Here is a 54,545-nt window from a genome sequence, read left to right on the forward strand (position 1 = left end):
TGTCGCCGTGATCGCGGCATCGTTCGCTGCTTCGCGGACGCGGGTAATCTGGGCGCGGATATCAGCCATCATCATTCTCCGAAAGGTCGGTGTCCTTGTTCCTGAAGCGAACGTACAGCCGGCCGAAAAGTGCCGCCAGCGGGCGACGCGCGAGGAAAAGGCCGAAGGCGGCGGCCGCTGCGCCGATTGCGACGGGGCGTTGCTGCACCTTCGCGGCGGCATAGGCGGCGCCGTCGAGCGCGGTCGATGTCAGCTTGCTCACGGCGTCCCGTTTCAGCCGGGCAGGGGCAATCCGCGTGGCGGCGGCCTGCGCGCTTTGGGCCAGCCGGGCGCGTTGTTCTTCAGCGCGGGCACTGGCTGCCCGATAGGCTGCTTCGGGCGTCATGGCGCGATCGCTTTCTTCATGCGGGTAACGCAGCCCCTGGCCAGCAACAGCAGGATGATGGCGAGCAGCAGCCCGCCGCCGACCACCGCCGCCGTCGCGCCGAGCGGGCCGAGGCGTGCCTGGAGCGAGAGGATGATTCCGACCAGCAGGGCGACGATGCTGGCGAAGCTGAGGATGAAGGCGACGACGGCCAGGATCGCCGCGTTGCGTAATGCCGTCGCGACGATCCCGGCCCGCAGCTTCTGCCGGTCGGCTTCGGCGGCGGCATAGGCGCGCGCATCGGCATAGAAGCGCGCGAAGGCTTCGCGCACGGATTCCTCCTGCGCGGCCTCTTCGGCCACGTCGGTGTGCGGCGTGACCGCCGTTTCCGCTGACTGCTCAATCAAAACGACTCTCCGCCCGGTGTCGCGGGCCTGTGGGTGGGGCGATCAGGCGCCACATTCGGCCCGATCGCTCAGGCCCCAATGCTTCAAGCCTTGTCGTCCGACCCCTTGGCGAGGCGCATCAGCACATAGCCGACCACCGCTGCGGCGCCGATGGCGACGGCAGGACTCTTGCGCACGAAATCGCGGGCTTCGTCCATCAGCTGGTCGACATCCTTGCTTTCGAGCTTGTCGGCGGCGCCCGCCACCTGTTCGGCGGCCTGTCGCGCATAGTCGCCATATTGCGGGCCGAGCTTGGCATCGACCGTGCCGGCCGTGTCGGAAATCAGCTTGGCCAGGCTCTGCATGGCCGTGCCGGTCTTGTCCTTCGCCACGCCTGCGGCCGACTTGGCGGTCTTCCCCGCCTGCTCCTTGATCGGGTCGATATGGGCTTTCCAATCGACCGCGTTGATCTTGTCGGCGGCGGAACGGGCGGCCTTTTCAGCCTGTTCCTTGAGCGGCGCGATCTGCGCGCTCCAGCCATGGGCGGCCGCGCCATTACCTGGCGCCTTGGCTGCCGGCGCCTTGCGGGTCGCAGCCGTCTTGACCGGCGCGGCCTTCACCGGCGTCGCGGCGGTCGTCGTCGCCTTGACCGGTTTCGCCTTGACGGGCTTGGCCGCCGGCGTTTTCTTCGCGCGCTTGACGGGCGGTGTTTCCGGTGTGTCGGCCATCGTCCTCAGTCTCCCTTTCATGTCCAGCATGGCGGCCGCGCGAACGCGGCGGGGTCATGCTCCTAATGCTTTGCGGCGGCCTACAGTTCCGTTGCCGTTACATTTTGAGCATCGGCATTTTTTCGCGTCGTGCAAGCCCCCGCATTGCCAAGGCGGGAGGCGCTGGCTAAGCGGGGCGCGAAATAGCCGCCCGGCCGCCATGGGGCCATTTATCAGGGAGCGATCATGACCGCTATTCTCGACATCCACGCCCGCCAGATCCTCGACAGTCGGGGCAATCCCACCGTCGAAGTCGACGTCATGCTGGAAGATGGCAGCTTCGGCCGTGCCGCAGTGCCATCGGGCGCATCGACCGGCGCCTATGAGGCGGTCGAGAAGCGCGACGGCGACAAGAGCAAATATCTGGGCAAGGGCGTGCTGGCCGCGGTCGCGGCGGTCAATGACGAGATTGCCGAGCAGATCATCGGCCTCGACGCCGAGGACCAGGCCGAGGTCGACGCCGCGATGATCGCGCTGGACGGCACCGAGAACAAGTCGCGACTGGGTGCCAACGCGATCCTGGGCGTGTCGCTCGCCACGGCCAAGGCGGCCGCCGACGCGCGCGGCCTGCCGCTCTATCGCTATGTCGGCGGCGTGTCGGCCCATGTCCTGCCGGTGCCGATGATGAACATCATCAACGGCGGCGAACATGCCGACAATCCGATCGACTTCCAGGAATTCATGATCATGCCCGTCGGTGCGGAAAGCATTGCCGACGCCGTGCGGATCGGGTCGGAAATCTTCCACACGCTCAAGAAGGGCCTGCACGACAAGGGTCTGGCCACCTCGGTCGGCGACGAGGGCGGCTTTGCCCCCAACATCGCCTCGACCCGCGACGCGCTCGACTTCATCATGCTGTCGGTCGAGAAGGCCGGATACAAGCCGGGCGACGATGTCGTGCTGGCGCTGGACTGCGCCGCGACCGAATTCTTCAAGAACGGCAAATATGAGATTTCGGGCGAAGGCCTGTCCTTGTCGCCGGTCGAGATGGCCGACTATCTCGCCGCGCTGTGCGCCGACTATCCGATCAAGTCGATCGAGGACGGCATGAGCGAGGATGATTTCGAGGGCTGGAAGGCGCTGACCGACAAGATCGGGGGCAAGGTCCAACTGGTCGGCGACGACCTGTTCGTCACCAACCCGGCGCGCCTGGCGATGGGTATCGGCAAGGGGCTGGCCAACTCGCTGCTGGTCAAGGTTAACCAGATCGGTACGCTGACGGAGACGCTGGCGGCCGTCGATCTGGCGCACCGGTCGCGCTATACCGCCGTCATGTCGCACCGGTCGGGCGAAACCGAGGACGCGACCATCGCCGACCTCGCCGTCGCGACCAACTGCGGCCAGATCAAGACCGGCTCGCTCGCCCGTTCGGACCGGCTTGCCAAATATAACCAGCTGATCCGCATTGAGGAAGAACTGGGCGACATCGCCGTCTATGCGGGGCGTTCCATCTTCCGCTAAATCCCGGCCCCGAAGGGCGAAATTGATCGGCCGGTCGCAAGTTGGTGATTTTTCACTTGCGGCCGGCCTTTTGCTGTGATTCCACTAGCCCATGGCGCATATCGCGAAACTTCGACTGCTGCTGGCATCCGCCTTTGGTCCCGCGATCGCGCTGCTCTTGCTGCTGTCCTTCGCGGGCTATGTCGTGCTGGGGTCGAACGGCGTCCTGGCGTGGGGCGATTACACCCGCCAGCTGCGCGCCGCGCAGGCGGAGCTGAAAAAGACCCAGGCGGCCCGCGCCGAACTGCGCAACCGGGTCGACCTGCTCGATCCGCGCCGGGTGGACCCCGATCTTTCGGACGAACTGATCCGCCGCCAGCTGGGCGTGATTCACCATGACGAGGTGATCGTCCCGCTCAACTGACCCTTCGCGGGCAGGGGTGGCGCAAGGATTTTGCGCCGGAAATGCCGTCCTGGTAATTTTGCTGCGAGCTGATCCGGGCGGCATTTGCGCAGGCCATTCAGACTCATCAGTTTTCGGTGGCAGCTATTGGTTTTGCCCGGATTCCGTGGGGTCCGCCGTTGCAATTTATGCAACTCTGCCGCTATATCGGGCTTCCTTCCATCCTACCCACGCAAAAGGATAAGAGCCTTGGCGAAACCAACGACGCCGCGTGCTTCTAGTGCAAAGGCAAAGGCCGCAGCGCCCGCCGGAGCGGACCATAATCGGCCGCGCCCCGAAACTCCCACCGACTACAAGGCCAGCAAGGAAGAGCTGCTGGAATTTTACCGGCAGATGGTTCTGATCCGCCGTTTCGAGGAAAAGGCAGGCCAGTTGTACGGCCTGGGCCTGATCGGTGGCTTCTGCCACCTCTATATCGGCCAGGAAGCGGTCGCGGTCGGCATCCAGTCGGCGCTCAAGCCCGGCAAGGACAGCGTTATCACCGGCTATCGCGACCATGGCCACATGCTGGCCTATGGCATCGATCCCAATGTCATCATGGCCGAACTGACCGGCCGTGAAGCCGGCATCTCGCGTGGCAAGGGCGGTTCGATGCACATGTTCAGCGTCGAGCATAAATTCTACGGCGGCCACGGCATCGTCGGCGCGCAGGTGTCGCTGGGCGCGGGGCTGGGCTTCGCGCACAAATATAATGGCGACGGCGGCGTCTGCGTCGCCTATTTCGGCGACGGCGCGGCCAACCAAGGCCAGGTCTATGAATCGTTCAACATGGCCGAGCTGTGGAAGCTGCCGATCATCTTCGTGATCGAGAACAACCAGTACGCCATGGGCACCAGCGTCAACCGCGCCTCGTCGGAGGACCAGCTCTATCGTCGCGGCGAAAGCTTCCGTATCCCCGGCCTCCAGGTCGACGGCATGGACGTGCTGGCGGTGCGCGGCGCGACCGAGGAAGCGCTGAAGTGGGTGCAGGGCGGCAATGGCCCGATCCTGCTGGAAATGAAGACCTATCGCTATCGCGGCCATTCCATGTCCGACCCGGCCAAGTACCGGTCGCGCGAGGAAGTGCAGTCGATGCGCGAAAAGTCCGACCCGATCGAGGGCGTGAAGAAATATCTGCTCGAAGCTGGCGTATCGGAGGACGAGATCAAGGTCATCGACCAGGATATTCGCAAGATCGTCGCGGAAGCGGCCGATTTCGCGGAAACATCGCCTGAACCGGAAATGTCCGAACTCTATACCGACGTGCTGGTGGAGCAATATTGATGGGTATCGCAATCAAGATGCCGGCGCTCTCGCCGACGATGGAAGAGGGCACGCTGGCCAAGTGGCTGGTCAAGGAAGGCGATGACGTGAAGTCGGGTGACATCCTGGCCGAGATCGAGACCGACAAGGCGACGATGGAATTCGAGGCCGTGGACGAGGGAAAGATCGGCAAGATCGTCATCGCCGAGGGCACCGAGGGCGTGAAGGTCGGCACCGTGATCGCCGAGATGGCGGGCGAGGGCGGGGAAGCCGCCGCCGCGCCGGCGCCCAAGGCCGAAGCCGCGCCCGAAGCGCCGAAGAAGGCCGAGAGCGGCACGGCCAAGCCGGCGGTCGAGGCCAAGGCGACCGTGCAGGATCCCGCGATCCCGGAAGGCACCGAATTCGTCAAGACGACCGTTCGTGAAGCGCTGCGCGACGCGATGGCGGAAGAAATGCGCAAGGACGAGCGCGTTTTCGTCATGGGTGAGGAAGTCGCCGAATATCAGGGTGCCTACAAGGTCACGCAGGGCCTGCTGGACGAGTTCGGCGCCAAGCGCGTGATCGACACGCCGATCACCGAATATGGCTTTGCCGGCATCGGCGCGGGCGCGGCGATGGGCGGCCTGCGTCCGGTCATCGAGTTCATGACGTTCAACTTCGCCATGCAGGCGATCGACCACATCATCAACTCGGCGGCCAAGACCAACTACATGTCCGGTGGCCAGATGCGCTGCCCCATCGTGTTCCGCGGTCCCAACGGCGCGGCCAGCCGCGTCGGCGCGCAGCACAGCCAGAATTACGGCCCCTGGTATGCCGCCGTCCCCGGCCTGATCGTCATCGCGCCCTACGACGCGGCCGACGCCAAGGGGCTGCTCAAGGCCGCGATCCGCTCCAACGACCCGGTCGTGTTCCTGGAAAACGAACTTGTCTATGGCCGCAGCTTCGACGTGCCCAAGCTGGATGACTATGTCCTGCCGATCGGCAAGGCGCGGATCATGAAGCCGGGCAAGGACGTGACCCTCGTCAGCTACTCGATCGGCGTGGGCATCGCCCTGGAAGCGGCCGAGACGCTGGCGGCCGAGGGCATCGACGCCGAAGTGATCGACCTGCGCACGCTGCGCCCGCTCGACACCGCGACCGTGTTGGAAAGCCTGAAGAAGACCAACCGCCTGGTTGTGGTGGAAGAAGGCTGGCCGGTCTGCTCGATCGCGTCGGAAATCGCCGCGGTCGTCATGGAGCAGGGCTTCGACGATCTCGACGCGCCGGTGCTGCGCGTGACCAACGAGGATGTGCCGCTGCCCTATGCCGCCAACCTCGAAAAGGCGGCGCTGATCGATGCGGCCCGCGTGGTCGCGGCAGCGAAAAAGGTCTGCTACAAATAAGACGCGAAAGGGCGGTTCCGGCGGAGCCGCCCTTTTTCGATCAGGGCATCATGCGCGAAAGCGGGAGCCGGCTGTGCGCGGGCAGGATGCGGGGACCGGGAATCAGGTGCAGAGCGCCGTGGCCGATGCCGCCAGATTGCCGGCATTCTTGATCGCCTGGTCGGTCCGTTCGCGCACGTTGAAGGCGCTCGAATAGCGAATCGTTTTGGCCCCGAACAAGCTGTTCGAGATGAGCGGCTGATATTGATAGGCCACCTCCACGAACATCACGGCCGTCCCCGCCATCGAGGCGATCTGATTGCCGGTCGGCCCCATCGCCTGAAGACTGGCGTTGGTCTTGCCGTCATTGGTGACACCGTAGCTGGATGTGAAGCTGCCTGTGCCATAGCAACGCTGCCAGCGTATATATTGCCCGCTATTCGGGGCTTCCAGGCCATTGGGTTCGAGGTCGGACAGGATGATCTTGCCGTTGGCCTTGAAGTTCAGGCCGCTGGTCGAAAGATTCGCGCCCGTGAATATCTCGTTGATGTCCGCTTCGTCGATCGACGCGCGAACGCGCGATGCGTTGTCGGCCACCAGCATCGCTAACTGGCTCAGCTTCATGTGGGCTATGGCAAGATGCGCGACCTCAAGTCCGGCCAGCGCGAGTATCAGCAGGACGGGCAACGAGTAGGCGAACTCGATGAGCGCCAGTCCGGATTGATCCTTGCGGAGGCGACGCAACGCGCGGAAGAAGGCGGCGGACATTCAGCTGCACACCTTCGCGGGCGCTGCCTGATTGGCCCAGGGCTGGTTGCGCAGGATGACGGACGAAGTGGCCGTCTGCGTTGCAGGCCAGCCCAGCAGCTTCGCCATGGGGAACAGGCGCGGCATGGAGACATTCACCTGATAGTAGACGATGTCGTCGGCGCCACCCAGACCGGCGGAGCCAGAACTGGTGTCATATGTGCCATTGCCGTTGGCGTCCTCGAAGCAATCGCCCGAATTGTAGCTGCCCAGCGGCGCCGTATCGGTCAAGATCTTCTCGGGCTTTCCGATGCGGGAAAAGTTGTAGTAGCTGGTCTTGACGACCGACACCGTGGCCTGTTTCGACATGACGGTGGACATCTGGTTCGAGATGAAGCTGTCGATCTGCGTCGCGTTCAGCGTGCCGACCGAGGCGGCCCGAGCGGCGCGATCGAGTACGCCCTTGGTGACGGCGTTGAGGTAGCTTTGGTAGGCCAGGTCTCCGATCCCCATGATGACAAGGCACAGGGGGAAGGCAACGAAGCCGAATTCGACCAGCGTGGCGCCGCGCTGATTGCGGACCAATGCTGATGTGCGTGGCCGCCGTCTCATTGCGAAAGCCTCAGGCCGCCGATGTTCTGGGCGATCGTCTTGAACTGCGTGCTGAGCGCCGCGGCATTGGTGGACACCGCGACATGGTCGCTGCTTGATGCGCAGGCATTGAGCGCGCTGTTCGACGAACTGGCGAACACGATGACCCAAATTGTGAACCCCTTGCGTTTCGCAGCCTCGCACGCAATGTTGAAGCGCTTGTTCTGGATCGTCACGAGATCGGTCGTACTCGTGCCGGTGGCTGCGATGCGGCCGTCGAGCCGGTTGATGCCCCAGCCGTCATAATTGCCGTCCGATGCGGTCATGGCGCCGTCCGTCATGAAGATGATGTGGCGCGAGATCGAAAATCCGTTCGGCGCGGCGCCGTTGTTCGCCGCGAAGATGCCGTCGGGCGACATCATGCGCGCGCCCCAGATCATGCCCGTCGTGTGATTGGTGAAGCCCCATGGCGTCAGCGAATCGACATAGGCGTTGAAGGATGTGGCGCTGGGGTCGTTGCTGGGTGCCGAGTCGCGGGACGCATATTCGGCGAGCGGGCGGGCCTGGGTTGGGCAGGCGGCCTGATCGCCCGTCCAGCTGCTCCAATAGGGCGATGATGCCGGCGTGGACGTTCGATACCAGGACACGTCCGGCCAGAAGGGCCGCCACCGCGTGGCGGCGGAACTGGGGATGAGGTCGATGTTGAGGTCGTTCGCGCCGGACGGCACGCTGCTCGTTGACGTACTGGAATTGATCGTGTTGACCGTGTCGGGTTCCTCGATGCAGCCCGACCAGCGCGTGGTAGTGCCGGCATCATAGGCCGGGTTGGCGACGGTCGCACCGGTAATATAGTCCGACACCACGTGGTTCACGACCTGATATTGCCAGCCATAGCGGGTCCATCCCGCACCGCCGGTGGTGGACGTTTCGTAGGTTTTCGTGACCGTCACCGCCTTGCGCACGCATTTCTTGTCGCCGCTGCCCGACGGGTTTGTGGAGGTATCCCCGTTCCAGCTGTCGTAGCTGTACGTGGTGACGCTCGTGTTGCTGGGCGCGGTGCCGGATGTCGTCTGCGACGCATTGCCCCAGTTTATGCAACTGTTTTTGCTATAGGTGCTGCCGCTCGATGAGCTATTGGCCGCCGCCGAGGTCGCATGGCAGGTGTTGTCGCCGCGCCGCATGTAGCAGGTGGCCGTGCTCGATCCATTTTCCCGATAGAATGTACCGATACGCGAATTATAGGCCCATGTATCTCCGGTGGCGCCGCCGACCAGCGCCGTCGTCGGCAGCAGATAGCCGACATTGACGTTGCTGGCATAGGGGGTGAAGCCGTAGCGGACCCGGCCGGTATTGGTGTCGCCCGGTCCCAGCGTGTCGTAGAAATCGCGCACGGCCTGGCGCAGCGCGGCGATGCGAGTGGTCGTGCCACCCGAGCCGTTGCTGATACTGCTGTCCATGGAGCCCGTCGTGTCCAGCACCAGCATCACATCGGTATTGCCGATGTCGAACTTGGAACTGCACGACACATCCAGGTTGATATACTGGAAACCCAATATACGCATGATCGTGGTGGGGATGCGGGTCGTGGCCGACACCAGCACGGTCGTGGTCTGGCTGGGATCACTGCGGATGTTGGGCGTGAAACTGTCGGTCTGAAACGTGTTCTGCGGGAAGTTGAAATTGAAGAATTTCGTCGCCTCGGCAATATCGGTGCTGGTCATCGACGATGTCGTCATCGATCGGCGACCGGCCAAGGCACCGGCGTCGCAGGCCTGTTGCAGTCGGGCCTTGGCCATGTAGGCCCGGCTCATGTCGACGCCGCCACCGATCAATGCCGCAAGCGGGATCAACGACGCCGCGACAATCGCCATAGTGTTGCCCGCCTGGTTCTTCACCAGCCGTGCCAAGAAATCGATGACTTGCCTGTTCCGCTTGCCCATTTGTCCGCAATCACCCATGTCGCGCCCGACACCCCCCACGTCCGGGCTGGGCAGCATTTCCGCCTATGCAGGCGCACTCGTTAGAATGTGTATGAGGAAGATGGTTAAAGGACTGATAACCGGCAGGACGCGCAGCGCGTGGGGAGTCTCGCGATGAGCGAAGCGGACGAAGGGCTCCCTCCGCTCGCGCTGCTGCTGGCCGCTCATGCCGGCGCGCGGGCGCAGCGGCATCGGGCGATCTGGGCGTTTGACGGGCGGCTGGCGAAGGTCGCGCGCACGACGAGCGATCGCGCCATCGGCCAGATGCGGCTGGCCTGGTGGAATGACGTGATCGAGGACGTGGACGCGCGCAAGGGGCGTGGCGAGCCGGTCGTGGACGCGATGCGCGCCTCCGGCGCTATGGCCGCGCCGGGGCTGGTGGCGATGATCGACGGCTGGGAAGTGCTGGTGGTCGAGCCGGAGATCGACGCCGATGGCCTGCGCGACTATGCGGTCGGGCGCGGCGGGGGGCTGTTCCGGGCGTTGGCGGAGATGGGGGCCGATGCGGCTGATGCGCCGGAATGGCTGGTCGCGGCGGGGCAGGTCTGGGCGCTCTGGGATCTGGCCGGGCATGTCGATGATCCGGCGCTGGCCGACGCGGCGCTGGCGATGGCGCGCGATCTGCTGCCGCAGGTTGACGGCGGGCGCTGGCCGCGCGGGTGGAAGCCGCTGCGGATCGCCTTCACCCTGGCGCGGCAGGACGTGCTGGCGGGGCGGGGCGCGCCGGCGGGGATGCCGCGCGCGCTGGCGTGGCGGCTGCTGCGGATCGCGCTTGTCGGGCGCTAGGCGAAAAGGATAGGCTGTCTGCTGCGAAGCTGAAGGGGGCAGGCATGGGGCGAATGCTGGCGGGGGGCATGGCGGCGCTGCTGCTGGTGGCGGGCGGGCTGTTCTGGTGGCAGGGACGCGCGGACACGGCGCCGACGCCGCAACTGGCGGTGGCCCCACCGCCGCCGCCTGCGGTCGAGAGTCTGCCCGAGGGCGATCCCGATGCGGTCGGCGACGCACCGCCCATGCCCGGCGAGGCCAGCCCGCAGAACCGCGAACAGAAGCGCTTTGCCCGTTACGATCGCAATCGCGACGGCGTCATCACCCGCGTCGAGATGCTGGGCAGCCGCACCAGGGCGTTCAAGGCGCTGGACAGGGATGGCGACAACCTGTTGTCCTTCGAGGAATGGGCGGTGGCGACGGCGGACCGCTTCGGCGCGGCGGATGGCGACCAGGACGGCAGGCTGACCCCGGCGGAGTTCGCGACGACGGCGCCGAAACGTGCGGCGAAGCAGAGGTGCAGATGCTAACGGGGTGGGAAGGTCAGACCAGCGCCATCTCGCCCATCCAAGCGCCAAAGGAAGCGCGGGCGCGCGCGGTATAGGCTTCCTTGCGCTGCTTCTTCTTTACGTCGTCCAGCGTCGGGAACAGGCCGAAATTGACGTTCATCGGCTGATAGTCCGCCGTCGCCACATTGCCCGTCACATGGCCGAGCAGCGCGCCCAGGGCGGTGTCGGCAGGTGGCGGAGTCAGCGCTCGGCCCAGCAGTTCGGCCGCCGCGAAGCGCCCCGCGATCAGGCCGATGGCAGCGCTCTCGACATAGCCCTCGCAGCCCGTCATCTGCCCGGCGAAGCGGATATGGGGCGCGCTCTTCAGACGCAGCGTGGGATCGAGCAGCTTGGGCGACTGGATGAAGGTATTGCGGTGCAGCCCGCCCAGCCGCGCGAACTCGGCCTTTTCCAGGCCGGGGATGGTGCGGAACAGTTCGACCTGCGCGCCATATTTCAGCTTGGTCTGGAAACCAACCATGTTCCACAGCGTGCCGCTGGCATTGTCCTGCCGCAACTGGACCACGGCATAGGGCCAGCGGCCGGTTTTCGGATTGTCGAGGCCCATGGGCTTCATCGGCCCGTGGCGCAATGTTTCCGGCCCGCGCGATGCCATCACCTCGATCGGCATACAGCCCTCGAAATAGGGAGTGCTGGCCTCCCATTCCTTGAACTCGGTCTTTTCGCCGTCGATCAGCCCCTGGACGAAGGCCTGATACTGGTCCTTGTCCATCGGGCAGTTGATATAATCCTTCCCCTCGCCGCCGCCGGGGCCGATCTTGTCCCAGCGATTGGCCATCCAGCACTGGTCCATGTCGATGCTGTCATAATGGACGACCGGGGCGATCGCGTCGAAGAAGGCGAGATGCTCCATCCCCGCCGCCTGGCCGATGCTCTGGGCGAGCGCGGCGGCGGTCAGCGGGCCGGTCGCGACAATCGTCATGCCTTCGCCGGGCAGCGCGTCGATCCGCTCGCGCACGATCTCGACATTGGGATGGTCGGCCAGCGCGCGCGTGACGCCGCCGGAAAAGACGTGGCGATCGACCGCCAGCGCCGATCCGGCGGGTACCTTGGCCGGTTCCGCCTGCGCCATGATGAGCGAGTCCAGTCGCCGCATTTCCTGGTGCAGCAGGCCCACGGCATTCTTGTCGGCATCGTCCGAGCGGAAGCTGTTGGAGCAGACCAGTTCGGCAAGGCCGTCTGTCTGGTGCGCCGGGGTCATGTCGCCCGCGCCCCGCATTTCGGAAAGGCGGACGCGGATGCCGGACTGCGCCAGTTGCCAGGCGGCTTCCGATCCGGCGAGGCCGCCGCCGATGATATGGACCTGATGCATGGACATGGTTCGCCTGACTTCGCACTGTATCGCAGATGGGGTGATGGCGCTCGCCAGTGGGCCATCTTGTCGTGAGAGGCAAGGAATATAGGGCAGGCGGGGGCGGTGGCACAGCCGTCTAGCGGCACGCGATATTGTTTGCGCGCTCCATGGTGATGAAGCTGATCGTGCGCGGGGCGAATATCGACCGTCCCGCAGGGTGGCTCGCGCCATTCATCGGAGGCAGTTTGTCCCCGGCGCCCAGTTGCAATAATGTTCCGTTGAGACGGAGACTTGAAGAGGAGTGATCGGGTTCGGACAGCGTGTAGCGCATCCCGGCGAGCGGCAGGTCCAGGATCGTCTCTTCCCGGCTACTGTTGTTGATGACCAGCAGCGCAACGGCGCCACGACCGCCGGAGGCGCAATGGGCGTAGACATGTGCGCCTTCACGCAGCGGGACGCCGGAATCCAGGACCGTCGCCCCCATCAACCGGCGCCAGAGCAGGGCTGCCCAGTAATTGGCCTTTGGGGTGAGATCCGCAGGTTCCAGTAACGCGTAATCACTGGCGGCGAGCGTGTTATGCATGGCGACCTGGACGCCCACTCTGGCCAGCCGGCCGAGTTGGTCCAGATAGCGGAAGCTGTCGACGAAGCGCCCGCTCCATGGATTGCCGCCGCAGGCCGCGTCGGCGCCCTCGGTCAGCCAGATCGGCTTGCCCGGTGCATGGACGTCGCGCAGAGCCGCATAATAGGCATGGGTCGCGCTGGTCCGCGCCAGCCATTCCTCCGACAACGCCTGATCGATGCCGGTCTGTGGCAGGCGGGCCGATGCGCAGCGCTGGGAGGCGGCACCATAATGATGATAGGAAAAGGCATCGATGCCAGGGCCGGACGCCGCCAACAATGCGTCGGTTGCGATGGAGCCTGGAATGTGGGGCGGCATACCCCAGGGCGCGGGCGTTTCCGTCGCTGAGCCGGGGCCAAGCAGGATCATGTCCGGCGCCTCGCGGTCGACCAGGCGTTTGAACAGGCGGAAATCGCGGCCATAGGCGGCGGCGTCATAGCCCTTTGGCGCGCCGCTCATGCCGGCCATGGACGGTTCGTTCATGAACTCCGCGGCGGCGATGCTGCCCCCGGCCCTGCGCGTGTAGGCCAGCCAGCGGCGCGCCTGTGCGTCGGTCCAGACGCCATCGGCATCGCGCACGCCGGCGCTGATGGCGAAGGATGTGACGATCCTTGCATCCACAGCTTGCGCGAAACGGATGACGTTGCGCCATTGGGTCGGCGTCAACACCCCTTTGAAACCGTCGGGCGTCCGCGCAAGCGGCCTGTCGTCACCAGCGAAATAAATGCTGTTCGCCCAAGTGCCGCTGACTCGCAGATAGGCCGGCCCCAGCGCTTTGGCGAGGGTGATGAGGCGCGGGCTGGAAAGGTCGATAGGGGGTCGATATTGATAGGCTGAGGGATCGATTCCGGCATGGCCGGCGTCAACCCGGCCTGTCGCGTCGACCTTGCTGCCATAAGGTTTCCAGAAAGCGCCGCCGATCACCTCCAGCATTTCGATGTTATAGGATTGAAAGCGCGGGTCGACGGACGCGATGCGCGGCATATGGGCTGGATCAAGCCTCTGCGGTCCGATTGCGAGCCCATCCGCGCCCTCTCCAGGTGGGACCATGGCAGTGGCTCCGAGCATGGCGCAGGCCGCAAGGATATATTTCATCGTCCATCTCCTAAGCGGGTCGGGACATTCAGCAGTCTGTTCAAAGCGTCAAATATTGAATTCTGGGGCATCCATAGTTTGGGACTATGCCTGACCACCGGCAACCGAAAGGGACGCCCGCGTGACAAATGGATTCGGATCGGCAACAAAAGCCTGTCTGCCGCGTTCGCGCAGAAGATTTTGCGCGCGGAGCTTTCTCGCGCCCTTTCCGGAGATTATCCATGAAGATCACGCCCATCCTGCTCGCCGTGCCGCTTGGTTTCGCCATGTCGGCTTGCGCCACCGCTTCCCCGGATGCGGCCGCGCCCGCCGCGCCCACGGCCCGCGCCAGCCTGGCGGCTGGTGACGGCAGCGCGCGGGGGCAGGCAATGGTGACCGAGGCGGCGGACGGGCTGCATGTCGTGGTCAAGGCGCAGGGCGTGACGCCGGGCATCCACGCCGTGCATATCCACACCACCGGTACCTGCACCGGGCCCGACTTCACCAGCGCGGGCGGTCACTGGAACCCGGCCGGGCGGCAGCATGGCAAGGACAATCCCGCTGGTATGCATATGGGCGACATGCCCAACATGGTCGCCGGGTCGGACGGCGCGGGCGAACTGGAATATGTGGTCGCGCATGGCAGCATCCAGGGCGGCGCGACCCCGCTGCTCGATGCCGATGGCGCGGCTGTGGTGATCCATGCCCAGGCCGATGACAACAAGACCGACCCGACCGGTAATGCCGGCGGCCGGGTCGCCTGCGGCGTGCTCAAGGCGGGCTGATCGCGCGGCCGATCAGGCGGGGGCGACCGGGCCTCCGCCTCCAAATTCGTCCTCAAATTCTCCATAGTCGGCCACGGCCTCGTATCGGGCGCCGCCATGGCCGATCCGGCTTTCGAACAGGCTAAAGCCGGTGATCGGAAAGGGCGGGCTGGCGAGAGCGGCATGGGCGGCCAGAAAGGCGTCCACCATGCCGCCCGCGCGGCCGAACCGCGCCAGGGTGATATGGGGCAGATAGGCGCGACCCTCGGGCGCAAGGCCGGCGGAGACGCAGGCCCGGTCGATCTTCCGGTGCAGTTGCGCCAGCGGATCGCGCGGCTGGACGCCGGCCCAGAGCGTGTCCACCACGCCCTTGCGGTCGAAGCTGCCGACGCCCGACAGGCTGATGTCGAAGGGCGCGAAACGGATCGCGGCCAGCGCATCGGCAATGTCGTTGGCCTGGTGCCGCTCGACCTCCCCGATGAAGCGCAGGGTCAGGTGCAACTGGTCGTCATCCTGCCAGCGCGCGCCGGGCACGCCCGCCATCAGCGACAGCAGAAGGGAACGGATCGGTGCGGGCGGGCGGATGGCCACGAACAGACGGTGCATGGCGCCAATATAGGGACAAGCCGGTGCTGTGCCACGCATTGATCGGTTTGACTTGAAGTCGGGCGTGGAAGCGCCGATAATAGGAAGGCCGGCGATGAGTGCCGGTGAAGGAGATGATTTTCATGGCCAACTGGTCCGACCCCCGTCCCGGCACAGAGGCCGGCATTCCGGGCTTTGGCGGCACCACCGCCGCGCGCGGCGAGGCGTTCGACGCCGGGCTGCGCCGCTACATGCTGTCGGTCTATAATTATATGGCGAGCGGCGTGCTGCTGACGGGCATCGTCGCGCTGCTGTTCGCGTCGAGCGGGCTTGCCTATCAGATACTCGCCGGCCCCGGCATACTGAAATATGTCATCATGTTCGCGCCGCTGGCGTTCGTGATGGTAATGAGCTTCGGCATCAACCGCCTGTCGACGGTGACGATGCAGGCGCTGTTCTGGGCTTATGCCGCGGTGATGGGTCTGTCGCTCTCGTCGATCTTCCTGGTCTATACCGGCACGTCGATCGCGCAGACCTTCTTCGCGACCGCCGCCGCCTTCGCGGGCCTCAGTCTCTGGGGCTACACCACGAAGAAGGATCTTTCGGGTTTCGGCACCTTCCTGATCATGGGCCTGGTCGGCCTTTTCATCGCGATGCTGATCAACCTGTTCCTGAAGTCGAGCGCGATGGACCTGGTCATCAGCTGCCTTGGCGTGCTGCTGTTCGCAGGCCTCACCGCCTATGACACGCAGAAGATCAAAAGCATCTACGCCCATGTCGCGGGTACGGACATGATGGGCAAGTCGGTGGTGATGGGGGCGCTGAACCTCTATCTCGACTTCATCAACATGTTCCTGTTCCTGCTGCGCTTCATGGGCGGCAACCGCGACTGATCGGCGCGGTTAGACGGATTAGGGAAGGCCCGGTGGAGCGATCCACCGGGCCTTTTTGTCATGTGCATTGCGCCGACCGCTCTCCGTTTCGAGCATAGTCGGGAAACGGCGACGCGGCGGCATCAGTCCTGCTTCTGCATCTCCGCGATCAGCGCGCCGTCAATGTCTTTCTGGCGCTGATAGGCTGGGCGGGCGCGGAGCCTTTCGGCATAGGCGGTATAGGCGGGGCGAGCAGGCATGGTGCCGAAGGCGAGGCCCCAGTCGATCTGTGACCCGACATAGACGTCGGCAGCCGTAAATTGGTCTCCGCAAATCCAGGCGTCGCCCGATACGGCTTGTTCAAGTGTGTCCAGCACCGCGTCGAGCGATCCATAGCCGGCGGCGCGCTCGCGCCCCTCGGGCAGGACGAAGCCCATCGCCCTGTTGGTGACGGCGGCCTCCACCGGGCCGGCGGCGAAGAAGAGCCAGCGGTAATAAGCGTGGCGATCGGCAGGGGGCGGGGCGAGACCGGCGCCGGGGAAGGCGTCCGCCAGATAGGCGCAGATGGCGGCGCATTCGGTCACTACGCGCCCCTGATGGACGATTGCGGGAACCTTGCCCATCGGATTGATCGTAAGATAGTTGGCGGCCTTCATCGTCGTCCCATAATCGAGGATGACGGTTTCATAGACTTCGCCGACCTCTTCCAGCATCCAGCGGGCGATCTGCCCGCGCGACATGGGATTGGTGTAGAAGACGAGATCGAGGGACATGGGCAGGCTCTCCTGAATCGAGTGGGCGAAGGGTGCCGCATGGATGCGGTCGGCGCTATCCTCTTCAGCCATGCAAGCCGTCGGTCTGGGACGAAATGGCCCGCTTACGCCATCCCTCACTGCTCGACAGGCCGGTTAGAGCATTTTCCAATCAGGTGGAATCACCTGATGACTCGGAAAATGCGGCAAACCAAAAACTTAGAGCGGTCGATCCGGTGCAGCCGGATCGGAAACCGCTCTAAAGTCTCCATGAGGCTGTGGACTGGCACGGCTCCGCGTCGGCAACCTATCTCAAAATGCCCCCCCATGCTTCGAATTCGGGCCTGCGATGCCACCCTGAAATGACGGGCGCCGGCGGGAACCGTATAAGCCGTTGTGTAATGGTGGCTTCAGCTTGTGACGGATTGGCCAGTTCCGTGCATCATGAACCGATCTTCCCGCGTGCAGACAGGTAATGCCACGGTAGCGCTGCCGTCCGATCAAGCCGACGGCAGTCGCAGCCTTACCAGCAGGCCGCCCAGATCCTCGCTTTCCTCCAGGGCGACGGTGCCGCCATAGATTTCGGCCACGTCGCGGACGATGGCGAGGCCGAGGCCGGTGCCGGGCTTGCCGGAATCGAGGCGCACGCCGCGGTCGAAGATGCGGACGCGGTCGGCCTCCGGTATGCCCATGCCGTCATCCTCGACCAGGATTTCGACCATGCCGGCCGCGCGGCCGACCGTCGCGAAGACGCTACCGCCGCCATATTTGGCCGCGTTCTCGATCAGGTTGCCGAGCATTTCGTCGAGATCCTGCCGCTCGACGCGCACGGCAGCCTCCTTGTCGCCGTCCATGTCGACGCGCGCTTCGGGATAGAGGCGCTGCACCGCGCGCTCCACGGCGGTCAGGCTGGCCCAGACTTCCGCGCGGCTGTGTGCCGCGCCGCGCCGCCCCACCGCGCGGGCGCGGGCGAGATGATGGTCGACCTGTCGCCGCATCGTCGTCGCCTCGCGGATCACCGTTTCGCCCAGGTCGGGCGAGCGGGCGGTGGCGGCGTTCATGATGACGGTGAGCGGGGTCTTGAGCGCATGGGCGAGGTTGCCCGCATGGGTGCGCGCTTCCTCCGCCTGGCGTTCATTATGGGCGAGCAGGGCGTTGAGTTCCTCGACCATGGGCAGCACTTCGGCGGGCATGGGTTCGGTCACGCGATTCTTCTCGCCCCCTCGCATCCGGATGATTTCCAGCCGTACCTTGCGCAGCGGACGCAGGCCATAGATGGTCTGGAGCGTGGCGAGCACGAACAGGCCGAGCGCGAGCAGGGTGAAGCTCTTGAAGAGGGTGGAGCGGAGCGTCCTGATCTGCCCGTCCAGCCCCTCGCGCGCCTGCGCGACCATGAACATCCAGCGCGCGTTCGAGCCGGGCAGGATGACGGTGCGTTCCATGATGCGCAGATCCTCGCCCGGAAACTGCTTGCTGTCATAGACATGGAGATGGCGGTCATGATGTTCCGGCGGCACCTTGAGCGCGCGGTCCCAGAGCGAGCGCGAGCGCCAGTCCTCATGCCCCTTGGCGCTGATCTGGTAATAGAGGCCGCTATTGGGTTCGAGAAAGCGCTGGTCGGCGAGTTCGCGGTTGAACAGCACCTCGCCGTCCGGACCGATTTCCGACGCGGCGATCATCGCGGTCAGCACATAGTTCATGCCGTCGTCGAAATTGCGGGTGATCGCATCCGCCAGCACCCGGTCCAGCGCCACGCCGCCGCCGATCAGCAGCACGCTGATCCACAGAGCCGCGATGCCGATCATCCGCCGGCTGATCGAGCCGGTGGAGCGGACGGGTGGAGGGGACTGGAGGTCGGTCATGCGGCTTTAGACATTGGCCCGAACGGCCGTTCGGCCTGAGCTTGCCGAGCCGGAGGCGGGCGAAGCCCGACGGCCTTCCTTCCGTTCGAAGAAAAGTGGAGGGCTTCGACTGGCTCAGCCCGAACGGGGGGAAAGGAACGCGTGATTACCGCCCCGGCTCGTCCAGGCTATAGCCGAGGCCGCGGATGGTGGTGATGACGTCGGCGCCCAGCTTCTTGCGGATGCGGGTGACGAACACCTCGATCGTGTTGGAATCACGGTCGAAATCCTGATCGTAGATATGCTCGATCAGCTCGGTACGGCTGACCACCTTGCCCTTGTGGTGGAGCAGGTAGGAGAGCAGCTTATATTCCTGCGCGGTGAGCTTCACCGGATCGCCCTTCAGCGTCACCTTGCCCGAGCGGGTATCGAGGCGGACGTCGCCTGCGGTCAGTTCGCTCGACGCATTGCCAGACGCGCGGCGGATGAGCGCGCGCAGGCGCGCGATCAGTTCCTCGCTCTGGAACGGCTTGGCGAGATAGTCGTCCGCACCGGCATCGAGACCGGCCACCTTGTCCGACCAGCTATCGCGCGCGGTCAGCACCAGCACGGGGAAAGCGCGGCCTTCCTTGCGCCAGCGGTCGAGCACGGTGAGGCCGTCGATGGTGGGAAGGCCCAGGTCCAGCACAACCGCGTCATAGCTTTCGGTCGCGCCCAGGAAATGGCCGTCCTCGCCATCGGTGGCGAGGTCCACGGCGTAGCCCGCGCCCTCCAGCGTGTTCCTGAGCTGCTGGCCCAGGCTCGGTTCATCCTCGACGATCAGCAGACGCATGGGGCTGTTCCGTTTCTGTTATGAATAGGGTTGAAGGGCGCGCCGGTCAGCGCGCCATGCCGATAATATCGCCCGTCCTGCCGTCCGCATCAACCCACATGACCTTGCCGTCCTTCACATATTTCAGGCGATAGCGGTTGGACGAGGGGTTGAACTCGCTGCCGACATAGGTGGCGCCGCCAACGGCGGCGTCGACGCGACGCTTGATCATCGAGAAAGGCATGACCTGGCCGTCCAGCATAGCGCGGCGGGCGGCGTCCTGTTCGTCGCGGCGATTGCCGGCGTCGGCGGCGGGGATCGCCACCGCCAAGGCAAGCGCTGCGCCAAGGGCAGCGGTCAGGCTGTTCCACTTCATCATCATGGGCATGGCATAGGCGCAGCGCATTGAACAGGTGGTGAATGGCGGTGCGGGATGCTGTTTCCGTTTTTCGTTATCCCCGCGCAGGCGCGGACCCATCGTCCGAAACATGGGCTTCCTGCCCGTTCAGGAGATGTCGAAGAGAGTCACGCGCCTCTCTTCGACCCGCCTGAGCGGGGACGACGATCATGATTTGGCGACGGCCCTATTTCTCCAGCGCATATTGCACGGTCAGCGTCACCGAGGCGCTCACCTGACCGGGTTCGACCGGGGTGACGGGCGCGGCGTCGGCCTTGAAGCGCGCGCTTTGCATCATCGGCATCGGCGGAGTGCCGCCGCTGTTGCTTTCACTGATCGACACCAGTCGCGCCGAACCAAATCCTGCGGCCTGTGCATAGAAATCGGCCTGTGTCCTGGCGCTTTTCAGCGCGGCGCCGCGCGCCTGGACGAGGAGCGGCGAGGGGTCTTCGATCGAGAAGCTGGGACCGTTGATGTTGGTCGCCCCTGCCGCGACCATCGCGTCGAGCGACGCGCCGACCCGCTTGATGTCGCGCAGCTTCACCGTCAGCTGGTTCGACGCTTCATAGCCGATGAAGCGTGGGCCGGACGGCTGGCCGTCGCGGTTGCTGTAGTCATATTGGGCGCTGAGATTGATGCCGCTGGTCTGGATGTCCTTTTTCGCGATGCCGGCCTTGGCCAGCGCTGCGATCAACCTTTCGGTCTGCGCGGCATTGTCCTGCATGGCGGCCTGCGCGGTCTGTGCGCGGGTCTGGACGCCGGTGCCGACGGTCGCGACATCTGGCGCGGCCTCGACGCTTTCGGTGACGTTCAATGTCACCACCGGCGCGGTCTCGGCGATGGTGACGCTGGTCTGGGCAAGTGCCGCGACAGGCAGTGCGGCGGCGCCGAGCGCCATCAGGGCGAGAGCGGATTTCATGAAATTTTCTCCTCGATAAGCCTTGCACCCGTATTTGGCCCGGGTGCGATGAATGGACGCTGACATGCGGTGAAAGCCGTGCGACAGCTTTCGGGTTCCGTTCTTGCGCTCGGCCGCCCGCCGGTTTGTGTGTTCCGCATTTTCCGAGCCGTCAGGTGGTTCCACCGCCCAAGAAAATGCTCTAGCTGCACCGCCATGGCAGCTCCGATCCTCTCCTTCGAAAATCTCGGCCTCTCGCAGGGCACCCACTGGCTGTTTCGCGGCATCGACATTCATGTCGGGCAGCGCGACCGGCTGGCGCTGATCGGGCGCAACGGCGCTGGCAAGACGACGTTGCTGAAGCTGATCGGCGGCCAAATCGAGCCGGACGAGGGCACGCGATCGGTCCAGCCGGGCGCGCGGGTCATCACGCTGGAACAGGACCCGGACGTGACACCCTTTGCCACGCTGCGCGATTTCGCGCTGGCTGGAGAATTCGCGCCGCCCCCCCATGAGGTGGAGGCGATCGCCGACCAGCTGGGCATCGACCTGTCGCGCGAGGCGAAGACGGCGAGCGGCGGCGAGCGTCGCCGCGCCGCCATTGCCCGCGCGCTGGCGAGCGAGCCGGACCTGCTGCTGCTCGACGAGCCGACCAACCATCTGGACATCGCCGCGATCGACTGGCTGGAAAACTGGCTGGCGCGCTACAACGGAGCCTTCATCGTCATCAGCCATGACCGCGCCTTCCTGACCCGGCTCACGCGCCAGACGCTGTGGCTCGACCGCGGGCAGATGCGCCGCAACGAGGTGGGATTCGGCGGGTTCGAGCAGTGGATGGAAGCGGTCTATGCCGAGGAGGCGCGGGCGGCCGAGAAGCTGGACGCGAAGCTGAAGATCGAGGCGCACTGGCTGGAACGCGGCGTCACCGCGCGGCGCAAGCGCAACCAGGGGCGGCTCGCGAAACTGTGGGAAATGCGCGCCCAGCGCGCGGCGATGCAGGGACCGCAGGGAACCGCCAAGATCGCGGTGGCGAGCGACGACAGCAAGACCAAGAGCGTCATCAAGGCCGAGCATGTCACCAAGGCGTTCGGGGACCGCACGATCATCAAGGATTTTTCGCTGCGCGTGCAGCGCGGCGACCGGATCGGAATCGTCGGCGGCAATGGCGCGGGCAAATCGACGCTGCTGAAGCTGCTGACCGGGGAAATGGCGCCCGACAGCGGCGAGGTGACGCTGGCCAGGACGCTGGACATGATCTTCATCGACCAGCAGCGCAGCCTGATGCAGGGCGACAAGAGCGTGCGCGACGTGCTGGCGGAAGGGGGCGACTGGATCGACGTGCGGGGGTCACGCAAGCATGTCCATGGCTATCTCAAGGATTTCCTGTTCGATCCGAGCCTTGCCGAGGCGAAGGTCGGCACATTGTCCGGCGGCGAGCGGTCGCGGCTGCTGTTCGCGCGGGAATTTGCGCGCGAATCCAATCTGCTGGTGCTGGACGAGCCGACCAACGACCTAGACCTCGAAACGCTCGACCTGTTGCAGGAAGTGATCGCGGACTATGACGGCACGGTGCTGATCGTCAGCCATGACCGCGACTTTCTGGATCGCACCGTCACGGTGACGCTGGGGCTGGACGGCACCGGCGTGGTGGACGTGATCGTGGGGGGCTATGCCGACTGGATCGCCAAGCGCGACCCACGCAAGGCACCCAGGGCGGAGAAGAAGGAGGCCGCGCCTCCGCCTCCGCCAAAGCCCCTATCGGCCAAGCTCAGCTACAAGGACCAGCGCGACCTGGACCTGCTCCCCAAGCGGATCGAAGAACTGGAAGCGGCGATCGCGCGGGACGAGGAGGCGCTGGCCGATCCGGCGCTCTACACCCGCGATCCCGCGAAGTTCGCCGCGCTGACCGGCGCGATCGAGAAGGCGCGGGCCGAAAAGGATGCAGCCGAGGAGCGCTGGTTGGAACTGGCAGAGAAGGCCGAGGGTCTGGCCGGCTGAACGCCTGCGTCCGTTCGGGGCTCGACTTCGCTCGGAACGAACGGCAGGGTAGGGGCGACGCGACGGGGACGAGGTATCCGATGGACACGCAGACCGCATCCGCACAGCCCCATCATGAGGTTCATTATGTGAACCGCGTCGGCTGGCTGCGGGCGTTGGTCCTGGGCGCGAATGACGGGATCGTGTCCACCGCCAGCCTGATGACCGGCATCGCGGCGTCGGGCGCGGACGCGCAGACCATCCTGTTGACCGGCATCGCTTCGCTGGTGGCGGGCGCCATGTCGATGGCGGCAGGGGAATATGTTTCCGTCAGCGCGCAGTCGGACACGGAGCGGGCCGATCTTGCCAAGGAGAGGAAGGCGCTCGCCACCCAGCCCGATGCCGAATGGGCGGAATTGCGCGACATCTATGTCGAACGTGGCCTGACGCCGGACCTGGCGGGCGAGGTGGCGCAGCAGTTGATGGCGGCCGATGCGCTGGCGGCCCATGCGCGGGACGAGCTGGGCATTTCCGAAATCGCGACCGCGCGTCCGGTGCAGGCCGCGCTGGCCTCCGCCGCCAGCTTTGCGGCGGGAGCGGCGCCGCCGGTGCTGGCCGCCGCGCTCGTGCCGGCGAGCGAGGCCATCATCGCGATCGTGGGGATTTGCCTGCTCTGCCTGGCCATGCTGGGCCATGCCGGGGCGCGGCTGGGCGGAGCGAAGCCGCTGCGGTCGATCCTGCGCACGCTGTTCTGGGGCGCGCTGGCGATGGCGGTGACGGCGGGCGCGGGGCATCTTTTCGGCGCGGCGATATGATGGCAAGGTCGGCGCCGACCTACTTTCAGGAGACGATAAATGACTGATATCCAGCAGATTCCCCTCAAGACGATCAATGGGACGGACGCCAGCCTGGCGGATTATGCTGGCCAGGTGGTGCTGGCGGTCAATGTCGCCTCCAAATGCGGGCTGACCCCGCAATATGAGGGGCTGGAAAAGCTCTATGCCGACTATAAGGCCAAGGGGCTGGTCGTGGCAGGTTTTCCCGCCAATGATTTCGGCGCGCAGGAGCCGGGCAGCAACGACGAGATCGCCAGCTTCTGCACCACCAATTTCGGCGTGGATTTCCCGATGTTCGAAAAGATCGTCGTCACCGGCCCCGAAAAGCATCCCCTCTACGCCGCATTGACCAGCGCGCAGCCTGAAGCGCAGGGCGAGGGCGACGGGTTTCGCGAAAAGCTGAAAGGTTATGGCATGACACCGACCGAACAGCCCGAAGTCCTGTGGAATTTCGAGAAGTTCCTGATCGGCAGGGACGGTAGCGTCGCCGCCCGTTTCGCGCCGACGACGGCGCCTGACGACCCAGCGCTGGTCGCCGCGATCGAGGCGGAACTGGCCAAGTGATTCGGTCGCTGATCGCGGGCGCGCTGCTGTTGGGCGGCGCGCCGATCGCCCATGCGGCGCTCAGCCCGGCCGAGCGCAAGATCGGAGCAAGCGTGGAGGCGGGCTATGAACCGTCCGTCGTGCTGCTCGAAAAACTGGTGAACCAGAATAGCGGATCGATGAACTTTCCGGGCGTGAAGGCGGTAGCCGACATGCTGCGCCCGGAGTTCGAGGCGCTGGGCTTTGCCGTGACGTGGAAGCCGATGGATGCGGCCAAGCGGGCCGGTCATCTGATTGCGGTCCACAAGGGCAGAGCCGGCACGACGAAGATGCTGTTGATCGGCCATCTCGACACCGTGTTCGAACCGGATTCGCCGTTCCAGACCTTCGTGCGCGAAGGCGACTTCGCCCGTGGCCCCGGCGCAGCCGACGACAAGGGCGGGGTGGCGACGATGCTGCTGGCGTTGAAGGCCATGCAGGCAGCAGGCACGCTGAAGACCGCCAATATCGAAGTGGTGCTGACCGGCGACGAGGAGGATTCGGGCGATCCCGTCTCGATCGCGCGCGCTGATCTGGTCGCGGCGGGCAAGCGCGCCGATGTCGCGCTCGATTTCGAGGGGCTGTCCCAGGAAGACGGCAAGGACATGGGCTCGATCGCCCGCCGCTCCTCCAACAGCTGGACGCTGAGCGCGACGGGCAAGTCGGGCCATAGCTCGGGCATCTTCTCCGAAAAGGCGGGGGATGGCGCGATATATGAACTGGCGCGGATCATCACGGCCTTCCGCAAGGAACTGCCCGAACCGAACCTGACCTTCAATGTCGGGCTGATCGGCGGCGGCCAGAGCGCGGAGGTGGACAAGGACGGCGTGCGGATCGCGGTGACGGGCAAGACCAACATCATCCCGCCGGTCGCGGTGGCGAAGGGTGATTTCCGGACGCTGAGCGAGGAGCAGACCAGCCGGGTGCAGGCGAAAATGCAGGCGATCGTCGACAGCGGGCACCTCAACGGCACGTCGGCCAGCATCACCTTCGACCTCGGCTATCCGTCGATGGCGCCCACTGATGGCAACAGGGCGTTGCTGGCCAAGCTGAACGGCATCAACCGCGACCTGGGCCTGGCCGAAATGCCCGCGCTCGATCCGCTCAAGCGCGGCGCGGGCGACATCGCCTTCGTCGCGCAGGATACGGACGGACTGGTCGGGCTGGGGCCGGCTTCCAGTGGCGACCATAGCCCGGCGGAGAAGGTCGATCTGGCGAGCATGAAGCGTCAGGCGAAGCGCGCCGCCATATTGATGAGCCGGCTGGCGGCGGAGCCGGGACGGAAGTGATGTCCGGCCGTCATCCCCCGCTGGGCGGGGATGACGGTCATGACTGACGACGAACGGGGTCGGGTTCGCGCCGGGCCTTGGGACCGATGGCCTGACACGGCTGCTCGGTAGAGGGGGCGAGGGCGCTTGCGCGCAGGATACCCGACTTCGTTCGCAATGCCGATTCACACGAACGCCATCCGGCTGTAGGGATGGTCTCATGCTTCCACATTCGCCGCTGCTCCCCCCGTCGATCGGTCCGGTGCTTGAAACATTGAGCATCATCGGCACATTCGTCTTCGCCGCATCGGGCGCGCTGGCCGCCGCGCGGCTGCAGCAGACACTCGTCACCTTCGCCTTCTTCGCGCTGGTGACGGGAGTGGGCGGCGGCACGGTGCGCGACCTTCTGATCGGGGCGCCGGTCTTCTGGGTGGTGGACGCGGTGCCGGCGATCGCCTGCATGGCGGCGGCGCTGGTCGTCTGGTTCACCCCGCGCCGCTGGTGGAAGGAGCGGGCGCTCGACTGGCTAGACGCGGTGGGCCTGGCTGCTTTCGCGGTGTTCGGCGCGGCCAAGGCGATGAGCTTCGGCGTGCCGCCTTTCGTCGCGGGCATGATGGGCGTGGTGACGGGCTGCGTCGGCGGCATCATGCGCGACCTGCTGGCGGGCGAGCCGTCGATCCTGCTCAGACCCGAACTCTATGTGACGGTGGCTGCCTTTGCGTCGGGGCTGTTCGTGGCGCTGCGCTGGATCGGGCTGGACATGCCGGTCGCCGGTATGATCGCCGCGCTGCTGGGCTTCGCGCTGCGGGCGGCGGCGATCCGGCGGGGGCTGGGGTTGCCGGTCTATCGGGATGAGCAGGGGTAGGGCGATTTCTGATCCGATGCAATCGGATCAAAAACTAGCGACCGTCCCGGAGTGGGCCGGGAACTGCCGCGCTACCGACAGCGCTATGCTCGATCCCAGTGGGGCTTGCCAACATATTCGTCCCACCTTCAGTCCGGGTTGCTCTGCTGGCGGCCAGAAGTATCGCGATGCAGGCAAATATCAGAACGATAAATCTCGGGAAGAACAGCATTCCGTCAAGCATCGCCATCGCCAGCAGCGCGTCGAGCATGGCCAGCACGGGCATGAGGTCGGGTCGCGCTAACACCGCCTGATGGGCGTGCCATATGGCTCGGACGAGAAGATAGAGGGCAGGAATGGTGCCGACCAGCCCCCAACTCAGCAGGAACTGAAGAATGGCGTTATGAGGCTGGAGATGCGGAAACACGCCCGCAGGCGCCAGCCAGATGGACGCGCCTTCCCCCGCGCCGAAAAGGGGGTGCTCAAGCCACAGCGACGCCATTGATGACCACAGGTTCACGCGGCCGCCCATTGCTGCATTCCCGCTCGACACATCCTTCGCTTCGAACAGCACAAAATAGGGGTCGCCAAACGGCAGCAATGACGTCGCCAGCATATAGGCGACGAAAAGGCAGGCCGACGTCCCGATCATGAAGATCAGGTTGGGACGTGTGCGGGCAAACAGGGCCGCGATCGGCAAGGCGCATATGATCCCGAACACCGCCGCCCGTGTGCCCGACCAGATTGCCATCCCCGCAAGCAGGATGATGGCCAGATAATGCCATGCCGAGGCGCGTTTTTCATTGGAGGCCAGCCATGTCTCGCCGAGCATGAAAGCCAGAACGGCCCCACAGAAGGCGCCGAACAAACGGCCCGATATGAAGCCCGGTATGGCAACGCCCCAGCCAAAGGGCGAGTCGCCCATCGATATGCCCTCGGACGCCGAGAGGAAATGCCAGGCCGTCAGAAGGGAGAGCGCAAACAATGCTGCAATAACCGGAGCGATGAGACGCGAGATGCTCTCGCGAGGGACAACACTCAAACTACCGTAAATGGCAGCGCCGAACGCCAGATGTACAATCCATCTGAGCGTCAGCGCCATTGAACCAAAGGTATTTGGGGATGTGAAGAAAGCGCTCCACCAGAAGACGCAAAGAAATGCAATCAGCGCGATCCTGATATTTCGATCCAAATCGGCGTAGATTTCGCGAAATTTCACACCTTTGTGGAGGGCGAGCAGCACGAATGCAACTTCCGCCGCAAGAAATACCACGCCCAGCTGTCGGGAGAAATTCAAGCCGGGGGAAGGAAGCGAAATTGAGTATGTTCGATATAACAGGCCGCAAATGACGAGCCCGGCAGCAATCAGCCAGCCTATGACGGACATTGTCGCGAGACTGTTTTTTTGCGTCATGTGGTCGCCCCCCCCCCGCAGCAGGGTTTAGCTGCGATAGGTAAAGGATTTACAATCCTTCTCGCAATTCCAGGACAGGTTTGGCGGTCAGGCTGTCGATCGAAGTCCCTATCGCCACAATCCCGCCAGCAACGCCAGCACCCCGCGTTCCTCCGCCGCGTTGCGCGACTGGGGTGCGCCGTAGCCGCGGCATTCAAGGCAGTCGGCGCGAACGCCCGCGCCCGTGACCAGCGCCTTCACATCGGCCACCGCCTGGCTGGCCCAGCCGCGCTGCACCCATGCCTGGCGGGCGAGCATGTCGCGGGGGGCGTCGGCGTCGTCCTGCTCGCGGTCGACGATCGACTGGATGAACTGGGCGAACTTGTCGGGCTGCTTCTCGATATAATAGGGCTTCGCCTGGGCGGGATCGAGCTTTGCCCGTCGCGCCGCTTCGGCGATGGCATCCTCCAGCCCGCCGAAGCGGTCCACCAGCCCGATCTGGCGCGCGGTGCCGCCGTCCCAGACGCGGCCCTGTGCGATAGCGTCGACGGCTTGCGGTGACTTCTTGCGCGATTGCGCGACCAGGCCGACGAAGCGGCGGTAGATGTCCTCGACGCCCAGTTGCATGACCTGGTCGAATTCGGGCGTGGTGCCGCCGGTGATGTCGGGCTGCCCGGACAGCGGCGTGGTCCGCACGCCGTCGGTGGTGATGCCCATCTTCGCCAGCGTGCCTTCGAAGCTGGGGATGATGCCGAACACGCCGATCGATCCGGTGATCGTGTCCGGCTCGGCGAAGATCATGTCGCCCGGCGTCGATACCCAATAGCCGCCGCTCGCCGCGACATTGGCCATGGAGACGACCACCGGCAGCCCGGCCTTCTTGGCCTGGAGGATGGCGCCGCGAATCTTTTCCGACGCCATGACCGATCCGCCCGGCGAATCGACGCGCACCACCAGCGCCTTGAGCTGCTTTTCATCCAGCGCAGTCAGCAGCAGATCGGAAATGGTGTCGCCCGCCGCCGTGCCTGGGCCGGCTTCGCCATCGACGATGTCGCCCGCGACGGTCAGTACACCGATCTGGCCGTCATTGGCGGGCTTGCGCGCCTTCACATAGGCGCCGAGGTCGATGCTGGCGAAGCTGCCCTCCTTGACGCTGGAGGCTTCGCCCGCGATCTGCGCGACGCGTTCGCCAAATGCGGCCTCGTCGCCCAGCCTGTCGGCAAGTCCCGCCGTCAGCGCCGCCCTGGCCATATTGCCATTGGCGGCGCGGGCGGCGGCGGCGGGATCCCGGGCATAGGCGGCGATCTTCGCTTTCGGCCGCGCCTTCGCCACCTCGTCCTGCCAATTCTGCCACAGCGCGCCGGCAAGCGCCTGGTTCGCCTGCTTCGCTTCGGGCGATTGATCGGTGCGGGTGAAGGGCTCGACGAAGCTCTTGTAGGTGCCGACGCGATAGACATGGGTATTGACGCCCAGCTTGTCGATCAGCCCCTTATAATAGAGATTGGAGCCGCCCCGCCCCATGATGGCGACGCCGCCCAGCGGGTCGCTCCAAATCTCGCTGGCATGGGCGGCGAGCTGATAGCTGTCGTCGGTATAGAGAGTGGCGTAGGCCAGCACCGGTTTGTTCGCGGCGCGCACCGCGTCCAGCGCCTTGCCGACGCGCGCGATCGCGACCTGGCCGCCGCCCAGGAAGCCATCGAGGTTCAGCACCACCGCTTTCACCTTGCCGTCGCTCTTCGCCGCATCGAGCGCGGCGACGACGTCGGACAGGCGATATTCCTTCGCCTCCGGGCCGGATCCGCTCAGCAGGGCCATTGGGCTGACCTCGGCCGGTTGCTCCACGATGCTGCCGTCCAGGTCCAGCAGCAGCGCGCCAGAACCGATGGCCTTGCCCGGCGTCGGCGAAAAGGACAGGGCGGCATAGAGAGCGCCGAAGAAGAGCAGCAGGAAGAGCAGGACGAGGCCGTCCTTGATCGCGACCAATATGCGCCAGGCGCCCTTCACAAATGCCAAATCGTCGCGTCCTTATCCCTGAGCGGTCGTGCAACCGCTATCGCATCGCCCGACCGACTGCAATGTGGGCCTGAACCGAGCGCCCGCAAGGGTTGCGCCCGCGATTTTGCCCGTTATGGGGAGCGCAACGAACGCCCACGCGCAGGAGACGTGCCCCATGCCCACTCTCGTCCTCATCCGTCACGGCCAGTCGGCCTGGAACCTGGAAAACCGCTTCACCGGCTGGTGGGACGTGGACGTGACCGAGAAGGGGGCAGAGGAAGCCCGCGCGGCGGGTCGCCTGATGAAGGACAAGGGGCTGGACTTCGACCAGTGCTATACCTCGCTCCAGACCCGCGCGATCAAGACGCTGAACCTTGCGCTGGAGGAAATGGGCCGGCTGTGGCTGCCGGTCGAGAAGGACTGGCGCCTGAACGAGCGCCATTATGGCGGCCTCACCGGCCTGGATAAGGCGGAGACGGCGGCGAAGCATGGCGACGCGCAGGTCAAGATCTGGCGCCGCAGCTTCGACATCCCGCCCCCGGTGCTGGAAGCGGGCAGCGAGTTCGACCTGTCGAAGGATCGCCGCTATGCCGGTATCGCCATCCCCTCCACCGAAAGCCTGAAGGACACGATCGCGCGCGTGTTGCCATATTGGGAAAGCCGGATCGCGCCCGACCTGAAGGCCGGCAAGCGCGTGCTGATCTCCGCCCACGGCAATTCGCTGCGCGCGCTGGTGAAACATCTGTCGAACATTCCGGACGACGAGATCACCGAACTGGAAATCCCGACCGGCCAGCCGATCGTCTATGATCTGGCGGACGATCTGAGCGCGATCGAGCGCTACTATCTGTCGGAACGCTGAAGCCCCTGTTCGTTTCGAGCGAAGTCGAGAAGCGGCCGGCGCAGCGCTTCTCGTTTCCCGACATGCTCGAAACGAACGGGTTTTGAGCCGAATCTACATTGCCCCTTGGCGGCCCGGCCGCTAAGGGGCTTTGCTTTCCGGGCGGCCCGATGAACCGCCTTGTCAGGGGAAGCGATATGAGCGGGGCAGTTGAGGTCGGCATCATCATGGGCTCGCGGTCCGATTGGGACACGATGCGCCATGCCGCCGAAACGCTGGAAGCGCTGGGCGTGGCTCATGAATGCAAGGTCGTGTCCGCCCATCGCACCCCGCAGCGTCTCTATGATTATGCTGGCCAAGCGGTCGGCCGTGGCCTCAAAGTCATCATCGCCGGCGCGGGCGGCGCGGCGCACTTGCCCGGCATGACCGCGTCGATGACGCGCCTGCCCGTGCTGGGCGTGCCGGTCGAATCCAAGGCATTGAAGGGCATGGATTCGCTCCTTTCCATCGTCCAGATGCCCGGTGGCATCCCGGTCGCCACGCTGGCGATCGGCAAGCCCGGCGCGATCAACGCCGGCCTGCTGGCCGCCGCGATCCTGGCCACTCATGACGCGGCGCTGGCCGAGCGGCTCGACGCCTGGCGCGCGCGCCAGACCGATGCCGTCGCCGAAACCGTCGAAGACTGATAGACAAGAGAGACATGACGACCATCGCGCCCGGCTCCACCATTGGCATTATCGGCGGCGGCCAGCTCGGCCGGATGATCGCCATGGCGGCGGCGCAGCTGGGCTATCGCACCTGCATCTACGCGCCGGAGGACAGCGGCCCCGCCGCCGACGTCTCGCCCTGCTGGACGCGCGGCGCCTATGAGGATGCCGCTGCGCTCGCTGCCTTTGCGGATCGGGTCGACGTCGTCACCTATGAATTCGAGAATATCGATCCGGCGGCGGTCGAGGTGCTGGCCTCCCACGGCCTGGTCCGCCCCGGCGCGCAGGCGCTGCGTGTGGCGCAGGACCGGCTGGCGGAAAAGCGCTTCGTCTGCGACCTGGGCGGCCTGACCGCCCCCTTCGCGCCGGTGGAGAGCCTGGACGAGCTGGAGAGCGCGATCGAGCAGGTCGGCAGCCGCGCGATCCTGAAGACCAACCGCATGGGCTATGACGGCAAGGGTCAGGCGCGCCTGTCGGAGCCGGGCGATGCCGTGGGCGCCTGGAACGCCATCGGTCGCCAGAGCGCCATCCTCGAAGGCTTCGTCACCTTCGCCGAGGAATTTTCGGTGATCCTGGTGCGCGGCGCGGATGGCGAGGTGCGCTTCTGGGACTCGTCCGCCAATGTCCATGTGAACGGCATCCTTGCGACCTCGACCGCGCCCGCTGGGCCGCTGATCGAGGGGCAGATGGAACGGGCGCGGGCGATGGCGCGCAAGATTGCCGACGCGCTCGACTATGTCGGCGTGCTGACCTGCGAATTCTTCGCCAGCGCCGATGGTCCGGTCTTCAACGAGATGGCGCCGCGCGTCCACAATAGCGGCCACTGGACCATCGAGGGCGCGGTGACGAGCCAGTTCGAGAATCATGTTCGCGCCATATGCGGCCTGCCGCTGGGCGACACCGCGCTGGCCGCATCGCGCGTGGAGATGCGCAACCTGATCGGCGACGAGGCGCATGAGTGGCAGGCGATCCTGTCGGACCCGGCCAATCACCTCCACCTCTATGGCAAGCATGAGGCGCGCCCCGGCCGCAAGATGGGGCATGTGACGCGGTTGTCGCTGTAATATTCATCGGACAGGTAGTTGGATGAACCGCACGCACATCACCCTCGTCCTCGCCCGCGCCGACAATGGCGTGATCGGCCGGGACGGCGATCTTCCCTGGCGCCTGCCTGCCGATCTCAAGCATTTCAAGGCCGTCACCGCCGGCCATCCGATGCTGATGGGGCGCAAGACCTTCGACAGCCTACCCGGACTGCTGCCTGGCCGCCGCCATATCGTCCTGACGCGCGACACGGCATGGACCGGCGAGGGGGCGGAGGTCGTCCATGATGTGGACAGCGCCCTTGCCTTGGCCGATGCGCCGGTCCTGATGGTGATCGGCGGCGCGGAAATATACCGCCTGTTCCTTCCGCTGGGCGACCGGATCGAACTGACCGAAGTCCATCTGGATGCCGAAGGCGATACCGCCATTCCCTATCCTGATCCCGCCGTCTGGCGCGAAACGGCGCGCGCCGATCACCCCGTGCTCGACGGGCGGCCGGCCTACAGCTTCGTGACCTTCGAGCGGCGCTGATGTCTGCGAGCGGCTGAAACATGCCGTCCATTGCCACGCTTCCCACGCCCCCCTATAGGCGCGCCATGGAGCGGCTTTCTAGCAGCGCCCCGATCCCCGCTCATCTGCGCGGGAGCGTCATGGCGCTCGGCAATTTCGACGGCTTTCATGCGGGCCATCAGGCGGTCGTCGGCCGCGCGATCGAGCGCGCCCGCGCGGAGGGCCGCCCGGCGATCGTCGCGACCTTCGATCCCCATCCCATGCGGCTGTTCCAGCCCGATACGCCGCCCTTCCGCCTGACCACGCTGGACCAGCGGCAGGCGTTGTTCGCCCGCGCGGGCGCCGACGCGATGCTGGTCTTCGATTTCACCCATGACCTCGCCGCGCTCGATCCAGCCGCCTATGTCCGGCTGCTGGCCGACAATCTGGGCGTCGCGGCGGTGGTCACTGGGGAGGATTTCACCTTCGGCAAGGGGCGCAGCGGCACGATCGCCACCTTCGCGCAGCTTGGCCTGCCCGCCGAAGCGATGGCGCCGGTGACGGACGGGGAGGGGGTGATTTCCTCCAGCCGCATCCGCGATGCATTGCGCGCCGGCGATTGCGCCACCGCCACCCGCCTGTTGACCCGGCCCTTCGCGATCGAGGGGGTCGTCCAGCATGGCGACAAGCTGGGCCGCACCATCGGCTTTCCCACCGCCAATATCGACATGGGCCCCTATCTTCGCCCGGCCTATGGCATCTATGCCGTGCGCGGGCTGCTGGCCGATGGCCGGGTGCTGGACGGTGCGGCGAATCTCGGCATCCGGCCCAGCTTCGACCCGCCCAAGGAATTGCTGGAGCCGCATTTCTTCGACTTCGCCGAAAGCCTCTACGACCAGGTGATCGGGGTGCAGCTGATCCGCTATCTCCATGGCGAGCTGAAATATGACGGCCTCGACGCGCTGATGGCCGGGATCGCGCGGGACTGCGAGCAGGCGCGGCAAATCCTTGCGGGAACGCCCCACGTCGCGTAGGGCGACGGGCACGTTTTTCCTCACCCGTTCGGGCTGAGCCTGTCGAAGCCCTGTCCTTTCTCCGGAAGGGAAGCGCTGCCCTTAGACAGGCTCAGGGCGAACGGATCATAGAGATTTTGCACGGACACCCATGACCGACGCACCTGACTACAAGTCCACCGTCTTCCTGCCCGTCACGGACTTCCCGATGAAGGCCGGCCTCGCCCAGAAGGAACCGGCCATCGCGGCGAAGTGGGAGGCGATGGACCTTTATGGCAAGCTGCGCGAGAAGCGCGCCGGCCGCGAACGCTTCCTGCTGCATGACGGCCCGCCCTACGCCAATGGCGACATCCATATGGGCCATGCGATGAACAAGGTGCTCAAGGACATCATCGTCCGCTCGCAATCCCTGCTCGGCAAGGATGCGCCCTATGTGCCCGGCTGGGACTGCCATGGCCTGCCGATCGAATGGAAGATCGAGGAAGAATATCGCAAGAAGAAGCTGAACAAGGACGAGGTTCCCGCGCAGGAATTTCGCGCCCAGTGCCGCGCCTATGCCGACAAGTGGGTGGACGTGCAGAAGGAGCAGTTCAAGCGGCTGGGCGTGATGGGCGACTGGTCCGATCCGTACCTCACCATGAAGTTCGATGCCGAGGCGACCATCGTTGGCGAACTGCTGAAATTCGCGGAAAGCGGCCAGCTCTATCGCGGCGCCAAGCCCGTCATGTGGTCCCCGGTCGAAAAGACCGCGCTGGCCGAGGCGGAAGTGGAATATGAGGACATCGTCTCGACCCAGATCGACGTGGCGTTCGAGATCGTGGAAGCGCCGAACGCGCCTGAACTCGTCGGCGCCCATGCGGTGATCTGGACCACGACGCCCTGGACAATCCCTGTGAACCAGGCTTTGGCTTATGGGCCGGAGGTTGAATATTCCATCGTTGAAGTCAGTCTCGGTGTTTCTGACGCTGGTGATGGAAATCTCTCGCTCGAGCAGCGGCGTAACCCGCTGATGCAGGCGCTAAACTTCAAGCGCTTGTTGGTAGCAAATGAACTCGTTGCTCATTTGCGCGCTCGCATGAACAATGATCTACGTGACAAGAGCACGCAGCCCGAAGTCTCTCTTAATGCTCAATTGAAGGTGGTCGGGCAAGTAAAAGGCTCCGACCTCGCCGGTGCCGTAGCCCGCCACCCGATGCACGCGCTTGGCGGCTTCTTCGCCAAGCCCCGTCCGTTCCTCGCGGGCGATTTCGTCACGACCGATGCGGGCACCGGCCTCGTCCACATGGCGCCCGATCATGGCGAGGACGACTTTGCGCTGTGCAAGGCGCACGGCCTGAACCCTGTCTTTGCGGTGGAGGGTGACGGCAAATATCGCGCCGACTGGCTCTGGCTGGGCGGGCAGGGGTCTGTCATCAACCCGAAGTTCGTCAGCAAGGACGGGCCGATCTGCACCGACCTGCGCGAAGCGGGTGGGCTGCTCGCCGCGTCGGACGACTTCAAGCACAGCTATCCGCATAGCTGGCGGTCCAAGGCGAAGATCATCTTCCGCTGCACCCCGCAATGGTTCATTCCCATGGATCAGCCGCAGGAAGGCGCGGTGGTCGATGTCGAGGGTGGCGTGCTGCCGACCCCGATCGTCACCGGCAACGGCCCGACCCTGCGCGAAGTCGCGCTCGACGCGATCGCGCATACCCGCTGGGTGCCCGAGCGTTCGACCAATCGCATCCGCTCGATGGTGGAAGGCCGCCCCGACTGGGTCATCAGCCGCCAGCGCGCCTGGGGCGTGCCGATTGCCCTCTATGTCCATCGCAAGAGCGGCGACTATCTGGTTGATCCGGCGGTCAACGCCCGCATCATCGAAGCGTTCAAGGGTGCCGGCGCGGACGCCTGGTTCGGCGCCGATCATCAGGCGCTGCTCGGCCCCGACTATGACCTTGCCGACTATGAGGTCGTGAACGACATTCTCGACGTCTGGTTCGACAGCGGCTCGACCCACAGCTTCGTCGTTGAGGGCCGCTATGGGGAAGGCACGCGCGCCGACCTCTATATCGAGGGATCGGACCAGCATCGCGGCTGGTTCCAGTCCTCGCTGCTCGAAAGCTGCGGCACCCGCGGGCAGGCGCCCTACAAGGCGGTGCTGACCCACGGCTTCGCGCTCGACGGGTCGGGCAAGAAAATGTCCAAGAGCCTTGGCAATGTCGTCGATCCGCTCAAGATCATGAGCGAAAGCGGCGCGGATATTCTCCGCGTCTGGGTCGCCAGCACCGACTATTTCGACGACGTCCGCATAGGCAAGGAAGTGCTGGCCGGTTCGTCCGACGCCTATCGCAAATTGCGCAATACTTTCCGTTACATGCTTGGCGCTCTTTCCGATTATGATGAAGAGACGGAAGCGGTGTCCTATGCCGAGATGCCGGAGCTGGAGCGCTATATGCTCCACCGCCTGGCCCAGCTCGACGCCGAACTGCGCGCCGTGGTGGACAAGGCAGCGAAGAGCGAGAACTGGCTGGAGTTCAGCCGCTACACCCGCGCCATCTTCGACTTCGCGAACAGCGACCTCAGCGCCTTCTTCTTCGACATCCGCAAGGACTGCCTCTATTGCGATGCGAAGTCGGACCCCAAGCGCCGCGCCTATCGCACGCTGCTCGATACGCTGTTCCATGCGCTGGTCCGCTATGTCGCGCCGATCATCCCCTTCACCGCTGAGGAAGTGTGGCAAAGCCGATTCCCAAGTGACGAAGATAGCGTCCATTTCCTGGAATGGCCGGAGATCGACCATCACTGGATCAACCAGCATCTGGACGACAAGTGGACGCTGCTGCGCGACCAGCGCGAACAGGTCAATGAAGCGATCGAACCCTTCCGCCGCGAAAAGATCATTCGCTCCAGCCTGGAGGCCGACGTGACCATGGGTGAATTGCTGCCCAGCGACGGTGTGAACTTCGCCGAAATCGCCATCGTCGCCCGGATCGACATGGGCGTCGGCGACGGCATCATCGTCAAGCCCAGCGACTGGCACAAATGCGGCCGCTGCTGGCGGCTCCTGCCCGAAGTGACGGAGGACGGATCGCTCTGCAACCGTTGCGACGATGTGCTGAAGGCCAACGCATGACCGCGCCCGTCAATCACCGCCCGCTGGGCCTGACCGTCGCGATCGTGACGCTCGCGCTCGACCAGCTCATCAAATATACCGTCACCTATCCGCTCGCGCTCAAGAGCCGGGCGGAGGTGGGGATCGACATTCTCCCGATCTTCCGCTTGCGCTGGCTGGAAAATCGCGGCGTCTCCATGGGCTTCTTCCATGCCGATACCGAAGCGATGCGCTGGGCGCTGGTCGGCATGACGATGCTGATCGCCGGCTTTGTCGGTGTGTGGATGTGGCGCGAGCGCGCGCGGCAGGATGTCGCCGCGCTGGGCCTGGTCCTGGGCGGGGCGATCGGCAACATCGTGGACCGGGTGCGGCTGGGCTATGTCGTTGATTATGCGGACCTGCACTTCGGCGAATGGCGACCCTTCCTGATTTTCAACCTGGCTGACGCGGCCATCACGATCGGTGTGCTGATCCTGCTTGCGCGGGCGCTGCTGCTGCGCGACAAGGGCGCAAAGACGGAGACTTTGAAGTGAAGCGTAAACTGATCCTCGCCGCTGGCCTTATCACGACCCTGTCGGCCTGCGGTGGCGGCGGCGGCCTGTTCAACCGCGAGCGCCCCGATGAATTCGCCGTCTCGCGTCAGGCGCCGCTGGTGATTCCGCCCGACTTCGCGCTGGTCCCGCCCGCGCCAGGCACGCCGGCCGCCGCCGCGGTCGATTCGCGCAGCGAAGCGATGCAGGCCATGTTCGGCGGCCCCGCGCCGCGCAGCGCGGGCGAAAGCGCCACGCTGGGCGCCGCCGGTCGCGCCAATGCCGCCGCGGGCATCCGCTCCTCGGCTGGCGATCCGGACACGCAGGTGGTCGACAAGGGCGCGACCACCCGCGACATCATCGCTGCCCCGGAAGGCGACGGGCAGGACGCCCGCGCCGCCGTGCCGCAGCAATAATGCCATGAGGAATGGGGGCTAACCGTCCCCTTCCTCGACAAACAGCTTGAGCCGGGCGAGTGTGCCGTCCCACTGTGCGCTCACCTCGGCGAGCCAGCCGCGCGCCGCTTCGATAGCGTCGCGTCGCAGCGCATAATGCACCTCGCGCCCGCTCCGGCGGCGATGAACCAGCCCGGCGCCATGCAGCACCTCCAGATGCTTGGCCACCGCCTGCCGGCTCATCGGCAGCCCTTCGCCCAATTGCACGATCGACCTTTCGCCACCATCGGCCAGCCGCCCGACCAGCCCGAGGCGGGTCGCATCCCCCAGAGCGGCAAAAAGCTGCGCCGGTTCAGCCCTCGACATAGCGTTTGATATTCTCTACCTGCTCGGCCCAGCCGCCGTCATTGTCGCGCAGTATATTGGACCGGCGCGGTTCGGGCACCTTGTCGAACCCGCTTTCGGTCACTGTCAGCTTGGTGCCGCCGGCGGTCGGCTCCAGCCGGAACTCGACCAACATCCATTCGGGCACGCCCGTCCGGATCGCCTCCTCATCGCCGCCCGTGGCCGGCCATTCAAAGGCGAAGCGCGTCATCGGCTCGATCGCGACGGTGCGCGATTCCCACGGGAAATGCTCGTAGCCCGGATAGGTCATCCGGCCGGTCGAGATCTGGCCGACGACAAAGGGCTGGTCGAGCGCGACCAGAAACCACGCGCCGAACTTCTCATGATCGATCAGCGCGTCCCAGACCCTGGCGACCGGGGCAGCGATCTCGATGCTCTTGACGATGCTGTCGGACATATGGGCAACCTCCTGGTTGCCTATATGCGCTTCCGTCTCCCGTTAAGCAACCCTTTGGTTGCGTTCAAGCCCGCGCCTCCGTGCCGACGCTGTTGTGGCGCAGCGCGGTCAGCACCGTATCGACGATGGCGTCGGCATCCAGCCGGGCATCGGCATATTGCTTCTCGGGCTTGTCCTGGTCCTGGAAGATGTCGGGCAGGCGCATGGTGCGCAGTTTCAGGCCGTTGTCGATCAGGCCAAGGTCGCTCGCCAGGGTCAGGACATGCGCGCCAAGTCCTCCGATCGCGCCTTCCTCGATCGTCACCGCAACCTCGTGGGTGGTCAGCAGCCGGCGGATCATCGCCTCGTCCAGCGGCTTGGCGAAGCGCAGGTCGGCGACGGTGGTGCTCAGCCCCTTGGCCTCCAGCGCTTCGGCCGCCTTCATCGCTTCCTCCAGCCGCGTGCCGAGCGAAAGGATGGCGACCTGCCGCCCTTCGCGCACGATCCGGCCCTTGCCGATTTCCAGCCGTTCGGGAATTTCCGGCATGGCGACGCCGGTGCCGTTGCCGCGCGGATAGCGCACCGCGATCGGCCCGCTGTCATGGACGGCGCAGGTATGGACCATGTTCACCAGTTCCGCCTCGTCGGCGGCGGCCATCACCACGAAATTGGGCAGGCTGGCGAGATAGGTGACGTCGAAGCTGCCGGCATGGGTGGAGCCATCCGCGCCGACGAGCCCCGCGCGGTCGATGGCGAAGCGGACCGGCAGATTCTGGATCGCGACGTCATGCACCACCTGGTCATAGGCGCGTTGCAGGAAGGTCGAATAAATGGCGCAGAAGGGGCGCATCCCCTCCGCCGCCAGGCCCGCCGCGAAGGTCACGGCATGTTGTTCGGCAATGCCCACGTCGAACGTCCGGTCGGGGAAGGTCGACTGGAATTTGTCGAGGCCCGTGCCGGACGGCATGGCGGCGGTGATGGCGCACACCTTGGCGTCGCGCCGCGCCTCGGCGATCAGCGCCTGCGCAAAGACATTGGTGTAGCTGGGCGGCCCCGGAGGTGCCTTGGCCTGGGCGCCGGTGATGACGTCGAATTTCTGCACGCCATGATATTTGTCCGCCGCCGCTTCGGCCGGGGCATAGCCCTTGCCCTTCTGCGTCACGACATGGATCAGGCACGGCCCCTCGGCCGCGTCGCGGACATTTTCCAGCACCGGGATCAGCTGGTCCAGATTATGGCCGTCGACCGGGCCGACATAATAGAAGCCCAGTTCCTCGAACAAGGTGCCGCCCATCGCCATGCCGCGCGCGAACTCGTCGGTCTTGCGCGCCGCATTGTGGAGCGGGCGGGGCAGCCGGCGCACCAGCCGCTTGGCGAGATCGCGCAGGCCGAGAAACTCGCGGCTCGACACAAGGCGGGCGAGATAGGCCGACAGGCCACCCACCGGCGGCGCGATCGACATGTCATTGTCGTTCAGGATCACGATCAGCCGGTTGCCGGCTTCCCGCGCATTGTTCATCGCCTCATAGGCCATGCCTGCCGACATGGCGCCGTCGCCGATCACGGCGATCCCCTTGCCGGGCCGATCCTGCATCCTGTTGGCGATGGCGAAGCCCAGCGCCGCGCTGATCGAGGTCGAGCTGTGCGCCGCGCCGAACGGGTCATATTCGGATTCAGCGCGCTTGGTGAAGCCGCTGAGGCCGCCGCCCTGACGCAGGGTGCGGATGCGGTCGCGCCGGCCCGTCAGGATCTTGTGCGGATAGCATTGATGGCCGACATCCCAGACCAGCTTGTCGTTGGGGGTGTCGAACACATAGTGGATCGCGGTCGTGAGTTCGACGACGCCGAGGCCCGAACCGAGATGGCCGCCGGTGACGCCGACCGCCGCGATGGTTTCGGCGCGCAGCTCGTCGGCCAGCTGCCGGAGCTGATCGGGTTCCAGCTTGCGCAGGTCATCGGGGGTCTGAACGGTATCGAGCAACGGCGTGGATGGACTGGACATAATGATGTGCCTACTCGTTTTCCTGCGCCAAGTCGAACCCTTGCGATGCGTTTGGCGGCTCCAGAGCCTCCACGATCGCCACCGCCCGGGCAAAGCGCGCGTCCCAGTCCCCACCGATCGCCGCCCAGCGAACGCCGGACTGTTCCAGCATGTTCCGGCAGATCTGCGCGAAGCGCGCGCGCACCTGAGCGTCGCCATAGATGCGGACCGGATCGGCAATCCAGGCGACATCGGGTTCGAGCTGAAGATAGAGGTCGGCCTTGGGATAAGTCAGCAGGGCCTTTGGGGCATGTCCGATCATCATTTCAGCCCAGGCCGCGGTCATCAGCGAATCGGTGTCGGCAAAGAGGAAGCGGGTGGCTCCCGGCATGGCGGCTGCGATCATGGCTGCCTGTGTCCGGCCGATCAGCAGCAGATCCTCTTCCGTCATGTCGACGCCATGCGTTTCGGCGTGGGCGCGGCCATATTCGGGCACCCAGAGCGTCCCGAAATGCCGCGCGAGCCGCTCGGCCAGCACCGATTTCCCCGTGCTCTCCACGCCATGCAGGACGATGCTGAGGGTCATGCCGGCTTGCGCTCCATCGTCCGCCGCCAGGCGATGAGGCCTGCGAGCGCGATGACGAAGAAGAGGGCGTAAAGGATCGACGTCGCGATCAGGCCGCGGCTCCAGAACAGGCCGATCGCCAGCGCATCGACCGCGACCCACAGGGCCCAGCTTTCATATTTGCGCTGGGACTGGAGAATTTGCGCCGCGACGCTCATGCCGGCGACCGTCGCATCGGCGAAAGGCGCGGCGGCGTCGGTGAAGCGCGCCATCAAGCTGCCCCAGCCGAGGATCGCGATCGCCGTGCCGCCCAGCCACAGGAGCCGGGCCGGATTGCCCAGCCGTCCGACCGCAATGCCGCCATCGCCCACTTTCTCGCTGCGCGCCCAGTTCCACCAGCCATACAGATTGATGGTGAGGAAGAAGATCTGGAGCAGCGCGTCACTGTAGAGCCTGGCCTCGACGAAGACGAAGAAATAGAGCGCCACCATCGCGATGCCGAAAGGATAGTTCCACAGCGACCGGCGCGCCACCAGCACGACATTGACGAGGCCGAGCGCGGCCGCGAGCCATTCGACCTTGTCCACAGCGGCGTGCGCTCAATGCGCGCCGCAGGTGCCGCGCATCTCGATCACGGCGCGCCGGGGCGCGAAGCCGGCCTTTTCCGCAGCCGTGCGCAGCGAAGAGGTGATCGGATCATTGTCGATATGGGTCACCTGGCCGCATGTGTCGCATACCAGGAAGATGCAGTCATGATGGCAGCCCGGATGGGCGTTGGCGATATAGGCATTGGCGCTTTCCACCCGCATGGCGATGTTGTTCGCCACGAACAGGTCGAGGATGCGGTAAACGCTGTTGGGCGCGACCCGCTTGCCGCGCGCCTTCGATACGTTGTCGGCGATGTCATAGGCCGACGCGGGCTTTTCCTCGGCTGCCAGCGCGTCGAAAATGGCCGCGCGCATGGGCGTCCATTGCTCGTTCTGCGCCTCCAGCGTGGCGCGCGCGGCATCGGCCAGCTTCGCGCCGGTCGGTTCCTGGTGATGATGGTGAGCATGGTCGGCCATGGTCCCTATCTAGGCGGGACGGTGGTTTGCGGCAAGGTGGCGCGGATCAGGGGCGCGAGAAGCTCCAGGCAGCCCAGAGCCAGCCCGCGATCATCAGTGTGCCTCCGACCGGCGTGATCGCGCCCAGCCATCGCGGCCCGCCCAGCGCCATGATATAGAGGGAAGCGGCGAAGATCGCCCCGCCGACCAGCAGCAGCGTGGCCGCGCCGCGCGCGGCGCCCATGATCGCCACTGCAGCGACGGCGTGGATCAGCTGGTAGAGGCCGCCGGTGCGCAGCCATTCGGCCGCCTTGGGATCGGCGGCGCCATGCGCGCCGAAAGCGCCGGCGCCGATCGCCAGCGCAGCCGACAGGCAGGCGAGTATCGCGATCATATATCCTCCTTTTCCCCCCGGCTGAGCAGGTGCATCGCCTTGCCGGGCCGGTACATCAGATCTTTAGCGGCGAGCAGGCTGCCATGCTCGATCTGGGCGGCGAAGCGCTGTTCGTCATTGGCGCGATACTGACGTTCGACCTCCTCCACTTCCTCCTGCGGCACCCCCAGCGACTGCATCGCCTGCACGCCCATGCAGATCGCCGATTCATAGACTTCGCGCACGACAGCCGCCAGGTCCATGTCCTGCAACGCCAGCACCTGCCGCCGGTCGAAGGCGCGGACCATCAGCGCCGCCTGGGGGAAGGCTTCGGCGATCGGCTGGAGCGCACGGGCGTCGAGCGAGGGATCGTCGATGCAGAAGGCGATCAGCCGCGCTTCGTCGGCACCCGACCGGCGCAGCAGGTCGATGCGGGTGCCGTCGCCATAATAGACCTTCATGTCGAACCGGCTCGACGTCTCGATCTGCGCCGGCTTCTTGTCGATCAGCGTGACGGCGAAGCCATGGCCCATCAGCATCTGCGCGACGGTCTGGCCGAAACGCCCATAGCCCACGATGATGGCGGACCCGCGCGGCGCCTCTTCCGGGCCGGACAGGCTCCCATCATCCTTGGGCTTGGCAAATTCGAATCGGCGCGCGAACAGCATCAGGAAGGGCGTCGTCGCCATGGAGAAGGTGACGATGGCGCTGAACAGGCTGGCCGCCTCCGGCGCGATCAGCAGGGCATTCTGGGCCTGAGCGAAGAGGACGAAGCCGAATTCGCCACCCTGGCTGAGCAGCAGGCCGGCGCCGAACGCCGCCTGCCAGCTCATCCCGAACAGCCGCGCCAGCCCGGTGACGATCGCGGCCTTGGTCGCGACGAGGATCGCCGCCATGGCGATGACGAACAGCGGATTGGCCGCGACCGCGCGCAGGTCGAGCACCATGCCGACGGCCAGGAAGAACAGACCGAGCAGGATCGAGCGGAAGGGTTCGACGTCGGCTTCGATCTCGTGGCGATAGGGCGAATCGGCCAGCATCACGCCGGCGATGAACGCGCCCAGTGCGGTCGACAGGTGCAGCGCGTGCATCAACGCGGCGGCGGCGAGCACGGTGAACAGGCCGACGGCGACGAACAGTTCGCGCTCGCCCATCCGTCCAACCAGCGCCAGCAGCGGCCGCAGGATGAAGCGGCCGGCGAGCACCAGTCCCGCGATGGCGGCGACGGTATAGCCTGCCATCATCCATCCCGGCGGGCCGCCCGCATCAGCGGGGTTGCGCGACAGCGCGGCGACGATGGTGATCAGCGGGACGATCGAGAGATCCTGAAACAGCAGGATCGAAAAGACCTTTTCGCCGAAGGGTGAGTTGATCCGGCCGCTGGACTTGAGGCCGGGCAGCACCTGAGCGGTCGAGGAGAGGGCGAGCGGCAGGCCGAGCGCGATCGCCGCGCCCCATGTGAAGCCGGTGGAATAGAAGATGATCGCCGTCAGCGCGCATCCGCACAGCACCACCTGCGCCAGGCCCAGCGCGAAAATGTCGCGCTTCAGCCGCCACAGCCTGGCCGGATGCAGTTCGAGGCCCACCAGGAACAGCAGCAGGACGATGCCGATTTCGGCGATGGCCAGCTTCGATTCGCCGCCGCCGACCAGGCCCAGCCCCTGCGGACCGACCAGCGCGCCCGCGACGAGATAGCCCAGCACCGCGCCCAGCCCGAATCGGCGGAACAGCAGGACGAAGAACACCGCCGCGCCCAGCAGGATGACGCCTTCCGACAGCAGCATCTCTGTTGCGTTGGCGGGAATGGGGGCGTCACCCTGCATCAGGCGTCCGCCATCCGCGCCGCTTCGGCGATGGCCTCGAAACCGAGACGGATGGAGGCATGGCGGGCCGGATAGCCGCGCGCGGGGGCCAGCACCGCCAGGCCCGGCCAGAAGTCGAGATCGTCGCTGTCCCCCGCCAGATAGGCGGCCAGCTTGTCGCGCGCCTCCGCCAGTTCCGCCGCGCTCAGGCCGATGGCCTGCGCCGCCATCAGCGCCGCCGAAGCCTGGCCGAGCGCGCAGGCTTTCACGTCCAGCCCCATGTCGGCAAGGCGGCCATCCGCCATCCGGACGTCCGCCGTCACCCGCGATCCGCAGGTAGGCGATCGTTTCTCCACGGTCGCCTGCGGATCGGCCAGACGCTGATGATGCGGAATGCTGGCGGCGAGCCGCAATATGTCCTTGTTATACAGGGGGGCACTCATGCCCGACCATGTAGGGCAGGAAGGGCGCGGGGTGAAGGCGGCGATTGGGTCAGCGGAAAAATAGAATGAACGGGCCGTCACAAAATCCTCCCCCGGTGAGGTGTTCGATGGAAATATGGGTCTCCATCAAGGGGAGGAATTAGTTGCCTTGGGGTGGATCGGCGGCCTATCGCCCCGCTTCATGAAGATATTGGTCGATGCAGACGCCTGTCCCGTCAAGGAGGAGGTCTATAAGGTCGCCTGGCGGCATGACGTGTCCGTCATCATCGTCAGCAACAGCCCGATCCGCGTGCCGGCGCACCCGTTGATCGAACGGGTGGTGGTGAGCGACGGCTTCGACGCAGCCGACGACTGGATCGCGGAGCGCGCCGGGGCGGACGTCATTTGCATCACAGCCGACATCCTGCTCGCCGATCGCTGCCTGAAGGCGGGGGCTGTCGTGATCGCGCCCACCGGCAAGCCGTTCACGCTCAGTTCCATCGGCGCGGCCATCGCCACGCGGGCGATCATGGCGGATCTGCGCGCGGGCGCCGTGGGCGACCCCATCGGCGGACCCGCTCCCTTCTCGAAGGTCGATCGCTCGCGCTTCCTCTCCGCGCTGGACGAGGCGCTGGTGCGCCTCAAGCGAGGACGCTGATGGCCGATTTCGATGCGATCATCCTGGGTGCGGGCGCGGCCGGCATGATGTGCGCCGGCGTCGCGGGGCAACGGGGCCGGCGGGTGCTGCTTGCCGACCATGCCGACGCGCCGGGTAAGAAGATCCTGATTTCCGGCGGCGGGCGGTGCAACTTCACCAATATCCACACCGCGCCCGACCGCTATCTGTCGACCAATCCCCATTTCGCGAAATCCGCGCTGGGCCGCTACAGCGCGCAGGATTTCATCGCGCTGGTCGATCGCCATGGCATCGCCTGGCATGAAAAGACGCTGGGGCAGCTTTTCTGCGACGGGTCGGCGAAGCAGGTCGTCGCGATGCTGGAAGCGGAATGCGCCAGGGGCGGGGTGACGATGGCGCTCGGCCAGCCGGTCGCGGACGTCGATCATGGCGACGGCCTGTATCGGGTGCGGCTGGGCGACCGGGAGCATCGCGCGCCCGCGCTGGTGCTGGCTACCGGCGGGCCGTCCATTCCCAAGCTTGGCGCGACCGGTTTCGCCTATGACGTCGCGCGCCGTTTCGGCCTGTCGGTGGTGCAGCCGCGCCCGGCGCTGGTGCCCTTCACCCTGGGGCCGGAGGAGGCGCTGTTCCAGTCGCTCTCGGGCGTATCGGCCGATGTCGAGGTGCGCTGGGGCAAGACCCGCTTCCGCGAGGCGGCGCTCTTCACCCATCGCGGCCTGTCCGGTCCCGCGATGCTCCAGATCAGCAGCTACTGGCAGCATCGCACTCCGATCAACGTCAATTTCCTGCCCGATCGCGGTGCCGACTGGCTGCTCGCCGAAAAGCGCGAACGGGCGCGCGCGACCCTGCGCAAGATTCTGGCGCAGGCATTGTCGGAACGGCTGGCCGACGCCCTGCTGGAGCGGATCGGGGTGCAGGGCGAGGTCGGCAACCTGTCCGACAAGATGCTGCGCCAGGCGGGCGCACGCCTGTCCGATTGGCCGTTCGTCCCCTCGGGCACCGAAGGTTATGCCAAGGCGGAAGTGACCGTGGGCGGCATCGCCACCGCCGGGCTGTCGTCGCGGACGATGGAAGCCGCCAAGGCGCCCGGCCTCTACGCCATCGGCGAGGCTGTGGACGTCACCGGCTGGCTGGGCGGCTATAATTTCCAGTGGGCCTGGGCGAGCGGCTGGGCCGCCGGACAGGCGCTGTAGCGCCGCGCGGCTACGGGCCGCTCAGGCCGTCTGCGCGCGCGCCGCGGCCACGCTCGCCTGAAGATGCTTCTGGCGGAACGGTTTGGACAGGCGGACGATATCGGGCGCGATCAGGTCGATCCCCTCATAGCCCGAGATGATGAGGACCGCGATCTCCGGCCGATCGACCCGCAGCCGCAGCGCCAGTTCCGCGCCGGTCATGCCCGGCATCACATGATCGGTAATCACGATGTCGGGGCTGTAGCCGGCCTCGATCATGCCGATCGCCAGTTCGGCGCTGTCGATGTCGACCACCTCATAGCCGAGCTCGGTCAGCATCTCGCGCGTACCGGTCCTGACCATCGCATTATCGTCGATCAGCAGCGCCTTGCCCTGGTTTTTCCCGGACACCGTTTGGTCGCTCCCGGCCAGGCCGGTCGCCTTCTTCGCCTTCTCGACCGGCAACCACAGCTGGACGTCCGTTCCCTTGCCGACCTCGCTGTCGATTTCCAGCGTGCCGCCCAGCTGGCCCGCCAGCCCATGCGCCATGGACAGGCCCAGTCCGGTGCCATGGCCGACGGGCTTGGTCGTGAAAAAGGGTTCCATGGCCGACGCCTTGACCGCCGGCGTCATGCCCGCGCCCGTGTCGGAGATGGTCAGGCAGACATAGTGGCCGGGCGCCAGAGCGGCGGGGAGTCCTCTTTCCCGCGCCTCCGCCGTGATCGTGAGCGCGCCGCCGCCGGGCATGGCGTCGCAGCTGTTCACCGCCAGGTTCAGGATCGCCAGTTCCAGCTGATGGGCGTCGGCATGGACCGCCGGCAGCGTCTGCGGCAGGTCGATGGTCAGGGTGATGCGCGGGCCGAGCGTGCTGGCCAGCAGCGCCTGCATCCCGGCGAGAAGATCGGGCAGATCGACCGCCACGGGCTGGAGAGGCTGGCGCCGGGCGAAGGCCAGCAGTCGTTGCACCAGTATCTGCGCCGATTCTGCCGCCTGCATGGCGATGCCGGCGGTCCGTTCCACGGCGCCGGATGATCCGCTGCCGGACAATATGAGGTCAAGGCCGCCGATGATGGGCGTCAGCAGATTGTTGAAATCATGGGCCACATGGCCGGTCAACTGGCCCAGCATCTCCATCTTCTGCAGATGGCGCACCTTGTCCTGCGACTGTTCCAGCGCGCTGCTCTTTTCGCGAACGCGCTGGTCCAGATGGAGGTTCAGCGCTTCCAGCGATGCGAAGAGGCGGCCATTCTCCAATGCGGTCGATGCGGCGCGGGCCAACGCTTCCAGCAGGGCGACCTGATTGTCCGTTGGCGCCCCGGCCTCCGACCAATAGGCGCCAACGGCTGCGATCGGCTCGACCCGGCCGATCGGCACCATGACCATGGAGCGGACGAAAGTGCGGCGATAGGCCTCCTTGGGGACGCGCGCATCATCCAGCACGTCCGGAATGACGGCGGTCTGACGGTTGAGCATGGCCCAGCCGGACACGCAGCGCTCGATCGGGAAACGCTGTCCCGCCCACAGCGGCTCCATCGAATCCTCGGCGATATAATGGCATTCTTCCTCGTCGCGCAGGACGATAGCGATGCCGTCGGCGCCCACGGCCCGGCGGGCGAAAGCGCGAAGGACGGCGGTGATCGCGTCGAGCGACCGCGCGCCCGCCAATGCCTCCATGGCCTCAGCCGCCATCGACCAGCGTGCGGCCAGGGCTTTCTGTTCGGACGCGAATTCGCTGTCTATTCTCGCCTTCATCGAGCAACCTCTGAATCGGCCACCGGCGGCTTATAGCATCGAACATGATGCGGAGGGAAATGGGCCGTCGTCAAACACTTATGACGATGCGACAGGCCGAATGTGGCTTCCGTCCGATTAACTATTCCACCCCCAGAAATCTCTAGGGTCCGCCGTCCTCGCCCTCCGGTTGCGTAGGGGCGATACGGGGCGGGGGCGTGCCCTGCGGCGGCAGCGGAAGCGGCTGGTCGGACGGGATTCGCAACTGGTTGCCGCCGATGTTCACCGTCATGCCCTCCGCGTCGACGCCCACTCCGACATTGCCGATTCCCGTTTCCACCGTGACATTGGCGATGGCGTTCACCAGGTCGCTATCCTGTTCCTCCTCCGGCACCTGCTCGACCGGCTCGTTGATCGCGCCGCTCATGAAATTGCGCCAGATGCGCGCCGGCACGCCGCCGCCTGCCGCGCCGCCGGGCAGCGGGGCATTGTCGTCATTGCCGATCCAGACCGCCGTTACCAGGCCGCCCGCATAGCCCACGAAAATGGCGTCGCGGCTGTCCTGCGTCGTGCCGGTCTTGCCGAAGGTGCTGGTGCGCAGTGCGGCAGCGCTGCCGGTGCCGCGATTGGCGGCGGAGGACAGCAGGTCGCGGATCATTTCCAGTTGGTCGTCGCTGAACCGGCGCTGGCGCTGCATCAGTTTCTCGAACCACCCCTGTTGCTCGGGCGGCAGGCCGTGCGCGACCACAGGATAGGCGCCGGCGGCGACCGAGGCATAGGCTTCGGCCAGTTCGATGAGCGGGATTTCGGATGTGCCGAGCGCGAGGCTGAGATCCTCGGTCAGCGGCGCGGTGACGCCCAGGTCGCGGGCGACCTTGATGACCGTATCGACGCCGACCTTCTGGGTCAGGCGCACGGCGGCGACATTGCTCGACGCGGCAAAGGCCTGGCGCAGGGTGATGCGCCCGCGATATTTGCCGCCATGGTTGGCCGGGCGATAGGTGCCGGTGGTGATCGGCGTATCGTCCACCATGTCGTCGGGCGTCATGCCCGAACGGAAAGCGGCCAGATAGACGAACAGCTTGAAGGTCGATCCGGGCTGGCGCTTCGCCTGCACCGCGCGGTTGAAGCTGCTCTTCGCATAATTTTTGCCGCCCACCATGGCGACGACGCTGCCATCCGGCTTCATCGCCACCAGCGCCGCCTGCGCCTGGCCCAGCGGCGCGCGCCGGATCGCGGCTTCCGCGAGGCGCTGGATGCGCCAGTCGAGCGTGGTCGGCACTTCCTGTTCGCCATAGACGGCGCCGGCCCGGTCACGGGCATGGGGCAGAACCCAGTCGGCGAAATAGGTGCCGCTCGTCGGATCGGGATCGTCATGCAGGTTGAGCCGCGCGGGGGGCAGGGCGTTGCGCTCGGCCTGGCTGATATAGCCGGCGTCCACCATCGCCTGCGTGACGAGCGCGGCGCGGGCGCGCGCACCCTTTAGGTTGGACGTCGGGGCCAGCCGCGACGGCGCCTTGAGCAATCCGGCCAGCATCGCCGCTTGCGGGATGGTCAGCCGTTCGGGCGAGCGGTTGAAATAATGGCGCGCTGCGGCGCGCAGGCCATAGACATTGTCGCCGAAATAGACGTTGGAGAGATATCTCTCCATGATCTGGTCCTTGGTCAGCCAGGCTTCCAGCCAGACCGCGATCAGCGCCTCGCGCGCCTTGCGCCCGAACGTCCGGTCGCTGGACAGGAACATGCCCTTGGCCAGCTGCTGGGTGATGGTGCTGCCGCCCTGCGACGATCCGTCCGACCAGAAATTATGCCACATCGCGCGCGCGACGCCGCGCGGATCGACGCCCCAATGGCTCTGGAACCGGCGATCCTCGATCGCCATGAAGGCCTGGGGCACATGGGCGGGCAGTTCCGTCATCGTCACCGGCTTGTCGATCACCGCGCCCCGACGGGCGATCAGATGCCCGTCGGCCGACATCAGGCTGATGGCGGGCGGCGCGATCGGCTTCAGGGATCGGGACAAGGGTGCGGTGACGGCCAGCCAGGCGATCAGGACCATCAGCAGCGCCAGGCCCGCCGCGACCACCCAGCCGAAAATCTGCATCCGCCGGCGCCAGGGCGTGGGCGGGGCGAAGGCGCTGGGCGGTCCGGCACCGAATGCGCGCGGCTGCGACGCGTCGGAAGGGACGGGTGGGACGGACTCGTTCATCGGTTCGGTCATGCTGTATTGTTCACATCATACAGTCAAGCATGTCCCGCGCCGGGACAGCCCAAAATTAACCATCTTTGGTAGTGGCAGAAATGGTAAATTCCGCGTTAACCAATGCACATGCGAAACCGTCCTCTTGTCCTCACGACCGAATCGGCCCGCCATCCCTTCCGCCAGCGGCTCCCAGCCCATGTCCTGCGCTTGATGCCGGAGGGCGCCGGCCGCAGGAAGCGCCCGGTCGACGACGACAGCGACTGGAAGCTGTTTGCACTGAGCTTCTGCGCCTTCTTCTGGGCCTTTTACGGCTTCATTTTCTGATCCGTCGGTCAGTGGCACGGCGGGCCGTCGCAAGCCCCGTCGTCACACGCCTTGTGCAGCCGCCATGCCATCCAGGCGCAGGGCAGTGACAGGATCGCGACCAGCAGCAATTGCATCACGACCGACACGCCTGCGATGCTGAGGCCGATGGCGCAGAGCGATCCCACCACCATTGCGCCGGAATTGACGATATTGTTGGCCGCGACCGTCCGCGCCGCCTCGCATTTTTCCACCGTGGTGGTCAGGAACGCGTAGAGCGGCACCACGAACATGCCGCCGAAGGTCGCCACGCCCAGCAGGCAGAGCGAGAGCGGGATGGCGAGCGGATGCGCCATGAACCCCGCCAGCGAGAGCATCTGCCCGCCCGGCGCCGGCGTCCACAGGTCGCACACGATGTGGAAGGCGACGATGCACAGGCCCATGCCGATCACCGATGCGGGCGCATATTTGGCCGACACATGCCCCTGGAGCAGCCGGTTGATCGCGATCGACCCGATTGCGATGCCGATCGAGAAGATGGCGAGGAACAGGCTGGCTACCGGCTTGTCGGCTGTCAGCACGTTTTTCACCAGCGGCGGAAACTGGATGAAAAGGATGGAGCCGACCGCCCAGAACAGGCTGATCGACATGATCGCCAGGAACAGGCGGCGAATGTGCATCGTCCCGCGCACCAGCGCGATCGACGAACGGACGATATGGAAATCGATGGGTTGCTTTTCGAGCAGGGACGGAGCCGACGGCACCTCGCGGCCCGCGACATAGCCGATCAGCGCGGTGATGATGATGCCCATGGCGGCCACCTCCACCGGGATGATCCCGGCCAGGATGGTGCCGGCCAGAATCGCGATATAGGTGCCCGCCTCGACCAGGCCGGTGCCGCCCAGCACTTCCTCGTCATGCAGATGCTGGGGCAGGATCGCATATTTGATCGGGCCGAAGAAGGTCGAATGGATGCCCATGGCGAACAGCGCGGCGAGCAGCAGCGGGATCGCCAGGCTATGCACGCCGATGCCGCTCCAGATCAGGGCCAGGCCGACCGCGCCGACCGCCATGATCAGGATTTCCGCCGCCTTCACCCATCGAATGATGGTCGCCTTGTCCCGCTGATCGGCGAGCTGGCCCGACAGGGCGGACAGCAGGAAGAAGGGTAGGATGAACAGGCCGGTCGCCAGCGCACTGAACCAGGTTTCGGACCGTTCGTCATTATAGACTTGGTATACGACGAACAGAACCATCGCGTTCTTGAACAGGTTGTCGTTGAACGCGCCCAGCAGCTGGGTGATGAACAGCGGCAAAAAACGGCGCTTGTTCAGGAGCCTGAGAGAGGCTTGCATGTTATGGGGCGTCTTCTTTCCCGTTAGCGACCGGGCCGGGGTCTAGCGGCTGGCGGCGTTCCTGTCCAATGCTTGCATCGCCTCGCTTGTGCAGCGTGCCGGACTGTGGCAGTTCGCGGCCATGCTGACGCTGCCCAATTTGCTGACGCTTTCGCGCATCCTGACCGTGCCGTTGCTCGTCGCCCTGCTCTGGCCCGAAGAATTGGCGGGCGTGGGGCAGGGCGCGCGCTGGACCACCGGCTATGCGCTGGCCTTCGGCCTTTATTGCCTCATGGGCGTGACCGATTATTTCGACGGCTATCTGGCCCGGGCGCAGGGAACGGTGTCGAAACTCGGCGTCTTCCTTGACCCGATCGCCGACAAGATCATGGTCGGCGCGGTCATCCTGATGCTGGCCGCGACGCGCGACATCGCCGGCATCCATATCGTTGCCGCGATGATCATCCTGCTGCGCGAGATTGCCGTCTCGGGACTGCGGGAATTCCTGGCCGGGTTGCAGGTGTCGGTGCCGGTGTCGCGCCTGGCGAAGTGGAAGACGACCTTCCAGATCATCGCCCTGGGCGCGCTGATCCTGGCCGGGGCCGTGCCGCAATTTGCCTTCGTGCAGATGGTCGGCATCCTCACGCTCTGGGCGGCTGCGATCCTGACCCTCGTCACCGGTTGGGACTATCTGCGCGTCGGCATCCGGCACATGGACTGACCGATGGCGCAGCTCAGCATCGTCTATTTTGCCTGGGTGCGGGAGGCGATCGGTCGCGACGAGGAGCGGATCGACCGCCCGGATGCCGGCACCACCATTGCCCAGCTGGTGGCGTCCCTCGCGGCGCGGGGCGGCGGTTATGCGCAGGCGCTGGGCGATTCGGATCGTCTGCGCGCCGCGATCGACCAGCGTTTCGTGCCGATCGACAGCCCGGTCGGCGACGCGCGCGAACTGGCCCTGTTCCCGCCGGTGACGGGCGGATGAAGCGGATCGCGATCCAGTCGGACGATTTCGACGTCGCGGACGAACTGGCCGCGCTGGAGGCGCTGGGCGGCGGCGGCGTGGCGAGCTTCACCGGCGTGGTGCGGGGCGAAGGCGGCCTCGTCGCGCTGGAACTGGAACATTATCCGGCGATGACCCAGGCGCAGGTCGAACGGATCGTCGGGGACGCGACGGCGCGCTGGCCGCTACTGGGCGTCAGCGTCATCCACCGGTTCGGACGGCTGGAGCCGGGCGCGCGGATCGTGTTCGTCGGTACCGCCTCGCGTCATCGCACGGCGGCGCTGGAAAGCTGCGCCTTCCTGATCGACTGGCTGAAATCGCACGCGCCCTTCTGGAAGAAGGAACATTTCGAAAGCGGCGTGACCCAATGGGTCGAGGCCCGCGCCGAGGATGAGGCGAAGGCGGAAGGTTGGCAAGCCTGAACCGCCGCAGCCGATCGGCCGGTCTGAAAGCGACCAATTGCAGACGTTCGACGCCGAAACTCCGTCTCTAACGTGCCGACCGACCGCTTCCCGGATGGATGAGCGGACGAATGGCACGATACCCACCGGCTCCATGTATATCTGCGGTGGCGGGGTTGCGCGATTTACGCCCCCTTAGTCACCGTTGGCATCAACCATGAAAACCGTCGGTTTGCCTCGAGATGCAGGTTCCCATCCTGCCGACAGTGCGGCCCGCACTCCTCGCGAAGCAATCGCATCGTTGATGTGTAAACGCCCTTTCGGCAATCCTCTCATCAGGCGCTTGGGTGCCGGAAATTCCAGCACGGCCTGGCGCGGCATGTCTCTCTGGCGCAGAGAGACGGTCATGCCTTTCCAGCCATCGGAAGAGGATAATTGAGGTTCGCTCAGGAGTTCCCAATCATATTTGAAACCGTCAATCTCTACAGTGCCGCTGCGGCCGGGTGCTTGAAACATGTCATCCCCTTAGCATGTCGGCAGCGATACTCCATCCATGGTATCGCAGGCTTTTCTCGATGTCCTCAGTCGCCATACTGTGCGAACAGACCATATGATTGAGTCCGTCGCCAACGCCGCATAGGCCAAGTGCGGCAATCCCCCTTCTGGGAGAGGGGGGAGGATTTGTCTTAATCCTCCAACCAATCGGATATGATCTCCCCGTTATGCCCTTCGGGCGCTAACGCCGCGCGTAATGCTTCCAACATTGGCGGGAGGGCCTGCGTGAAAGCATAGGGCGGATTGATAATGAAGAGGCCTGCGCCGTTATAGATGCCGGGTTGCTCGCTATCATATAGCCAATGCTCAACCCGCAGAAATTTCGGGATGCCGAGCTTGCGTAACTTTTGCGTCCACTGCCAATGCGTGGCGCGGTCTTTCAGCGGAAACCAGATCACCGTCACACCATGCGCCCATTTACGGTGAGCGGCGGCGAGTGTGGCGGTGATGCGCGCGCGTTCGTCCGTCTGCTCGTAGGGTGGATCGACCACCACCACGCCGCGCGCGGTGCGGGGCGGCACCATAGCCAGCCAAAGTTCGTAAGCGTCGCGTTGATGCACGGCCGCACTGGTGCCCCGCATCACGCCGCGCAGTGTGCAAGCGTCTTCCGGGTGCTTTTCGTTGAGGATCAGGACATCCTGCGGGCGCAA

58 protein-coding genes (2 of these 58 running past the window's edge) are annotated in these 54,545 nt (G+C 65.5%); 27 read left to right on the forward strand and 31 right to left on the reverse strand.

Annotation, left to right across the window (positions count from 1 at the left end):
• The 4 genes from K3M67_RS03420 to K3M67_RS03435 all read right to left on the reverse strand — a co-directional run.
• On the reverse strand, positions 1–69 hold the start of the coding sequence (locus K3M67_RS03420) for a DUF883 family protein (protein WP_066858386.1). 507 nt of this gene lie to the left of the window's left edge; only the first 69 of its 576 coding nucleotides appear in the window; its start codon is at positions 67–69; its stop codon lies beyond the left edge, outside the window.
• On the reverse strand, positions 62–385 hold the full coding sequence (locus K3M67_RS03425; RefSeq protein WP_066858228.1) for a hypothetical protein: 324 nt from the start codon (positions 383–385) through the stop codon (positions 62–64). Before K3M67_RS03425 ends, K3M67_RS03420 begins: the two co-directional genes overlap by 8 nt.
• Positions 382–771 (reverse strand): hypothetical protein, encoded by a 390-nt coding sequence (locus K3M67_RS03430; protein WP_285832290.1) that lies wholly within the window; start codon positions 769–771, stop codon positions 382–384. The genes K3M67_RS03425 and K3M67_RS03430 overlap by 4 nt, the downstream gene beginning before the upstream one ends.
• An 83-nt stretch (positions 772–854) precedes the next feature.
• Positions 855–1,478 (reverse strand): hypothetical protein, encoded by a 624-nt coding sequence (locus K3M67_RS03435; RefSeq protein ID WP_285832291.1) that lies wholly within the window; start codon positions 1,476–1,478, stop codon positions 855–857.
• 225 nt (positions 1,479–1,703) lie between these two features.
• Here K3M67_RS03435 and eno point away from each other — a divergent pair, with 225 nt between their 5' ends.
• The 4 genes from eno to K3M67_RS03455 all read left to right on the forward strand — a co-directional run bounded on the left by eno (position 1,704) and on the right by K3M67_RS03455 (position 6,044).
• Positions 1,704–2,978, forward strand: a complete 1,275-nt coding sequence (eno, locus tag K3M67_RS03440) for a phosphopyruvate hydratase (RefSeq protein ID WP_066858237.1) — start codon at positions 1,704–1,706, stop codon at positions 2,976–2,978.
• 91 nt (positions 2,979–3,069) lie between these two features.
• Positions 3,070–3,381, forward strand: coding sequence for an FtsB family cell division protein (locus K3M67_RS03445; protein ID WP_066858239.1), 312 nt, complete (start codon positions 3,070–3,072; stop codon positions 3,379–3,381).
• A 228-nt stretch (positions 3,382–3,609) separates the two neighbouring features.
• On the forward strand, positions 3,610–4,683 hold the full coding sequence (gene pdhA, locus K3M67_RS03450) for a pyruvate dehydrogenase (acetyl-transferring) E1 component subunit alpha (protein WP_066858242.1): 1,074 nt from the start codon (positions 3,610–3,612) through the stop codon (positions 4,681–4,683).
• Complete coding sequence (locus K3M67_RS03455; protein ID WP_066858245.1) at positions 4,683–6,044, forward strand: pyruvate dehydrogenase complex E1 component subunit beta; 1,362 nt, start codon at positions 4,683–4,685, stop codon at positions 6,042–6,044. Before pdhA ends, K3M67_RS03455 begins: the two co-directional genes overlap by 1 nt.
• Before the next feature lie 102 nt (positions 6,045–6,146).
• On the opposite strand, the gene K3M67_RS03460 is transcribed toward K3M67_RS03455, so the two are convergent.
• From K3M67_RS03460 to K3M67_RS03470, 3 genes are read right to left on the reverse strand one after another with little or no spacing between them, the layout of a single operon-like run.
• A complete protein-coding gene (locus tag K3M67_RS03460; RefSeq protein ID WP_285832292.1) occupies positions 6,147–6,791 on the reverse strand; it encodes a TadE/TadG family type IV pilus assembly protein in 645 nt (214 codons plus the stop codon).
• Positions 6,792–7,382, reverse strand: a complete 591-nt coding sequence (locus K3M67_RS03465) for a TadE/TadG family type IV pilus assembly protein (RefSeq protein ID WP_285832293.1) — start codon at positions 7,380–7,382, stop codon at positions 6,792–6,794.
• Positions 7,379–9,232: a pilus assembly protein TadG-related protein gene (locus tag K3M67_RS03470; RefSeq protein ID WP_285832294.1), complete on the reverse strand. Its 1,854-nt coding sequence runs from the start codon at positions 9,230–9,232 to the stop codon at positions 7,379–7,381. Before K3M67_RS03470 ends, K3M67_RS03465 begins: the two co-directional genes overlap by 4 nt.
• Before the next feature lie 222 nt (positions 9,233–9,454).
• Between K3M67_RS03470 and K3M67_RS03475 the strand changes: the two genes are divergently transcribed.
• Together K3M67_RS03475 and K3M67_RS03480 are read left to right on the forward strand one after the other, a co-directional pair.
• Positions 9,455–10,126 (forward strand): hypothetical protein, encoded by a 672-nt coding sequence (locus tag K3M67_RS03475; RefSeq protein WP_066858257.1) that lies wholly within the window; start codon positions 9,455–9,457, stop codon positions 10,124–10,126.
• Positions 10,127–10,170: 44 nt separating this feature from the next.
• Positions 10,171–10,635 carry an EF-hand domain-containing protein gene (locus tag K3M67_RS03480; RefSeq protein WP_285832295.1) on the forward strand — a complete coding sequence of 155 codons (465 nt, stop codon included), beginning with the start codon at positions 10,171–10,173 and terminating at the stop codon, positions 10,633–10,635.
• A gap of 13 nt (positions 10,636–10,648) precedes the next feature.
• On the opposite strand, the gene trmFO is transcribed toward K3M67_RS03480, so the two are convergent.
• Complete coding sequence (trmFO, locus tag K3M67_RS03485; protein ID WP_285832296.1) at positions 10,649–11,992, reverse strand: methylenetetrahydrofolate--tRNA-(uracil(54)-C(5))-methyltransferase (FADH(2)-oxidizing) TrmFO; 1,344 nt, start codon at positions 11,990–11,992, stop codon at positions 10,649–10,651.
• Between the two features lie 112 nt (positions 11,993–12,104).
• The gene (locus K3M67_RS03490; protein WP_285832297.1) at positions 12,105–13,685 is read right to left on the reverse strand and encodes a glycosyl hydrolase family 79 N-terminal domain-containing protein; all 1,581 of its coding nucleotides are present in this window, start codon (positions 13,683–13,685) and stop codon (positions 12,105–12,107) included.
• Between the two features lie 221 nt (positions 13,686–13,906).
• Here K3M67_RS03490 and K3M67_RS03495 point away from each other — a divergent pair, with 221 nt between their 5' ends.
• A complete protein-coding gene (locus K3M67_RS03495) occupies positions 13,907–14,449 on the forward strand; it encodes a superoxide dismutase family protein (RefSeq protein ID WP_285832298.1) in 543 nt (180 codons plus the stop codon).
• Positions 14,450–14,461: 12 nt separating this feature from the next.
• Here K3M67_RS03495 and thpR read toward each other — a convergent pair whose 3' ends face one another.
• Positions 14,462–15,034 carry an RNA 2',3'-cyclic phosphodiesterase gene (thpR, locus tag K3M67_RS03500; protein WP_285832299.1) on the reverse strand — a complete coding sequence of 191 codons (573 nt, stop codon included), beginning with the start codon at positions 15,032–15,034 and terminating at the stop codon, positions 14,462–14,464.
• A gap of 122 nt (positions 15,035–15,156) precedes the next feature.
• Here thpR and K3M67_RS03505 point away from each other — a divergent pair, with 122 nt between their 5' ends.
• The gene (locus tag K3M67_RS03505; RefSeq protein WP_066858393.1) at positions 15,157–15,906 is read left to right on the forward strand and encodes a Bax inhibitor-1/YccA family protein; all 750 of its coding nucleotides are present in this window, start codon (positions 15,157–15,159) and stop codon (positions 15,904–15,906) included.
• A gap of 122 nt (positions 15,907–16,028) precedes the next feature.
• Here K3M67_RS03505 and K3M67_RS03510 read toward each other — a convergent pair whose 3' ends face one another.
• The 5 genes from K3M67_RS03510 to K3M67_RS03530 form a co-directional block, all read right to left on the reverse strand.
• Entirely contained in the window at positions 16,029–16,658 is a 630-nt protein-coding gene (locus K3M67_RS03510) for a glutathione S-transferase family protein (RefSeq protein WP_285832884.1), read from the reverse strand.
• A gap of 479 nt (positions 16,659–17,137) precedes the next feature.
• Positions 17,138–18,442, reverse strand: a complete 1,305-nt coding sequence (locus K3M67_RS03515; protein ID WP_066858271.1) for a sensor histidine kinase — start codon at positions 18,440–18,442, stop codon at positions 17,138–17,140.
• A 202-nt stretch (positions 18,443–18,644) separates the two neighbouring features.
• Positions 18,645–19,310 (reverse strand): response regulator transcription factor, encoded by a 666-nt coding sequence (locus K3M67_RS03520; protein WP_066858274.1) that lies wholly within the window; start codon positions 19,308–19,310, stop codon positions 18,645–18,647.
• Positions 19,311–19,356: 46 nt separating this feature from the next.
• Entirely contained in the window at positions 19,357–19,695 is a 339-nt protein-coding gene (locus tag K3M67_RS03525; RefSeq protein ID WP_066858277.1) for a hypothetical protein, read from the reverse strand.
• Positions 19,696–19,873: 178 nt separating this feature from the next.
• The gene (locus K3M67_RS03530; protein ID WP_285832300.1) at positions 19,874–20,605 is read right to left on the reverse strand and encodes an SIMPL domain-containing protein; all 732 of its coding nucleotides are present in this window, start codon (positions 20,603–20,605) and stop codon (positions 19,874–19,876) included.
• A gap of 195 nt (positions 20,606–20,800) precedes the next feature.
• Here K3M67_RS03530 and K3M67_RS03535 point away from each other — a divergent pair, with 195 nt between their 5' ends.
• From K3M67_RS03535 to K3M67_RS03555, 5 genes are all read left to right on the forward strand, one after another.
• Positions 20,801–22,582, forward strand: coding sequence for an ABC-F family ATP-binding cassette domain-containing protein (locus K3M67_RS03535; RefSeq protein ID WP_066858283.1), 1,782 nt, complete (start codon positions 20,801–20,803; stop codon positions 22,580–22,582).
• An 80-nt stretch (positions 22,583–22,662) separates the two neighbouring features.
• Positions 22,663–23,376 carry a VIT1/CCC1 transporter family protein gene (locus K3M67_RS03540; RefSeq protein WP_066858286.1) on the forward strand — a complete coding sequence of 238 codons (714 nt, stop codon included), beginning with the start codon at positions 22,663–22,665 and terminating at the stop codon, positions 23,374–23,376.
• A gap of 39 nt (positions 23,377–23,415) precedes the next feature.
• Positions 23,416–23,961, forward strand: coding sequence for a glutathione peroxidase (locus tag K3M67_RS03545; RefSeq protein WP_285832301.1), 546 nt, complete (start codon positions 23,416–23,418; stop codon positions 23,959–23,961).
• A complete protein-coding gene (locus K3M67_RS03550; protein ID WP_066858293.1) occupies positions 23,958–25,268 on the forward strand; it encodes a M20/M25/M40 family metallo-hydrolase in 1,311 nt (436 codons plus the stop codon). The genes K3M67_RS03545 and K3M67_RS03550 overlap by 4 nt, the downstream gene beginning before the upstream one ends.
• Positions 25,269–25,467: 199 nt before the next feature.
• Positions 25,468–26,112 (forward strand): trimeric intracellular cation channel family protein, encoded by a 645-nt coding sequence (locus K3M67_RS03555; protein ID WP_066858296.1) that lies wholly within the window; start codon positions 25,468–25,470, stop codon positions 26,110–26,112.
• A 34-nt stretch (positions 26,113–26,146) separates the two neighbouring features.
• On the opposite strand, the gene K3M67_RS03560 is transcribed toward K3M67_RS03555, so the two are convergent.
• On the reverse strand, positions 26,147–27,505 hold the full coding sequence (locus K3M67_RS03560; protein ID WP_285832302.1) for an O-antigen ligase family protein: 1,359 nt from the start codon (positions 27,503–27,505) through the stop codon (positions 26,147–26,149).
• Between the two features lie 108 nt (positions 27,506–27,613).
• Complete coding sequence (gene sppA / locus K3M67_RS03565; protein ID WP_285832303.1) at positions 27,614–29,497, reverse strand: signal peptide peptidase SppA; 1,884 nt, start codon at positions 29,495–29,497, stop codon at positions 27,614–27,616.
• Between the two features lie 157 nt (positions 29,498–29,654).
• On the opposite strand from sppA, the gene gpmA reads away from it, so the two are divergent.
• The 8 genes from gpmA to K3M67_RS03605 all read left to right on the forward strand — a co-directional run bounded on the left by gpmA (position 29,655) and on the right by K3M67_RS03605 (position 37,610).
• Entirely contained in the window at positions 29,655–30,341 is a 687-nt protein-coding gene (gene gpmA / locus K3M67_RS03570; RefSeq protein WP_066858306.1) for a 2,3-diphosphoglycerate-dependent phosphoglycerate mutase, read from the forward strand.
• Positions 30,342–30,517: 176 nt separating this feature from the next.
• On the forward strand, positions 30,518–31,006 hold the full coding sequence (gene purE, locus K3M67_RS03575) for a 5-(carboxyamino)imidazole ribonucleotide mutase (RefSeq protein WP_285832304.1): 489 nt from the start codon (positions 30,518–30,520) through the stop codon (positions 31,004–31,006).
• A 14-nt stretch (positions 31,007–31,020) separates the two neighbouring features.
• Complete coding sequence (locus tag K3M67_RS03580; RefSeq protein WP_066858312.1) at positions 31,021–32,091, forward strand: 5-(carboxyamino)imidazole ribonucleotide synthase; 1,071 nt, start codon at positions 31,021–31,023, stop codon at positions 32,089–32,091.
• Between the two features lie 22 nt (positions 32,092–32,113).
• A complete protein-coding gene (locus tag K3M67_RS03585) occupies positions 32,114–32,602 on the forward strand; it encodes a dihydrofolate reductase (RefSeq protein WP_066858314.1) in 489 nt (162 codons plus the stop codon).
• Between the two features lie 65 nt (positions 32,603–32,667).
• Positions 32,668–33,594 (forward strand): bifunctional riboflavin kinase/FAD synthetase, encoded by a 927-nt coding sequence (locus K3M67_RS03590; protein WP_285832305.1) that lies wholly within the window; start codon positions 32,668–32,670, stop codon positions 33,592–33,594.
• Between the two features lie 130 nt (positions 33,595–33,724).
• Positions 33,725–36,685, forward strand: a complete 2,961-nt coding sequence (gene ileS / locus K3M67_RS03595; protein ID WP_285832306.1) for an isoleucine--tRNA ligase — start codon at positions 33,725–33,727, stop codon at positions 36,683–36,685.
• Complete coding sequence (gene lspA / locus K3M67_RS03600) at positions 36,682–37,197, forward strand: signal peptidase II (RefSeq protein WP_066858323.1); 516 nt, start codon at positions 36,682–36,684, stop codon at positions 37,195–37,197. The genes ileS and lspA overlap by 4 nt, the downstream gene beginning before the upstream one ends.
• On the forward strand, positions 37,194–37,610 hold the full coding sequence (locus K3M67_RS03605) for a DUF3035 domain-containing protein (RefSeq protein ID WP_066858326.1): 417 nt from the start codon (positions 37,194–37,196) through the stop codon (positions 37,608–37,610). The genes lspA and K3M67_RS03605 overlap by 4 nt, the downstream gene beginning before the upstream one ends.
• Before the next feature lie 18 nt (positions 37,611–37,628).
• Here K3M67_RS03605 and K3M67_RS03610 read toward each other — a convergent pair whose 3' ends face one another.
• The 9 genes from K3M67_RS03610 to K3M67_RS03650 all read right to left on the reverse strand — a co-directional run bounded on the left by K3M67_RS03610 (position 37,629) and on the right by K3M67_RS03650 (position 44,577).
• Positions 37,629–37,955: an ArsR/SmtB family transcription factor gene (locus K3M67_RS03610; RefSeq protein ID WP_066858329.1), complete on the reverse strand. Its 327-nt coding sequence runs from the start codon at positions 37,953–37,955 to the stop codon at positions 37,629–37,631.
• Positions 37,942–38,391 (reverse strand): SRPBCC family protein, encoded by a 450-nt coding sequence (locus K3M67_RS03615; protein ID WP_285832307.1) that lies wholly within the window; start codon positions 38,389–38,391, stop codon positions 37,942–37,944. Before K3M67_RS03615 ends, K3M67_RS03610 begins: the two co-directional genes overlap by 14 nt.
• 64 nt (positions 38,392–38,455) lie before the next feature.
• The gene (gene dxs, locus K3M67_RS03620; protein WP_285832308.1) at positions 38,456–40,372 is read right to left on the reverse strand and encodes a 1-deoxy-D-xylulose-5-phosphate synthase; all 1,917 of its coding nucleotides are present in this window, start codon (positions 40,370–40,372) and stop codon (positions 38,456–38,458) included.
• Between the two features lie 10 nt (positions 40,373–40,382).
• Positions 40,383–40,937: an AAA family ATPase gene (locus tag K3M67_RS03625; RefSeq protein ID WP_066858337.1), complete on the reverse strand. Its 555-nt coding sequence runs from the start codon at positions 40,935–40,937 to the stop codon at positions 40,383–40,385.
• Entirely contained in the window at positions 40,934–41,503 is a 570-nt protein-coding gene (gene pnuC, locus K3M67_RS03630; protein ID WP_285832309.1) for a nicotinamide riboside transporter PnuC, read from the reverse strand. Before pnuC ends, K3M67_RS03625 begins: the two co-directional genes overlap by 4 nt.
• Before the next feature lie 12 nt (positions 41,504–41,515).
• A complete protein-coding gene (locus K3M67_RS03635) occupies positions 41,516–41,980 on the reverse strand; it encodes a Fur family transcriptional regulator (protein WP_066858344.1) in 465 nt (154 codons plus the stop codon).
• Positions 41,981–42,026: 46 nt separating this feature from the next.
• Entirely contained in the window at positions 42,027–42,353 is a 327-nt protein-coding gene (locus tag K3M67_RS03640; protein ID WP_066858347.1) for a DUF423 domain-containing protein, read from the reverse strand.
• Entirely contained in the window at positions 42,350–44,155 is a 1,806-nt protein-coding gene (locus tag K3M67_RS03645) for a cation:proton antiporter domain-containing protein (protein ID WP_285832310.1), read from the reverse strand. Before K3M67_RS03645 ends, K3M67_RS03640 begins: the two co-directional genes overlap by 4 nt.
• Positions 44,155–44,577, reverse strand: coding sequence for an iron-sulfur cluster assembly scaffold protein (locus K3M67_RS03650; protein WP_066858353.1), 423 nt, complete (start codon positions 44,575–44,577; stop codon positions 44,155–44,157). The genes K3M67_RS03645 and K3M67_RS03650 overlap by 1 nt, the downstream gene beginning before the upstream one ends.
• A 181-nt stretch (positions 44,578–44,758) precedes the next feature.
• Here K3M67_RS03650 and K3M67_RS03655 point away from each other — a divergent pair, with 181 nt between their 5' ends.
• Positions 44,759–45,214: a YaiI/YqxD family protein gene (locus tag K3M67_RS03655; protein WP_066858401.1), complete on the forward strand. Its 456-nt coding sequence runs from the start codon at positions 44,759–44,761 to the stop codon at positions 45,212–45,214.
• Complete coding sequence (locus K3M67_RS03660; protein ID WP_285832311.1) at positions 45,214–46,386, forward strand: BaiN/RdsA family NAD(P)/FAD-dependent oxidoreductase; 1,173 nt, start codon at positions 45,214–45,216, stop codon at positions 46,384–46,386. Before K3M67_RS03655 ends, K3M67_RS03660 begins: the two co-directional genes overlap by 1 nt.
• 21 nt (positions 46,387–46,407) lie before the next feature.
• On the opposite strand, the gene K3M67_RS03665 is transcribed toward K3M67_RS03660, so the two are convergent.
• Entirely contained in the window at positions 46,408–48,117 is a 1,710-nt protein-coding gene (locus K3M67_RS03665; RefSeq protein ID WP_285832312.1) for an ATP-binding protein, read from the reverse strand.
• Between the two features lie 142 nt (positions 48,118–48,259).
• The gene (locus K3M67_RS03670; RefSeq protein ID WP_502958891.1) at positions 48,260–50,317 is read right to left on the reverse strand and encodes a transglycosylase domain-containing protein; all 2,058 of its coding nucleotides are present in this window, start codon (positions 50,315–50,317) and stop codon (positions 48,260–48,262) included.
• A 108-nt stretch (positions 50,318–50,425) separates the two neighbouring features.
• Between K3M67_RS03670 and K3M67_RS03675 the strand changes: the two genes are divergently transcribed.
• Positions 50,426–50,623: a hypothetical protein gene (locus tag K3M67_RS03675; RefSeq protein WP_285832314.1), complete on the forward strand. Its 198-nt coding sequence runs from the start codon at positions 50,426–50,428 to the stop codon at positions 50,621–50,623.
• Between the two features lie 8 nt (positions 50,624–50,631).
• Here the strand turns inward: K3M67_RS03675 and K3M67_RS03680 are convergent, their stop codons facing one another.
• On the reverse strand, positions 50,632–51,957 hold the full coding sequence (locus K3M67_RS03680) for an MFS transporter (RefSeq protein ID WP_066858367.1): 1,326 nt from the start codon (positions 51,955–51,957) through the stop codon (positions 50,632–50,634).
• A gap of 121 nt (positions 51,958–52,078) precedes the next feature.
• On the opposite strand from K3M67_RS03680, the gene pgsA reads away from it, so the two are divergent.
• The 3 genes from pgsA to K3M67_RS03695 are packed head-to-tail and all read left to right on the forward strand — an operon-like array spanning position 52,079 to position 53,361.
• Positions 52,079–52,657, forward strand: a complete 579-nt coding sequence (gene pgsA, locus K3M67_RS03685; RefSeq protein ID WP_066858404.1) for a CDP-diacylglycerol--glycerol-3-phosphate 3-phosphatidyltransferase — start codon at positions 52,079–52,081, stop codon at positions 52,655–52,657.
• Positions 52,658–52,660: 3 nt separating this feature from the next.
• Positions 52,661–52,921: a molybdopterin converting factor subunit 1 gene (moaD, locus tag K3M67_RS03690; RefSeq protein ID WP_285832315.1), complete on the forward strand. Its 261-nt coding sequence runs from the start codon at positions 52,661–52,663 to the stop codon at positions 52,919–52,921.
• Positions 52,918–53,361, forward strand: a complete 444-nt coding sequence (locus K3M67_RS03695) for a molybdenum cofactor biosynthesis protein MoaE (protein WP_285832316.1) — start codon at positions 52,918–52,920, stop codon at positions 53,359–53,361. The genes moaD and K3M67_RS03695 overlap by 4 nt, the downstream gene beginning before the upstream one ends.
• A 174-nt stretch (positions 53,362–53,535) precedes the next feature.
• Here the strand turns inward: K3M67_RS03695 and K3M67_RS03700 are convergent, their stop codons facing one another.
• Entirely contained in the window at positions 53,536–53,856 is a 321-nt protein-coding gene (locus K3M67_RS03700; protein ID WP_084438946.1) for a hypothetical protein, read from the reverse strand.
• A gap of 170 nt (positions 53,857–54,026) precedes the next feature.
• Positions 54,027–54,545: the 3' portion of a 23S rRNA (adenine(2030)-N(6))-methyltransferase RlmJ gene (locus tag K3M67_RS03705; RefSeq protein WP_285832317.1), read on the reverse strand. Its footprint extends 312 nt past the window's final position; 519 of the gene's 831 nt are visible here — the last part of the coding sequence; its start codon lies beyond the right edge, outside the window — the gene reads right to left on this strand; the stop codon is at positions 54,027–54,029.

This window comes from Sphingobium sp. V4 (assembly GCF_029590555.1).
Lineage (GTDB): Bacteria > Pseudomonadota > Alphaproteobacteria > Sphingomonadales > Sphingomonadaceae > Sphingobium.

Excerpts from the sequence above, each read along its gene's own strand:
- K3M67_RS03425 (WP_066858228.1), bottom strand. The coding sequence starts at position 385 with ATGACGCCCGAAGCAGCCTATCGGGCAGCCAGTGCCCGCGCTGAAGAA.
- K3M67_RS03435 (WP_285832291.1), bottom strand. The coding sequence starts at position 1,478 with ATGGCCGACACACCGGAAACACCGCCCGTCAAGCGCGCGAAGAAAACG.
- eno (WP_066858237.1), top strand. The coding sequence starts at position 1,704 with ATGACCGCTATTCTCGACATCCACGCCCGCCAGATCCTCGACAGTCGG.
- K3M67_RS03445 (WP_066858239.1), top strand. The coding sequence starts at position 3,070 with ATGGCGCATATCGCGAAACTTCGACTGCTGCTGGCATCCGCCTTTGGT.
- K3M67_RS03455 (WP_066858245.1), top strand. The coding sequence starts at position 4,683 with ATGGGTATCGCAATCAAGATGCCGGCGCTCTCGCCGACGATGGAAGAG.
- K3M67_RS03460 (WP_285832292.1), bottom strand. The coding sequence starts at position 6,791 with ATGTCCGCCGCCTTCTTCCGCGCGTTGCGTCGCCTCCGCAAGGATCAA.
- K3M67_RS03465 (WP_285832293.1), bottom strand. The coding sequence starts at position 7,382 with ATGAGACGGCGGCCACGCACATCAGCATTGGTCCGCAATCAGCGCGGC.
- K3M67_RS03470 (WP_285832294.1), bottom strand. The coding sequence starts at position 9,232 with ATGGCGATTGTCGCGGCGTCGTTGATCCCGCTTGCGGCATTGATCGGT.
- K3M67_RS03475 (WP_066858257.1), top strand. The coding sequence starts at position 9,455 with ATGAGCGAAGCGGACGAAGGGCTCCCTCCGCTCGCGCTGCTGCTGGCC.
- K3M67_RS03480 (WP_285832295.1), top strand. The coding sequence starts at position 10,171 with ATGGGGCGAATGCTGGCGGGGGGCATGGCGGCGCTGCTGCTGGTGGCG.
- trmFO (WP_285832296.1), bottom strand. The coding sequence starts at position 11,992 with ATGTCCATGCATCAGGTCCATATCATCGGCGGCGGCCTCGCCGGATCG.
- K3M67_RS03490 (WP_285832297.1), bottom strand. The coding sequence starts at position 13,685 with ATGAAATATATCCTTGCGGCCTGCGCCATGCTCGGAGCCACTGCCATG.
- K3M67_RS03495 (WP_285832298.1), top strand. The coding sequence starts at position 13,907 with ATGAAGATCACGCCCATCCTGCTCGCCGTGCCGCTTGGTTTCGCCATG.
- thpR (WP_285832299.1), bottom strand. The coding sequence starts at position 15,034 with ATGCACCGTCTGTTCGTGGCCATCCGCCCGCCCGCACCGATCCGTTCC.
- K3M67_RS03505 (WP_066858393.1), top strand. The coding sequence starts at position 15,157 with ATGGCCAACTGGTCCGACCCCCGTCCCGGCACAGAGGCCGGCATTCCG.
- K3M67_RS03510 (WP_285832884.1), bottom strand. The coding sequence starts at position 16,658 with ATGTCCCTCGATCTCGTCTTCTACACCAATCCCATGTCGCGCGGGCAG.
- K3M67_RS03515 (WP_066858271.1), bottom strand. The coding sequence starts at position 18,442 with ATGATCGGCATCGCGGCTCTGTGGATCAGCGTGCTGCTGATCGGCGGC.
- K3M67_RS03520 (WP_066858274.1), bottom strand. The coding sequence starts at position 19,310 with ATGCGTCTGCTGATCGTCGAGGATGAACCGAGCCTGGGCCAGCAGCTC.
- K3M67_RS03525 (WP_066858277.1), bottom strand. The coding sequence starts at position 19,695 with ATGCGCTGCGCCTATGCCATGCCCATGATGATGAAGTGGAACAGCCTG.
- K3M67_RS03530 (WP_285832300.1), bottom strand. The coding sequence starts at position 20,605 with ATGAAATCCGCTCTCGCCCTGATGGCGCTCGGCGCCGCCGCACTGCCT.
- K3M67_RS03535 (WP_066858283.1), top strand. The coding sequence starts at position 20,801 with ATGGCAGCTCCGATCCTCTCCTTCGAAAATCTCGGCCTCTCGCAGGGC.
- K3M67_RS03540 (WP_066858286.1), top strand. The coding sequence starts at position 22,663 with ATGGACACGCAGACCGCATCCGCACAGCCCCATCATGAGGTTCATTAT.
- K3M67_RS03545 (WP_285832301.1), top strand. The coding sequence starts at position 23,416 with ATGACTGATATCCAGCAGATTCCCCTCAAGACGATCAATGGGACGGAC.
- K3M67_RS03555 (WP_066858296.1), top strand. The coding sequence starts at position 25,468 with ATGCTTCCACATTCGCCGCTGCTCCCCCCGTCGATCGGTCCGGTGCTT.
- K3M67_RS03560 (WP_285832302.1), bottom strand. The coding sequence starts at position 27,505 with ATGACGCAAAAAAACAGTCTCGCGACAATGTCCGTCATAGGCTGGCTG.
- gpmA (WP_066858306.1), top strand. The coding sequence starts at position 29,655 with ATGCCCACTCTCGTCCTCATCCGTCACGGCCAGTCGGCCTGGAACCTG.
- purE (WP_285832304.1), top strand. The coding sequence starts at position 30,518 with ATGAGCGGGGCAGTTGAGGTCGGCATCATCATGGGCTCGCGGTCCGAT.
- K3M67_RS03580 (WP_066858312.1), top strand. The coding sequence starts at position 31,021 with ATGACGACCATCGCGCCCGGCTCCACCATTGGCATTATCGGCGGCGGC.
- K3M67_RS03585 (WP_066858314.1), top strand. The coding sequence starts at position 32,114 with ATGAACCGCACGCACATCACCCTCGTCCTCGCCCGCGCCGACAATGGC.
- K3M67_RS03590 (WP_285832305.1), top strand. The coding sequence starts at position 32,668 with ATGGAGCGGCTTTCTAGCAGCGCCCCGATCCCCGCTCATCTGCGCGGG.
- ileS (WP_285832306.1), top strand. The coding sequence starts at position 33,725 with ATGACCGACGCACCTGACTACAAGTCCACCGTCTTCCTGCCCGTCACG.
- lspA (WP_066858323.1), top strand. The coding sequence starts at position 36,682 with ATGACCGCGCCCGTCAATCACCGCCCGCTGGGCCTGACCGTCGCGATC.
- K3M67_RS03610 (WP_066858329.1), bottom strand. The coding sequence starts at position 37,955 with ATGTCGAGGGCTGAACCGGCGCAGCTTTTTGCCGCTCTGGGGGATGCG.
- K3M67_RS03615 (WP_285832307.1), bottom strand. The coding sequence starts at position 38,391 with ATGTCCGACAGCATCGTCAAGAGCATCGAGATCGCTGCCCCGGTCGCC.
- dxs (WP_285832308.1), bottom strand. The coding sequence starts at position 40,372 with ATGTCCAGTCCATCCACGCCGTTGCTCGATACCGTTCAGACCCCCGAT.
- K3M67_RS03625 (WP_066858337.1), bottom strand. The coding sequence starts at position 40,937 with ATGACCCTCAGCATCGTCCTGCATGGCGTGGAGAGCACGGGGAAATCG.
- K3M67_RS03635 (WP_066858344.1), bottom strand. The coding sequence starts at position 41,980 with ATGGCCGACCATGCTCACCATCATCACCAGGAACCGACCGGCGCGAAG.
- K3M67_RS03640 (WP_066858347.1), bottom strand. The coding sequence starts at position 42,353 with ATGATCGCGATACTCGCCTGCCTGTCGGCTGCGCTGGCGATCGGCGCC.
- K3M67_RS03645 (WP_285832310.1), bottom strand. The coding sequence starts at position 44,155 with ATGCAGGGTGACGCCCCCATTCCCGCCAACGCAACAGAGATGCTGCTG.
- K3M67_RS03650 (WP_066858353.1), bottom strand. The coding sequence starts at position 44,577 with ATGAGTGCCCCCCTGTATAACAAGGACATATTGCGGCTCGCCGCCAGC.
- K3M67_RS03655 (WP_066858401.1), top strand. The coding sequence starts at position 44,759 with ATGAAGATATTGGTCGATGCAGACGCCTGTCCCGTCAAGGAGGAGGTC.
- K3M67_RS03660 (WP_285832311.1), top strand. The coding sequence starts at position 45,214 with ATGGCCGATTTCGATGCGATCATCCTGGGTGCGGGCGCGGCCGGCATG.
- K3M67_RS03665 (WP_285832312.1), bottom strand. The coding sequence starts at position 48,117 with ATGAAGGCGAGAATAGACAGCGAATTCGCGTCCGAACAGAAAGCCCTG.
- K3M67_RS03670 (WP_502958891.1), bottom strand. The coding sequence starts at position 50,317 with ATGACCGAACCGATGAACGAGTCCGTCCCACCCGTCCCTTCCGACGCG.
- K3M67_RS03675 (WP_285832314.1), top strand. The coding sequence starts at position 50,426 with ATGCGAAACCGTCCTCTTGTCCTCACGACCGAATCGGCCCGCCATCCC.
- K3M67_RS03680 (WP_066858367.1), bottom strand. The coding sequence starts at position 51,957 with ATGCAAGCCTCTCTCAGGCTCCTGAACAAGCGCCGTTTTTTGCCGCTG.
- pgsA (WP_066858404.1), top strand. The coding sequence starts at position 52,079 with ATGCTGACGCTGCCCAATTTGCTGACGCTTTCGCGCATCCTGACCGTG.
- moaD (WP_285832315.1), top strand. The coding sequence starts at position 52,661 with ATGGCGCAGCTCAGCATCGTCTATTTTGCCTGGGTGCGGGAGGCGATC.
- K3M67_RS03695 (WP_285832316.1), top strand. The coding sequence starts at position 52,918 with ATGAAGCGGATCGCGATCCAGTCGGACGATTTCGACGTCGCGGACGAA.
- K3M67_RS03700 (WP_084438946.1), bottom strand. The coding sequence starts at position 53,856 with ATGTTTCAAGCACCCGGCCGCAGCGGCACTGTAGAGATTGACGGTTTC.